The sequence below is a fragment of the Erwinia persicina genome (genome assembly GCF_014838825.1).
Classification (GTDB): Bacteria; Pseudomonadota; Gammaproteobacteria; order Enterobacterales; family Enterobacteriaceae; genus Erwinia; species Erwinia persicina_A.
The window spans coordinates 55,926-110,875 of the sequence record NZ_JACYMO010000009.1; the positions used below are offsets into that span (position 1 = coordinate 55,926).

Annotated in this window: 62 protein-coding genes and 1 pseudogene (1 of these 63 only partly in view); 35 read left to right on the plus strand and 28 right to left on the minus strand. The window is 56.1% G+C overall.

Annotation, left to right across the window (positions count from 1 at the left end):
• A protein-coding gene (crcB, locus tag IFU29_RS17920; RefSeq protein ID WP_191935117.1) for a fluoride efflux transporter CrcB crosses the window boundary here: on the plus strand, nt 1-312 show its 3' portion. The gene continues 66 nt to the left of window position 1, outside the view; the window shows 312 of its 378 coding nt (coding positions 67-378); the start codon falls outside the window, past its left edge; its stop codon occupies nt 310-312.
• 2 nt (nt 313-314) lie between these two features.
• Here the strand turns inward: crcB and IFU29_RS17925 are convergent, their stop codons facing one another.
• Nucleotides 315-1,064 (minus strand): hypothetical protein, encoded by a 750-nt coding sequence (locus IFU29_RS17925; RefSeq protein WP_191935118.1) that lies wholly within the window; start codon nt 1,062-1,064, stop codon nt 315-317.
• Between the two features lies 1 nt (nt 1,065).
• Nucleotides 1,066-1,263, minus strand: coding sequence for a hypothetical protein (locus IFU29_RS17930; RefSeq protein WP_062747907.1), 198 nt, complete (start codon nt 1,261-1,263; stop codon nt 1,066-1,068).
• A 192-nt stretch (nt 1,264-1,455) separates the two neighbouring features.
• Between IFU29_RS17930 and iraP (IFU29_RS17935) the strand changes: the two genes are divergently transcribed.
• Nucleotides 1,456-1,749 carry an anti-adapter protein IraP gene (gene iraP, locus IFU29_RS17935; protein WP_062747906.1) on the plus strand — a complete coding sequence of 98 codons (294 nt, stop codon included), beginning with the start codon at nt 1,456-1,458 and terminating at the stop codon, nt 1,747-1,749.
• Here the strand turns inward: iraP (IFU29_RS17935) and IFU29_RS17940 are convergent.
• Entirely contained in the window at nt 1,746-1,916 is a 171-nt protein-coding gene (locus tag IFU29_RS17940; protein ID WP_167550588.1) for a hypothetical protein, read from the minus strand. The two genes, iraP (IFU29_RS17935) and IFU29_RS17940, sit on opposite strands and share 4 nt — an antisense overlap.
• A gap of 144 nt (nt 1,917-2,060) precedes the next feature.
• Between IFU29_RS17940 and IFU29_RS17945 the strand changes: the two genes are divergently transcribed.
• On the plus strand, nt 2,061-2,951 hold the full coding sequence (locus tag IFU29_RS17945; protein WP_191927289.1) for a dihydrodipicolinate synthase family protein: 891 nt from the start codon (nt 2,061-2,063) through the stop codon (nt 2,949-2,951).
• 60 nt (nt 2,952-3,011) lie between these two features.
• Here IFU29_RS17945 and yjbE read toward each other — a convergent pair whose 3' ends face one another.
• Complete coding sequence (gene yjbE, locus IFU29_RS17950) at nt 3,012-3,254, minus strand: exopolysaccharide production protein YjbE (RefSeq protein ID WP_062747902.1); 243 nt, start codon at nt 3,252-3,254, stop codon at nt 3,012-3,014.
• Between the two features lie 430 nt (nt 3,255-3,684).
• Here yjbE and IFU29_RS17955 point away from each other — a divergent pair, with 430 nt between their 5' ends.
• Nucleotides 3,685-4,269, plus strand: coding sequence for a class I SAM-dependent methyltransferase (locus IFU29_RS17955; protein WP_191935119.1), 585 nt, complete (start codon nt 3,685-3,687; stop codon nt 4,267-4,269).
• Between the two features lie 72 nt (nt 4,270-4,341).
• Nucleotides 4,342-4,572, plus strand: coding sequence for a hypothetical protein (locus tag IFU29_RS17960; RefSeq protein ID WP_062747898.1), 231 nt, complete (start codon nt 4,342-4,344; stop codon nt 4,570-4,572).
• A 74-nt stretch (nt 4,573-4,646) separates the two neighbouring features.
• On the opposite strand, the gene IFU29_RS17965 is transcribed toward IFU29_RS17960, so the two are convergent.
• The 3 genes from IFU29_RS17965 to IFU29_RS17975 all read right to left on the minus strand — a co-directional run bounded on the left by IFU29_RS17965 (nt 4,647) and on the right by IFU29_RS17975 (nt 6,429).
• Nucleotides 4,647-5,660: an acyltransferase gene (locus IFU29_RS17965; protein WP_194710786.1), complete on the minus strand. Its 1,014-nt coding sequence runs from the start codon at nt 5,658-5,660 to the stop codon at nt 4,647-4,649.
• A 117-nt stretch (nt 5,661-5,777) separates the two neighbouring features.
• Nucleotides 5,778-6,023, minus strand: a complete 246-nt coding sequence (locus tag IFU29_RS17970) for a hypothetical protein (RefSeq protein WP_191935120.1) — start codon at nt 6,021-6,023, stop codon at nt 5,778-5,780.
• A gap of 202 nt (nt 6,024-6,225) precedes the next feature.
• On the minus strand, nt 6,226-6,429 hold the full coding sequence (locus IFU29_RS17975; RefSeq protein WP_191935121.1) for a KTSC domain-containing protein: 204 nt from the start codon (nt 6,427-6,429) through the stop codon (nt 6,226-6,228).
• A 344-nt stretch (nt 6,430-6,773) separates the two neighbouring features.
• Between IFU29_RS17975 and IFU29_RS17980 the strand changes: the two genes are divergently transcribed.
• A complete protein-coding gene (locus tag IFU29_RS17980; RefSeq protein WP_133846243.1) occupies nt 6,774-6,968 on the plus strand; it encodes a hypothetical protein in 195 nt (64 codons plus the stop codon).
• A 56-nt stretch (nt 6,969-7,024) separates the two neighbouring features.
• Here IFU29_RS17980 and IFU29_RS17985 read toward each other — a convergent pair whose 3' ends face one another.
• The 7 genes from IFU29_RS17985 to IFU29_RS18015 all read right to left on the minus strand — a co-directional run bounded on the left by IFU29_RS17985 (nt 7,025) and on the right by IFU29_RS18015 (nt 14,524).
• Entirely contained in the window at nt 7,025-8,602 is a 1,578-nt protein-coding gene (locus IFU29_RS17985; protein ID WP_191935122.1) for an ABC transporter substrate-binding protein, read from the minus strand.
• Between the two features lie 151 nt (nt 8,603-8,753).
• Nucleotides 8,754-9,419 (minus strand): ABC transporter ATP-binding protein, encoded by a 666-nt coding sequence (locus IFU29_RS17990; protein ID WP_191935123.1) that lies wholly within the window; start codon nt 9,417-9,419, stop codon nt 8,754-8,756.
• A complete protein-coding gene (locus IFU29_RS17995; RefSeq protein ID WP_191935124.1) occupies nt 9,412-10,260 on the minus strand; it encodes an ABC transporter ATP-binding protein in 849 nt (282 codons plus the stop codon). Before IFU29_RS17995 ends, IFU29_RS17990 begins: the two co-directional genes overlap by 8 nt.
• The gene (locus IFU29_RS18000; protein WP_191935125.1) at nt 10,250-11,110 is read right to left on the minus strand and encodes an ABC transporter permease; all 861 of its coding nucleotides are present in this window, start codon (nt 11,108-11,110) and stop codon (nt 10,250-10,252) included. The genes IFU29_RS17995 and IFU29_RS18000 overlap by 11 nt, the downstream gene beginning before the upstream one ends.
• Nucleotides 11,107-12,162 (minus strand): ABC transporter permease, encoded by a 1,056-nt coding sequence (locus IFU29_RS18005; RefSeq protein WP_118664562.1) that lies wholly within the window; start codon nt 12,160-12,162, stop codon nt 11,107-11,109. The genes IFU29_RS18000 and IFU29_RS18005 overlap by 4 nt, the downstream gene beginning before the upstream one ends.
• Nucleotides 12,162-13,730, minus strand: a complete 1,569-nt coding sequence (locus IFU29_RS18010; RefSeq protein WP_191935126.1) for an ABC transporter substrate-binding protein — start codon at nt 13,728-13,730, stop codon at nt 12,162-12,164. The genes IFU29_RS18005 and IFU29_RS18010 overlap by 1 nt, the downstream gene beginning before the upstream one ends.
• A gap of 122 nt (nt 13,731-13,852) precedes the next feature.
• Nucleotides 13,853-14,524 (minus strand): CPBP family intramembrane glutamic endopeptidase, encoded by a 672-nt coding sequence (locus tag IFU29_RS18015; RefSeq protein WP_191935127.1) that lies wholly within the window; start codon nt 14,522-14,524, stop codon nt 13,853-13,855.
• On the opposite strand from IFU29_RS18015, the gene IFU29_RS18020 reads away from it, so the two are divergent.
• Nucleotides 14,523-14,825, plus strand: a complete 303-nt coding sequence (locus tag IFU29_RS18020) for a hypothetical protein (RefSeq protein WP_191935128.1) — start codon at nt 14,523-14,525, stop codon at nt 14,823-14,825. The two genes, IFU29_RS18015 and IFU29_RS18020, sit on opposite strands and share 2 nt — an antisense overlap.
• Nucleotides 14,826-14,965: 140 nt before the next feature.
• Nucleotides 14,966-15,262: an I78 family peptidase inhibitor gene (locus IFU29_RS18025; protein WP_191935129.1), complete on the plus strand. Its 297-nt coding sequence runs from the start codon at nt 14,966-14,968 to the stop codon at nt 15,260-15,262.
• 52 nt (nt 15,263-15,314) lie between these two features.
• Here the strand turns inward: IFU29_RS18025 and IFU29_RS18030 are convergent, their stop codons facing one another.
• The 3 genes from IFU29_RS18030 to IFU29_RS18040 form a co-directional block, all read right to left on the minus strand.
• Entirely contained in the window at nt 15,315-15,848 is a 534-nt protein-coding gene (locus IFU29_RS18030) for a thioredoxin domain-containing protein (protein ID WP_194710788.1), read from the minus strand.
• A 241-nt stretch (nt 15,849-16,089) separates the two neighbouring features.
• Nucleotides 16,090-16,350 (minus strand): biofilm development regulator YmgB/AriR family protein, encoded by a 261-nt coding sequence (locus tag IFU29_RS18035; protein WP_191935130.1) that lies wholly within the window; start codon nt 16,348-16,350, stop codon nt 16,090-16,092.
• Between the two features lie 201 nt (nt 16,351-16,551).
• Complete coding sequence (locus IFU29_RS18040; protein ID WP_191935131.1) at nt 16,552-17,229, minus strand: MarC family NAAT transporter; 678 nt, start codon at nt 17,227-17,229, stop codon at nt 16,552-16,554.
• Nucleotides 17,230-17,663: 434 nt separating this feature from the next.
• Between IFU29_RS18040 and cspE the strand changes: the two genes are divergently transcribed.
• Together cspE and IFU29_RS18050 are read left to right on the plus strand one after the other, a co-directional pair.
• Complete coding sequence (gene cspE / locus IFU29_RS18045) at nt 17,664-17,870, plus strand: transcription antiterminator/RNA stability regulator CspE (RefSeq protein WP_062747873.1); 207 nt, start codon at nt 17,664-17,666, stop codon at nt 17,868-17,870.
• A 217-nt stretch (nt 17,871-18,087) separates the two neighbouring features.
• Nucleotides 18,088-19,299, plus strand: coding sequence for a multidrug efflux MFS transporter (locus IFU29_RS18050; protein WP_191935132.1), 1,212 nt, complete (start codon nt 18,088-18,090; stop codon nt 19,297-19,299).
• A 3-nt stretch (nt 19,300-19,302) separates the two neighbouring features.
• On the opposite strand, the gene IFU29_RS18055 is transcribed toward IFU29_RS18050, so the two are convergent.
• Nucleotides 19,303-22,386: a beta-galactosidase gene (locus IFU29_RS18055; protein ID WP_191935133.1), complete on the minus strand. Its 3,084-nt coding sequence runs from the start codon at nt 22,384-22,386 to the stop codon at nt 19,303-19,305.
• A 288-nt stretch (nt 22,387-22,674) separates the two neighbouring features.
• Here IFU29_RS18055 and IFU29_RS18060 point away from each other — a divergent pair, with 288 nt between their 5' ends.
• From IFU29_RS18060 to lpxO, 4 genes are all read left to right on the plus strand, one after another.
• The gene (locus IFU29_RS18060) at nt 22,675-22,824 is read left to right on the plus strand and encodes a hypothetical protein (protein WP_191935134.1); all 150 of its coding nucleotides are present in this window, start codon (nt 22,675-22,677) and stop codon (nt 22,822-22,824) included.
• 205 nt (nt 22,825-23,029) lie between these two features.
• Nucleotides 23,030-23,293, plus strand: coding sequence for an anti-adapter protein IraP (iraP, locus tag IFU29_RS18065; RefSeq protein WP_191935135.1), 264 nt, complete (start codon nt 23,030-23,032; stop codon nt 23,291-23,293).
• A 159-nt stretch (nt 23,294-23,452) separates the two neighbouring features.
• On the plus strand, nt 23,453-23,758 hold the full coding sequence (locus IFU29_RS18070; protein ID WP_191935136.1) for a PsiF family protein: 306 nt from the start codon (nt 23,453-23,455) through the stop codon (nt 23,756-23,758).
• Between the two features lie 178 nt (nt 23,759-23,936).
• Nucleotides 23,937-24,848, plus strand: coding sequence for a lipid A hydroxylase LpxO (lpxO, locus tag IFU29_RS18075; protein WP_191935137.1), 912 nt, complete (start codon nt 23,937-23,939; stop codon nt 24,846-24,848).
• A gap of 38 nt (nt 24,849-24,886) precedes the next feature.
• Here the strand turns inward: lpxO and proC are convergent, their stop codons facing one another.
• Complete coding sequence (gene proC / locus IFU29_RS18080; RefSeq protein ID WP_191935188.1) at nt 24,887-25,699, minus strand: pyrroline-5-carboxylate reductase; 813 nt, start codon at nt 25,697-25,699, stop codon at nt 24,887-24,889.
• A 163-nt stretch (nt 25,700-25,862) separates the two neighbouring features.
• Between proC and IFU29_RS18085 the strand changes: the two genes are divergently transcribed.
• Nucleotides 25,863-26,312, plus strand: a complete 450-nt coding sequence (locus tag IFU29_RS18085; RefSeq protein ID WP_191935138.1) for a YaiI/YqxD family protein — start codon at nt 25,863-25,865, stop codon at nt 26,310-26,312.
• 37 nt (nt 26,313-26,349) lie between these two features.
• On the opposite strand, the gene IFU29_RS18090 is transcribed toward IFU29_RS18085, so the two are convergent.
• Entirely contained in the window at nt 26,350-27,036 is a 687-nt protein-coding gene (locus IFU29_RS18090; protein WP_191935139.1) for a DUF2076 domain-containing protein, read from the minus strand.
• Between the two features lie 306 nt (nt 27,037-27,342).
• On the opposite strand from IFU29_RS18090, the gene aroL reads away from it, so the two are divergent.
• From aroL to ppnP, 5 genes are all read left to right on the plus strand, one after another.
• Nucleotides 27,343-27,867 (plus strand): shikimate kinase AroL, encoded by a 525-nt coding sequence (gene aroL, locus IFU29_RS18095; protein ID WP_191935140.1) that lies wholly within the window; start codon nt 27,343-27,345, stop codon nt 27,865-27,867.
• A 133-nt stretch (nt 27,868-28,000) separates the two neighbouring features.
• On the plus strand, nt 28,001-28,192 hold the full coding sequence (locus IFU29_RS18100; protein ID WP_191935141.1) for a YaiA family protein: 192 nt from the start codon (nt 28,001-28,003) through the stop codon (nt 28,190-28,192).
• Nucleotides 28,193-28,333: 141 nt separating this feature from the next.
• Entirely contained in the window at nt 28,334-29,125 is a 792-nt protein-coding gene (locus IFU29_RS18105) for an IclR family transcriptional regulator (RefSeq protein WP_191935142.1), read from the plus strand.
• Nucleotides 29,126-29,433: 308 nt separating this feature from the next.
• Nucleotides 29,434-30,111 carry an AroM family protein gene (locus IFU29_RS18110; protein ID WP_191935143.1) on the plus strand — a complete coding sequence of 226 codons (678 nt, stop codon included), beginning with the start codon at nt 29,434-29,436 and terminating at the stop codon, nt 30,109-30,111.
• Nucleotides 30,112-30,211: 100 nt separating this feature from the next.
• Nucleotides 30,212-30,502 (plus strand): pyrimidine/purine nucleoside phosphorylase, encoded by a 291-nt coding sequence (gene ppnP / locus IFU29_RS18115; protein WP_191935144.1) that lies wholly within the window; start codon nt 30,212-30,214, stop codon nt 30,500-30,502.
• A 72-nt stretch (nt 30,503-30,574) separates the two neighbouring features.
• On the opposite strand, the gene rdgC is transcribed toward ppnP, so the two are convergent.
• Entirely contained in the window at nt 30,575-31,486 is a 912-nt protein-coding gene (gene rdgC / locus IFU29_RS18120) for a recombination-associated protein RdgC (protein WP_191935145.1), read from the minus strand.
• 146 nt (nt 31,487-31,632) lie between these two features.
• Between rdgC and mak the strand changes: the two genes are divergently transcribed.
• A complete protein-coding gene (gene mak / locus IFU29_RS18125) occupies nt 31,633-32,538 on the plus strand; it encodes a fructokinase (RefSeq protein WP_191935146.1) in 906 nt (301 codons plus the stop codon).
• A 59-nt stretch (nt 32,539-32,597) separates the two neighbouring features.
• Here mak and IFU29_RS18130 read toward each other — a convergent pair.
• Nucleotides 32,598-32,846, minus strand: a pseudogene (locus IFU29_RS18130) (ethanolamine permease); the annotation flags it as partial.
• Between the two features lie 282 nt (nt 32,847-33,128).
• Here IFU29_RS18130 and IFU29_RS18135 point away from each other — a divergent pair.
• The 3 genes from IFU29_RS18135 to IFU29_RS18145 are packed head-to-tail and all read left to right on the plus strand — an operon-like array spanning nt 33,129 to nt 34,818.
• Nucleotides 33,129-33,803 (plus strand): CsgG/HfaB family protein, encoded by a 675-nt coding sequence (locus tag IFU29_RS18135; RefSeq protein ID WP_191935147.1) that lies wholly within the window; start codon nt 33,129-33,131, stop codon nt 33,801-33,803.
• A gap of 17 nt (nt 33,804-33,820) precedes the next feature.
• A complete protein-coding gene (locus tag IFU29_RS18140; protein WP_191935148.1) occupies nt 33,821-34,171 on the plus strand; it encodes a DUF4810 domain-containing protein in 351 nt (116 codons plus the stop codon).
• Nucleotides 34,171-34,818 (plus strand): DUF799 domain-containing protein, encoded by a 648-nt coding sequence (locus IFU29_RS18145; protein ID WP_062747837.1) that lies wholly within the window; start codon nt 34,171-34,173, stop codon nt 34,816-34,818. The genes IFU29_RS18140 and IFU29_RS18145 overlap by 1 nt, the downstream gene beginning before the upstream one ends.
• Nucleotides 34,819-34,854: 36 nt before the next feature.
• Here the strand turns inward: IFU29_RS18145 and IFU29_RS18150 are convergent, their stop codons facing one another.
• Entirely contained in the window at nt 34,855-38,214 is a 3,360-nt protein-coding gene (locus IFU29_RS18150; protein ID WP_191935149.1) for an SbcC/MukB-like Walker B domain-containing protein, read from the minus strand.
• A complete protein-coding gene (gene sbcD / locus IFU29_RS18155) occupies nt 38,214-39,434 on the minus strand; it encodes an exonuclease subunit SbcD (RefSeq protein WP_191935150.1) in 1,221 nt (406 codons plus the stop codon). The genes IFU29_RS18150 and sbcD overlap by 1 nt, the downstream gene beginning before the upstream one ends.
• Nucleotides 39,435-39,446: 12 nt before the next feature.
• Here sbcD and IFU29_RS18160 point away from each other — a divergent pair, with 12 nt between their 5' ends.
• From IFU29_RS18160 to proY, 7 genes are all read left to right on the plus strand, one after another.
• Complete coding sequence (locus tag IFU29_RS18160) at nt 39,447-39,647, plus strand: hypothetical protein (RefSeq protein ID WP_191935151.1); 201 nt, start codon at nt 39,447-39,449, stop codon at nt 39,645-39,647.
• Entirely contained in the window at nt 39,647-40,336 is a 690-nt protein-coding gene (gene phoB / locus IFU29_RS18165; protein ID WP_013200999.1) for a phosphate response regulator transcription factor PhoB, read from the plus strand. Before IFU29_RS18160 ends, phoB begins: the two co-directional genes overlap by 1 nt.
• Before the next feature lie 23 nt (nt 40,337-40,359).
• Nucleotides 40,360-41,673, plus strand: coding sequence for a phosphate regulon sensor histidine kinase PhoR (gene phoR, locus IFU29_RS18170; protein WP_191935152.1), 1,314 nt, complete (start codon nt 40,360-40,362; stop codon nt 41,671-41,673).
• A 19-nt stretch (nt 41,674-41,692) separates the two neighbouring features.
• On the plus strand, nt 41,693-42,616 hold the full coding sequence (locus tag IFU29_RS18175) for a PstS family phosphate ABC transporter substrate-binding protein (RefSeq protein WP_191935153.1): 924 nt from the start codon (nt 41,693-41,695) through the stop codon (nt 42,614-42,616).
• A 188-nt stretch (nt 42,617-42,804) separates the two neighbouring features.
• On the plus strand, nt 42,805-43,905 hold the full coding sequence (locus IFU29_RS18180) for a cobalamin-independent methionine synthase II family protein (protein WP_191935154.1): 1,101 nt from the start codon (nt 42,805-42,807) through the stop codon (nt 43,903-43,905).
• 415 nt (nt 43,906-44,320) lie between these two features.
• A complete protein-coding gene (gene brnQ, locus IFU29_RS18185) occupies nt 44,321-45,643 on the plus strand; it encodes a branched-chain amino acid transport system II carrier protein (RefSeq protein ID WP_191935155.1) in 1,323 nt (440 codons plus the stop codon).
• A 53-nt stretch (nt 45,644-45,696) separates the two neighbouring features.
• Entirely contained in the window at nt 45,697-47,049 is a 1,353-nt protein-coding gene (gene proY / locus IFU29_RS18190) for a proline-specific permease ProY (RefSeq protein ID WP_191935156.1), read from the plus strand.
• A gap of 45 nt (nt 47,050-47,094) precedes the next feature.
• On the opposite strand, the gene IFU29_RS18195 is transcribed toward proY, so the two are convergent.
• A complete protein-coding gene (locus IFU29_RS18195) occupies nt 47,095-48,492 on the minus strand; it encodes an MFS transporter (protein WP_191935157.1) in 1,398 nt (465 codons plus the stop codon).
• A gap of 113 nt (nt 48,493-48,605) precedes the next feature.
• Between IFU29_RS18195 and IFU29_RS18200 the strand changes: the two genes are divergently transcribed.
• Nucleotides 48,606-49,268, plus strand: a complete 663-nt coding sequence (locus tag IFU29_RS18200; protein ID WP_191935158.1) for a helix-turn-helix transcriptional regulator — start codon at nt 48,606-48,608, stop codon at nt 49,266-49,268.
• A gap of 76 nt (nt 49,269-49,344) precedes the next feature.
• Here the strand turns inward: IFU29_RS18200 and IFU29_RS18205 are convergent, their stop codons facing one another.
• From IFU29_RS18205 to IFU29_RS18215, 3 genes are all read right to left on the minus strand, one after another.
• The gene (locus tag IFU29_RS18205; RefSeq protein ID WP_191935189.1) at nt 49,345-50,628 is read right to left on the minus strand and encodes a histidine-type phosphatase; all 1,284 of its coding nucleotides are present in this window, start codon (nt 50,626-50,628) and stop codon (nt 49,345-49,347) included.
• A gap of 134 nt (nt 50,629-50,762) precedes the next feature.
• On the minus strand, nt 50,763-51,365 hold the full coding sequence (locus tag IFU29_RS18210; RefSeq protein WP_056233921.1) for a peroxiredoxin C: 603 nt from the start codon (nt 51,363-51,365) through the stop codon (nt 50,763-50,765).
• Nucleotides 51,366-51,559: 194 nt separating this feature from the next.
• A complete protein-coding gene (locus IFU29_RS18215) occupies nt 51,560-52,141 on the minus strand; it encodes an ACP phosphodiesterase (RefSeq protein WP_191935159.1) in 582 nt (193 codons plus the stop codon).
• 161 nt (nt 52,142-52,302) lie between these two features.
• On the opposite strand from IFU29_RS18215, the gene queA reads away from it, so the two are divergent.
• From queA to yajC, 3 genes are all read left to right on the plus strand, one after another.
• The gene (queA, locus tag IFU29_RS18220) at nt 52,303-53,373 is read left to right on the plus strand and encodes a tRNA preQ1(34) S-adenosylmethionine ribosyltransferase-isomerase QueA (RefSeq protein WP_191935190.1); all 1,071 of its coding nucleotides are present in this window, start codon (nt 52,303-52,305) and stop codon (nt 53,371-53,373) included.
• Nucleotides 53,374-53,447: 74 nt separating this feature from the next.
• On the plus strand, nt 53,448-54,578 hold the full coding sequence (tgt, locus tag IFU29_RS18225; RefSeq protein WP_191935160.1) for a tRNA guanosine(34) transglycosylase Tgt: 1,131 nt from the start codon (nt 53,448-53,450) through the stop codon (nt 54,576-54,578).
• Between the two features lie 18 nt (nt 54,579-54,596).
• Nucleotides 54,597-54,926, plus strand: a complete 330-nt coding sequence (yajC, locus tag IFU29_RS18230; protein WP_062747803.1) for a preprotein translocase subunit YajC — start codon at nt 54,597-54,599, stop codon at nt 54,924-54,926.
• Nucleotides 54,927-54,950 lie beyond the last annotated feature (24 nt).

The following is a 54,950-nucleotide window of genomic DNA, read 5'->3' on the forward strand; positions in this document are numbered from 1 at the left end:
GCCGTGCGGCTGAATGCCCTGTTTCCCAACCTGCCACCCGGCACGCTGCTGGTCAACCTGATAGGCGGATTTATCATCGGGGCCACGGTGGCGTGGTTTGTGCGCCACCCGGGCATCGATCCCGCCTGGAAGCTGCTGATCACCACCGGCCTGTGTGGCGGTATGACGACGTTTTCCACCTTTTCACTGGAGGTGGTCACGCTGATGCAGTCCGGCAGCTATCTGTGGGCCATGGCGTCGGTGCTGATCCACGTTATCGGATCGTTGCTGATGACGTTTGCCGGTTTCTGGCTGATCTCGGTGCTGTTTTAGTCTCAGCTGGCCAGTGCGCTGGCGCTGGCCGGGTCAAACAGTGACAGGCTCTCTATCTGATCCAGCATAATCACTTTGCGGAAGGCCATGGCTGACTTCGGCTCCGAATCCAGCGTAATGTCGTGTTCGGCATACCAGCGGCTGTAATTGTGCTCAACGCATAAATTGAGTTTTTTACCGTCGCGGTAGCCACTCAGCATCGGGATCAGCACTACGTTGGCGGTGGCCATATTGTCATAGGAGGCCGCGTGGATCATGCCGATATAGATGCGCCGGGACTTCAGTGTGATCCACGCCAGTTCGCCTTCTTCCATACACTGAAACAGCAGCCCTTCAACGCCGTTGGCGCGGGAGAGCTTTTTATACAGTTTTTTTCGGCCGTTGCTGTCCAAACGGGCACTGCCAGACCAGCTCGAGCGATAAAGGCAGAAGGACACGGCAAAAGCCAGCATGACCACGACCGGTGCCTGAATGCCTAAGAAGCTCCAGGTCATAAATTCGATCTGCCACTGATGATGCAACCCGTCGGCCAGCTGCGGGATGGCGTTGAATAAGGCGGATGCAGCCAGCAGTACCAGCCAGATCAGACCGGTTGCCAGCACGCCCTGCAGAACAAAGATGCAACCGTACAGCGCCACCAGGAAGTAGACATCCCAGCCAAAGGAGCGTTTGATTTTAAAACGGGTGGAAAGATCGCGACTGGTGTACCAGTAGCCGCACACCATCAGCACCATAAATATTGCTGTTCCCATCTCAGGCCCCTTTTAACGTATTAACGTGCCGGGCAAAATCTTCATGCACTTCATAGCTGGAAAAGTTAACCATAGCGCAGCCATCTTCATCAATCAGGATGCGATCACCGTCCTCAATGGATTCGGCGATATCACGCTGGCTCATCACCTGGAGCAGGGATTCAGGGCTGGAAAACAGTGAACAAATAAAACGGAACATAGTCTCTCCTTTGCGGGTTTCGGGGAAGCCTGGCAGCAGAGTAGCGATTGCGCTATCAGATGAGGGTGAAAGTCGTCACTCAGACATTATCGGAAAATGCGACGAATTGATCTTTCTTGTGGACTGTCCTGTTTACCCGCTTCGATCAGGGTGGTAATTTCATACGAATAATCTTATGAGGATAATAACAACATGAAGCAACTGGTCATCGATATTTTAATGAAGCTCGCCAAAATGGATGTAGATACTAAAGAGCTGACAGCCCAGGTCGAGGCCCAATCCCTGCTCATTGCCGCGCTGCTGCTAACGGCGGGTAAAGACGGATCGGCCTCCATTTCCGAAAATATTCAGAACGCTGTTCTGGCTGCATCACAGAGCGGTGATGGTTTTTTACAGACAGATGTGGATCTGCTGTTAACGCACGTCAACCGTTTGCTGGCGGTGACGCGGTTTGTCGATGACGCAGCGGCGACAGAAAACAGCTAACGATAAACCTCCCCACACAGCAGCACGACGTTGGGGCGGCGTGCAAGAATACGTTCGGCCATCTGTTCACAATCGTACCGGGTGGGGTAAATATGCTCTGACACCGGCAGTGCGTCACAGGCGTCATATCCACAGGCACTGACGAGTAATACGAAGCCGATTAACATCACTCACTCCTTTGACAGATTAGGAACTGATTCAAGTATAGGCGACTGGACGAAGCGGGTGTGTTCCGCGTGTGCCCGGCTGTACGATTCTGATTTCACCCACCCATTGCCAGCGTCAGGCTGGCCATTTCAGGAGTGTCATTCATGCAGTTCAAGGGGCTTTCTGCTTTCCCCATCACACCGACTGATGCAGCCGGTGTGGTGGATATACCGGCGCTGGAAAAGGTGTTGCTGCGGTTGAAACAGGCGGGTGTGGACTCAGTCGGCCTGCCCGGCAGCACCGGGTTGTATGCTTATCTGAGCCGTGACCAGAAGCGGCGGGCCATTGAAGCTGCTGTGGCCTGTCTGGGGCCGGATATACCGGTTATCGCCAGTGCCGGGGCACTGCGCACCGATGAAGCCTGCCTGTTGGCGCAGGATGCTGAAAGCGCGGGGGCGAAAGGTATTTTACTGGCCCCGGTTTCTTATACCCCTCTGGGCGAAGAAGAAGTGTTTCAACACTATGCCAGTGTGGCCGGTGCCACCGGACTGCCTGTCTGTGTCTACAATAACCCGGGAACCACGCATTTTACCTTTAGCCATCGTCTGCTTCAGCGACTGGGCACGCTGAAGCAGATCCGTGCGGTGAAACAGCCGGGTCAGAGTGGTATCGGTGAACAGGATGTGACGGCGCTGCGCGACCTGTTTCCTGCGGAGTTTGCGGTCGGCTACAGCGGCGACTGGTTTGCAGCCGGGGCATTGCTGGGCGGAGGCGATGTGTGGTTTAGCGTGGTTGGCGGCCTGCTGCCGCAGCCAGCGCTGGCGTTAACCCGGGCCGCCCAGGCGGGAGAGGCAGAGCGGGTCGCCGAGCTGAACCAGCAGTTTGAACCGCTGTGGCAGCTTTTTCAGAGCCTGAGCAGTTTGCGTGTGATGTATGCGGCAGCGGATATTCTGGGGATCTGCCAGCCGGTTCTGCCCCGGCCGTTGCTCGGGCTCGACAGCGCAGAGCGCAGGCGGGTTGAGCAGGTACTGAAAGACATGCCCAACGTCGTGTGAGCGATCAGAAATGGCCCGGCGCATGCGCAGGGCCATTACGTGCTGTGTGTTGAAAAATAACTAACGTGAAACTGTCGATGTTGTGGTGGTCGTGGTGCCGGTATTGGAGCCATCGCCGCCGCCTGATGTGGCCAGCGCTACGCCCAGCAAAGCAGCAACCACACCGACGCCAACGGCATCTGACGTGCCGTCTGACATGGTCGATGCACTACTTCCTGCTGCCTCACCTGCACCGGTAACGGCCCAGGTATTGGCACTTCCTGCCAGCAATAGCAGCAGAAAAACTGATTTAGCGTATTTCATTTTATTATCCTCGGGCATGAAGACAGCAGGTGCTGCCGGAGAAGAATAATCAGATTTGACAGGGGTTGATATGGGCATCTCACGACGGTGTCAGACCGACTCCAGCGACCGTGGCGGGAAAAAAGATCCAGCCAATACTGACCTTTTATTGCTGTCATCAAACGGTCATCTTTACTGCCGAGCAACGGACAGCGCGTAATAAGAACTTTCTCCTGTCAGGGACGGATAAGGCTGGTTGTGAAATGTGGCCGCCTGAAGCTGGAATCACCGTCTCATTTTCAGAATATCCTCTCCGCCCGCCGAACCGCGCGATCTCTTCCTGCGGCCATTTGCGATTAATCCTGGTTTTAGCCAAACAGAGCAGGTTTTTAAGAACTTGTTGAGTCACTTATGGCCTACTGAAGACTGCCGTGTTGAACTGAGGGGAAGTATGTTGCTATCCGCACTGTCATATATCAAAGATAAGACCGGCTATTTGCAGGAGTTTATTTCTGACCCGCGCAAGACCGGTACCATTGCGCCTTCATCAAAAGCCTTATGCAAAACCATGTCGGATGCTGTGGACTGGCAGGAAAGTCTGCGTATTGCTGAACTGGGCGCCGGTGATGGCGTGTTGACCCGCCATCTGCTTACCCGGATGCGGCCGGAGGCGACGCTGTTAACCTTCGAGACCAATCCGCGCTTTCATCCGCGACTGATGGCACTGCAGGATCCCCGCTTGCAGGTGATTGGGGAGTCGGCAGAAACGCTGAAGGGAGAATTCGATGCCATTTTTTCCGGCCTGCCGCTGCTGTCGCTGCCCCATGACGTACGCCACCGTATATTGCAGCAGGCGGCCTCACAGCTTAGTGCCGACGGCGTGTTTGTTCAGTTCCAGTACACTTCTCTCTGTGAGCCGCTGCTCTCCGGTTATTTTGCCTGGAACCGGACGCGTGTGCTGGCGAACCTGCCGCCGGCCTGGGTCTATCGTGGTCACTCCCTGTCGCAAATCCCCTGGGCCAGTCGCGGAAAATGAGATAGATCCGACTCTGGCGGTCGATTACCGTAGCTTTGCTATGCTTAATCTTTAACCCAAGAGGAGGAAGTAATGAGCACTGATGATGTAGTGATGGTTTCAAGTGAAGAAGAGGTGTGCAATATCATTGGGAAAGCGGTTGTCGATCTGAGTATTACAGGGCAGCCGGTTAACAAATCCACGCTGGGCTTAAAGCTGCTGGCGATGGCGGATCAGGATCAGGATGACGAACGCATTTTACTCTACTGGATTGCCCGTCGGGCAATTAATCAGCCGCAAAAATTTGCGGAGGCACGGTTCTGATAACCTGCCAGTAACCGGTACGTCTGCGACCGGCTATCAGCGGCCGTTCAGGAAGGATCTGAACGGCCATGATATCAGGTCAGACGCCTGAGTCCGGGGATGCGATCCAGTACGGCAATCAGCAGCGCTGACAGGGCATAGCAGACCAACGCTACCAGCGGGATGCTAAATGCGGAGTTGTAGTTCTCAAAGTTCATTGGCCAGACACGCAGTACGGTTTCCAGTACCAGCATATGAATAAAGAATACCCCCACACTCAGCCTGGCCAGATGGCGAATGACCCGATTTGTCCGTCGTGAAAAGCGCAATGGCGCATTCAGCAGCATAAAGAAGCAGGCCAGCGCCAGCACCACTATCGTCGGAGCGGAATAAAACAGGAAAATATCGTTAGGTTCACCAATGCTTTTCGACAGGGAATAGCCCATCGCAGCGGTTAATACCGCACTTAAAATAAAGATAATACTGGCGATAGTGACCTTCGGGGCCAGTTTATAGCGGCGAACCACCCCGCCAATAATATAGAATCCGGAAAGGTAGATCACCATATCAATATTGCTGATGGTGGGCGCAGGATGATTTTCCAGCACGCTCTCTTTAAAATGGTCAAACAGCATGTACACCGATGCCAGTGCAAACCACAGGGTAAGAATGTAGTTAATACGCTGCCTGCTACCGTGCTGGATAAAGGTGTTCAACAGCGGGGTGACCAGGAACAGCAGGATCAGGGTATAGATAAACCACAGGTGATCGTAGGCCGGGGTGCTGAGCAGGTCGAGCAGGCTGAACGAAGTCGCACTGCCATTCATTTTTCTGTCATAAATGAAATAGATTACTGTCCATAAAACAAGGGGGATCAGTAAATTGAGGACGCGCGTTTTCAGCGTGCTTAATAAAGATTCTGTTTTATTTAGCGATATATAACCGGCAATCAATAAATACAGGGGGAACGAAATTCGCCCCAGCACGTCATACATTACCGCAACCGACCAGGCCACATGAAAAGAGCTGAAGGGTATCGCTGCCGTATGAAGCAGAATAACCAGATAGGTGGCGATGAGCGTTAAAATTTTAATATTGAGCGTTTTCAAACAACGGATTCCTTTGCCAGAGGGCTACACTGCATGGCATCTGCAGGTGTTCACTTGCTCTAAAGGTAACATATCCACGTTAAAGTCCGATGCTTTACTGCAAAAATCTCCGCCGGGTCAGCTACGCTGCTGATTGACCGTGATTTCCGGCGCGCAGGCTTCGTCGGGCCGGATGAGGCGAAACTCGGCTTTCCCCTTGTGAACATAGATACAGGCGCGGCCTGCATCGCCGCCGTCCTGCTCTTGTGATAAGGAGATCACGATTTTCTCTGCCGTGGAAAAGGGCGTAAAAAGGCTGGATACCGCGATCAGCATCAGCGGAATGAGGGCAGTGAATGGTGTTTTATCGCGGAAAGGTTGCATTGCGTATGCCCTCCATTAGCCTTTGAATGTCATAGCCAATAAGTGCAGGCCACCCTGACTTTTCGCATTACGACCGTTGCCTGCAATAAGGCTGAAGCAATATCGGCGTTTAGGGGGGCGTATCTCTATGGGAATACTCTTAATTCATCTGGATCTGAAGTAAAGGCGGAAACTAACGGGTCTCCGCCAGCGTTCCCAGGGATTAATGCTGCGAAAACTGATGCTTGATATGCTGATAGAAGAATGAGCCTTTAGACGGTGCGGCCATAAAAAAATGCCAGGTGGTCAGTGGTACATCGCGGTAGGTCCAGGTGCCCTGGTCCAGTAACTGCACTTCCAGGATTCGTTTTTCGGCATCGTAACCGACAGAGTGAATCGCAGATGAGGCTACCATTTGGCGTTTCATATCCCCTCCCTTACTGAATTGCGGTGATTAAAATTTAATCTATTTGCGCAGTTTTACCTTGTCTGAAATCAAAGATAGGGAGTATTAAGCACAGAAAGATCATGGCAGGGGATGAAAGGGGAAGCGGAAGGAAAAAATAAGCCTCGGGAAGTGGGAAACCCACGAACACTTCCCGAGGCCATGCAAATGCATAATTCGTTACGGGCCCACTGTACCCGTATCTGTAAACTTGTACAACATTATTTTTTTGTACAGGTTTGTGCTGGGAAGAACAGGCAAAAAGAGTGACGCAGGGCGGTCTTACTTGCTAAAGTGCGGGCTACACTGACTTAGCGGAATGAGATATGTCGAACGAAATTGCACACCCGTCCAACAGCCCGAAGCAGGCAGCCTTACAGCTGGTGATTGAACTGGTCCGCGCGGGGAAATTAAGCCCACTGCAGGGCGATGCGGCCAATATGATCTCGATCTATGAGCAGTTTAAAACGCACTTCGAAGCGGAAAAACATAAACACGCGTCGGACTCTGCTATTTCCTGAGTCGCCTTACCGGCCATCAGCACTGGCTACGGGCGTCAGCCCGTAGCCGGGCAGGATCACCTTTTACTGATCCGGTCGAAATAGAGCAGGCTGACGCCAATACCCTGATAGTCCCCCTGTATATTTTTACCCAGCCCTACCTGTTGCTGCCCCTGTAATGTCACCACATACGGCGAATTCTGCTGCACTTCAGTTTGCAGTTCCTGATAGAGCACCGTCCGTTTTTTGACATCGCTTTCTGCCGCCGCAGCACGCGTTTTAGCACTCAGCTCAGGAATATTCCAGCCGACGCGCCATGCGAGCGTTTTAGGACCCCCCGCCACGTTATAGGCGAAGGTACTGGCATTGCTGTTGGCGTCCACGTAATCCGCCCCCCAGTAAATGAAAATTGACTGGAAGTGACGTCCACGCATCTTTCCCCACAGTTCTGACTCCGCCACCGGCTCAATATCGAGCTGAATGTCGGCTTTGGCAAAGCTGGCCTGCAGCGCCTGCGCCACATCACTGTAAGGGGGTTGATTAATAATGGTCAGAGAGAAGCGGGTGCCGGGCTTAATTCCCCCCTTAGCCAGGATAGCTTTGGCCTTCGCCACATCGTAGTGGAAAGGCTGGTTAGTCAGTGCGCCGTCAAAACCGGCCGGCAGGAAGGTCTGATGCGTCTGGTACTGACCTTTTAGCAACTGCGTGGACAGGCTGTCATAATCGACCAGCCAGCGTGCCGCCTGCCATAGTGCTGGGTTACCCAGCGCCGGTTGCTGTTTATCCTGGGTGTTGAAGCCGAGGTAGTAAATCAGGCTGGAAGGGTAACTGGTGACGCGCACATTGCTCTGGTTTTTCAGCGTGGCAAACTGGTCCGCGCCCAGATCGTAGGCGACATCCGCATCCCCTTTTTCCAGCAGCAGCCGGCGCGAACCGGCATCGGTGACGCTTTTCAGTATCACCCGCTGCAGATGCGGGGCAGGTCGGGCATGAGGACTCTTTTCCAGTACCAGCGCCTGCTGCGGTAGGTACTTACTGATGGTAAAGGCACCACTTCCCGCTGAATGAGTACGCAGCCAGGCATTGCCATAATCCTGCTCACTGACGTGCTTTTTGACCAGCCTGCTGTCGACCGTTGACGCAACGGGTGAGGTGAGCAGACGCAGCGCCAGATCCTGACCAATGTCGGACACCCAGCGCAGTTCAAACTCAGTATCACTTAGCCGGGTGAACTGCGCGTCAATGTTTTCCGGCGTCCAGCCAAATTCCCCAAGAATGAACGCCGGCGTTTTGTTGAGCTTCACCGCTCGCGTGAGTGAGTAAATCACATCGTCGCTGGTGACCGGGTTGCCGCTGGCGAACGTTTGCCCGGGCCTGAGCGTGAACCGCAGACTGCGCTCCGTGCTGCCGGTTTGCCACTGGCTGGCCAGCGTCGGTGACAGGCGGCGCTCATTGCCGATCTCGGGTGACACCAGCGTCTGATAGATATTGCGCAGGCTGCTGTTGCTGACGGTTTCAAAACTCTCCGCCGGATCGAAGCTGATGATGCCATCAAGCGAGATGGCCACCACCAGCGTATCAGCAGGGGTCGCGGCCAGGGCGGCATGGCTTAACGCCAGCGTGCTGGCAAGGAGCAGGGGAATGAGGTTGCGCATAAAAAAATAGTCCTGAATGGGTAGGGATATCAGGACTATAGGCGGATAGCATGCGATCGGAAATGCCGGTTTTGACTATGGTTAGCTGATAAAAACACAACCCGAAGGGGGAGCCGCAATCCGGCCCCCCGTAACCTGGCAGGGTGAGCGATTAACCGACGATCCGCCCCTGCGCCATCTGCACGGCGCGATCGCACATATGGTCGATAACATCCGGATCGTGGCTGACCAGTACCATCGTCAGATTGTCCTGCTGCTTCAGCTGATTGAGCAGGTTGAGGATCTCCGCCTGCACTGACATATCCAGTGCGGAGGTGGGCTCATCCAGCAGCAAAATTTTCGGTTCCAGTAGTAGCGCACGAACAATGGCGACGCGCTGACGCTGGCCGCCAGAAAGCTGATGCGGGTAACGGTCGGCCAGCGCCGGATCCAGCCCGACGTGGCGGAACCCCTGGTTGATACGGTCGTTAATATTTTCTGTCTTGATCAGCTTTAACGGCTCTGCCAGCGTCCGGCGCAGGCGATGACGCGGATGCAGTGAGGCATAGGGGTCCTGAAATACCATCTGCACGTCACGCCTGAGCTGGCCGGTGAAGGGCTTACCTGGCCGTGCCTGATGGCCCGCCAGCTGCATCCCGCCCTGCCAGTGGGGGTTAAGACCGGCCATCACCCACAGCAGCGATGATTTGCCGCAGCCGGAAGGGCCGACCAGGCCAAAACATTCGCCCGGGCTCACCGACAGCGTGACATCATGCACCACGGTGCGCAGATCGTAACCCTGCTTATGGGCCACGCTCAGTTGGGATAAATCAATCATGCTTTAGCCCCCCGGCCAGCGCGTCACGATCCAGTACCGGCAGCGGCTGGCCGCGCGTCAACTTACTCGGGCGGCACGACCACAGTGTGCGGGTGTAAGGGTGCGTGGCGTGAGGAAGATCGGCGGCGGGTAATTGATCCAGCACGTCCCCCTGGTACATCACCATCACGCGGTCGCAGTGTTCGGAAACCTGCTGCAGATCGTGGCTGATCAGCAGCAGGCCCATATCACGCTGTTCCACCAGGTTGCGGATCAGCCCCAGCACCTGATCGCGCATGGCGTGATCGAGCGCCGACGTAGGCTCATCGGCGATCAGAAAGCGGGGTTCAGCGATCAGCGCCATCGCCAGCATCACGCGCTGGCCCATCCCGCCCGAAAGCTGGTGTGGATAGCGCTTCATTTGCTCTGCGGGCTGGGGCAGGCCCACCGCCGCTAACATATCGCAAACCTTCTCTTTTATTTCAGTCCGCGAGAAGCGGCCATGCAGCCTGAGCGGCTCTGCCACCTGCCAGCCGATAGTCCGCAGCGGGTTAAGGGCATATTTCGGATCCTGCATTACCATGCCGAGCTCGCTGCCGCGCAGCTGGCTCCATCGCCGCTCAGTCAGCGTCAGGGCATTCTCCCCGGCGATGCTTAACGTTCTGGCCTGGATCTGCAGTGACGGCGCCAGCAGCCCCATCAGTGCGCGCGCGGTCAGAGATTTACCGGAGCCGGACTCGCCGACCAGCGCCACCCGTTCGCGGCCCAGTGTAAAGCTGATATTTTTTACCAGCGCAGTGCCGTCAGCACTGCTGATCGTTAAACCATCTGCGACAATTTGTGCAGAAGAATCAGTTGCCATTTCGGGTATCCAGTCGGTCACGCAGGCCGTCGCCTGTCAGGTTAAACGCCAGGCTGGCGAACAGAATAGCGCCACCGGGTACGGCGGCGACCCACCACTGGTCAAAGATGACCTTGCTACCTTCCGCGACCATCGATCCCCATTCCGCAGTGGGCGGCTGAATGCCCATACCGAGGAAGCCAAGTCCCGCAGCAGAGAGGATAATGCCACCCAGGCTCAGCGCCGCACGCACCACGGCGGTGGGCAGGCACAGTGGCAAAATATGGCCGAACATCAGGCGCAGGCCGTTGATGCCCTGCATGCGTGCGGCGGCGAGATAGTCACTGCGGCGCAGCGCCAGCGTTTCTGCACGGGCCTGGCGGGCAAAAGGAGGCCAGCTGGTCAGCGCCAGCGCCAGCGCACCGTTCATCAGGCCCGGCCCCATCATGGCCACCAGGGCCAGCGCAATCACCAGATTGGGCAGTGAGAGGAAAATATCGGTGATACGCATCAGGACGCGTTCGCTCCAGCCGCCGAGATAACCGGCGCTGATGCCAATCAGCATTCCGACCGGAATGGTCAGCACCAGGATCAGCGATACCAGCATCAGGGTCGGACGAGCGCCGTAAATCACCCGGGAGAGCAGGTCGCGGCCAAAGCCGTCGGTGCCAAGCCAGTGGCTGGCAGAGGGAGGCATCAGACGCGCCGCCATTTCCTGGGCATTGGGGTCAAACGGGGCCAGCAGTGGCGCAAACAGGGCAGCAAAGATCAGCAGACCTACCAGGCTCAGGCCCACGATCAGTGTCACATTGCGGCGGGTACGTCGCGCACGCGGTTTGACGCTTGCAGCATCAGAGAGAGATTGCGTCATCGGGTTCTCGGGTCGGTCAGATAAGTTAACGCATCCGCCAGCGCATTGATGGCGATAAAACAGCCGCCGATCAGCAGGGTGGAGCCGAGGATCGCCGGGGTATCGGAGGCGAACAGCGCGGTGGTCATATAGCGCCCGACGCCGGGCCAGGCGAAGACGGTTTCCGTCAGCACCGACCCTTCCAGCAGTGTGGCGTAGGAGAGTGCCAGCACGGTAATCAGCGTTCCACGCACGTTAGGGAAGATATGCAGCAGCAGAATACGTCCGCGACTGGCCCCTTTGGCCCGTGCCAGCGTGACATACTCTTTGCTGCTCTCTTCCAGTAACGCCGCGCGCAGCAGGCGGGTAATGGTGGCCATCGACAGCAGCCCCAGCACCACAACTGGTAGCCACAGGTGTGCGATGGCATTGCGGAACATCTCACGGTCACCGGACAGCCAGCTGTCAATCAGCACCAGCCCGGTCTTCGGCTCCAGAGTGTAAATCCAGATATCATCCAGACGACCCGGTCCGGCAGACCAGTGCAGTACGGCATAAAACAGCAGCAGCCCCAGCAGCCCCAGCCAGAATACCGGCACCGAGTAGCCGAGCAGAGAGATCAGACGGGCGACGTTATCCAGTACGCTTCCCGGTTTCCATGCTGCCAGCAGCGCCAGCAGAATGCCGAATACGGCGCCGAAGATCATCGCGCAGGTGGCCAGCTCAATGGTCGCCGGGAAAGTGCGCAGCAGATCGCTGGCAACGGGCTGATTAGTGATGCTGGAGATCCCGAGATCGCCACGTACCAGATGTTCGAGGTAGTGCCAGAACTGCACCGGCACGGGCTGATCGAGCCCGAGGCTGGCCCGGACCTGGGCATAAGTGGATTCGCTGGCATGATCGCCAGCAATTTGCAGCACCGGATCGACCGGAGACAGATGAGACAGGGCAAAGGTGAAAACCAGCAGTCCGAGCAGTGTCACCACCAGTGAAAGCAGGGCACTGAGTGCCCCACCGCTGCGGCGCCAGAAAAGCCGGGCAGAAGGCCCGGCGCTGTGTTCGGATACCGCCATTACTTAGTGACCTGGCTGTAGTAGACCATATCCGGGTTGATCCCCTGCACGTACCCTTTCAGGTTATCGCGCATGGCCACCAGATTACGGGCCTGCATGCCAATGACATACGGAGAGCTCTTCTGCACTTCGCGCTGCATGTTTTCATACAGTTCGACGCGTTTCGCTTTATCGGTTTCTGCCGTCGCGGCCAGCGTCTGTTTACTCAACTGCGGAATATGCCAGTTAGAACGCCATGCCAGGGTTTTACTACCATCTTCAGGGTTGTAGGCAAAGGCGGCGGCGTTAGTGTTGGGATCAAAGTAGTCTGCCCCCCAGGCATTCAGGGTCGCTTCATACTGGTGTGCCTTCACGCGGGTCGCCACTTCGGAGCTGATACCTGGCTGTACCTCCACTTTTACCCCACCTTTAGCAAAGCTGGCCTGCAGCGCCTGGGCAATGTCGAGATAAGGCGGCTGATTGCTGACAGACAGCTTAAAGCTGACGTTGGTCAGGCCGGCTTTCTTCAGAATGGCCTTGGCTTTTTCAGGATCATAACTGTAGGGGTTGTCGTTGAGTGCGCCCAGGAAGCCCTCTGGCAGGAACGACTGATGCACCTGGAACTGGCCTTTCAGCAGATCGTTGGCGATGCCTTTGTAATCGAACAGGTAGCGCGACGCTTCCCACAGCGCGGGGTTTTTCAGCGCCGGATTGGCATCAATATTGAACTGAATGTAGTACAGGGAGGCCATCGGCACCGCGAGGGTTTTCACGCCCGGCTTATTCTTCAGGGAGGCCATCTGGTCAGCGCCCAGATTACGGGCGATATCGGCATCACCCTGTTCCAGCAGCAGACGGCGTGCCGCCGGCTCCGGGACGTTTTTGATCAGCACATTTTTTAATTTAGGTGCCCCGGCCGGTGAGGTCGGGTTGGCGCTGAACAGGACGACTTCATGCGGGATGTACTTGCGGATCTGATACGGGCCGCTGCCTGCGGAATTCAGGGCCAGCCATTTGTTACCCAGATCGCCTTTTTGCTCATGCGCCATGACGGTTTTTTCATCAACAATTGAAGAGACCGGGGCGGCCAGCAGGCTGAGCACGTAGGTTGGGCTGACGTCGGCACTCCAGCGGATCTCTACGTGATTATCATCGATTTTCTTCAACTGGGCGTCGACATTCTCTTTGGTCCAGCCCAGCTGGGTAAGAATGAACGACGGGTCGAGGTTAAGCTTGACCACCCGCGACAGGGAGAAGATGACGTCCTCCGGGCGCAGCGGATTACCGGAGGCGAATTTAGCCCCTTCTTTCAGGGTGAAAGTCATGCTGCGGTTATCGCTGCCCGGTGTCCAGCTGGTCGCCAGCGTTGGCTTCAGGTCGATCGGATTCTGCGGATCGGACTGAACAAGGCGCTGATAGAGGTTAGTAAACGCCTGTACCGAGGTCAGCTCAAAGCCGTCTGCCGGGTCAAAGCTTTTAGCATCATCGATAGACTGGGCGATCACCAGCGTATCCGCAGGCGTTGCGGCAGAAGCCGTAAAGGAGGCGGCCAGTGCCAGTGCAAGAACGGAAGGGACTGCAATTTTCATGACGTTTCCTGAAGTGACGTTTTTCGCGAGTGTAAGGGAACAAGCATTAAGAACAATAGTAGATTATTCGCTATCGTTATGCTGGAAAGTTATAAGGTGAATGAAACAGTTATAAAATTGAATTATGCCCCGACCGCCTGACCACCGAAGTGGCTCCACAGAAGCGGGCTGATACTGAGCAGGTTGTTAAGCATGTGCAGGAAAATGGGCAGTTTCAGCCCCGCGGAAACCAGGCGCGCGGCGCACAGCAGCAGGGAGAGCACCACCAGGGCAATCATCGTTTGCAGATGAGCATACTGGGTGTGCATGGCGGCAAAGATAATGGAGGTCAGTAGGGCGCAGGCCACGCGCTGGCGGGGGGCCCACAGCAGAAATCCCTGAAGAATAAAGCCGCGAAACAGAATCTCTTCAAACACCGGTGCAAGCAGCACCACTGCCACGGTAAAGGCCAGCAGAACGGGCGTGCTGTCGCTGAGCTGTTCGCCGGTCCAGCTCTCCTGACGCAGATAGAGTGACTGACTGGCAATCACGGCCAGCAGCAGGCCGCTGAACAGCAGTATCTGGCCCGGACGCAGCCTGCCTGGCGGGATGTCGGAATAGTGCCGCAAGTATGCGCGGTAAAGTGGCAGCAGGGCGGCAAACTCCAGCAGGCAGAGGACCGGCATCAGCAACCCCTGGCTTCTTAACGCCGCAAAATGCGGGACGCTGCTGACGAGGACCGTAATGCTGTACCAGACCAGAAAGACGCCAGCGCAAAGCAGGGTGTGATTAACCCGGTCGGTTGAGGGTGTCATGGCGTGGGGTCCGGTAGCCGGTGAAGAGCGCGATGGTAACAAGCACGACGAACGCTGTCGAGACACCAACGGCACCGTGGCGCAAAGTGAAAAACCGGAAGAGCGTGACGCGGAAGGGGCGTTGAGCGTGGCACAGAAGATTAAGAGTCACCGCGCGCGACTGGCGACCAGAAGCGCGCTCAGAGGGTTAACGAATTCTTACTGCCACCAGCGTCATGATGACAGCAAACGTAACAAAAATAGCCAGTTCCATAAGAATCTCCTCTCCGGGGTTTGTCCTGAAATTATAATCTTCCTCTGATTGATTTTTGAGCGATCCGTGCGCTACCAGGGTATGGGCAACCGGCACTGGCCAGGGATTTTGACTGCGCAAAGACGGAGTAATCTGTTAATCTTTTAGGGTAATTGCCGGATATCTATGCAAAGAGAGGAGAACGAACAGTGAAATATTATGGGAAACTGGCTTTGATTGCCGCGCTGGTTGCGCTTTCAGGCTGCCAGTCGGGCAGCAACAAAAGTGCTTCCGCTGCGCCGGTCGATCCTGAGATGGACAGATGCGGAGCCTCTCAGTATCAGCAATATGTCGGTAAGCCGCTGGCATCGGTGTCGTCTTTACGCTTTGACAATGCCGTCCGCGCCATTCCGTATAATTCTGCGGTCACGATGGACTTTAACCTGAATCGTATTAACTTTATGGCCGACCAGCAGGGCAATATCAGCAGTGTCTACTGCGGCTGATGTGGCCTGAACGCTGATGTCACCCGGGGGCGTCCGCTGTGCCGGTCGTCCCTCAGTAATACCACTTCCTTACCCACCACAGACGCAGCCAGATCCCCGGTGCGCTGGTCCAGCCGCTGGTGGTTGCCACCACCTCTCCTTTTGCAATAATGACCAGGGTCGGCATTGCCGTCACGTCCCACCGCGCGGCCAGCTCCCCACGACTGTCGTTCACCACCGGCAGCGTCAGATGATGTCCGTTCAGATAACGTACAATGCTGATGTCATTGCCTGAACGGTTGGCCACTGTCAGTACGCTGGTGCGTTTATCATTTAACTGCATCAGGACCGGCACCGTGTCTTTACAGGCACCACACCAGCGGTCCCAGAACCAGACCAGCAGAGGTTTTTTGTCACTCAGTTCTGCCAGGGTCAGGTCCTGACCGTCTATCGTATGCAGGGGTTGGGTCGAAATGTCGGGAGGAAGGTCCGGTGCGCGAAGCACATCGATCAGGCTGATTAACAGGATCATTAATAAGGCAGGCAGCAGCAGATAACGGCTTACCTGCTTAAATTGGTGTATCAGTATTTGGTGCCAGTTGCGCATTACCTGTCTCCGCCTGCGTCCGGCGCATATCTTAACGGGGTCAGGGTGAATGGCAATCTTATCGCGTGTAAACATTCGTATAGGAGGAGGGGGAAAGGGCGTGCCTGTCATCTGGCTGCAATCTCAGCGCGATAAGGTCGGGCGGTAAAACAGTGATTTCCTCGTCACTCTGAAAAATATGCAATGCTCGTCTTTCCCGCCCAGTGCGGGATTTTTTTATTCTCTTCGTTCCGTTACCCGGCTACCCGGCCGCGCGCGGCGTCGTACTGTCCAGGATCTGGGCCAGCAAATTGCGATACCCTTCCAGCACTGACGCATCGGCCTCCTGCTCCAGGCGGGCTATCACGTTGGCAATAATCGCTTTATTACTGGGCGATTTTCCGGCCTGCATCAGCTCCATCATAATGGCTTCCAGCAGCTCACTCTCTTTCGGGGCATGAAAAGAGGGGCTGTTAAAATAGTCGGTGATGGCGCGCCCCGCGCCGGGTAGTGGCTGACTCATGGCAAACCTCCACATACGCGCCCTCAGTGGCCGCCCGGGACACTGAGAGATCGGGTTAATTACGCTCACGACACAGAAAAAGCTACCAGAACGGCAGCCTGCCGCCTGTTTAAATGATAAACAGGCGGGGATGACTATTACTCTAGATGGCGGAGAGGGGAATGCCAGTAACAAACAGAAATATTTTCATTTCTGCCAGCGCTAAGCGGGCAGCGCATGATAGGTGGAGATCACTTCGAGAATACCGTTAATCATAAACTGCACGCCCATACAGACCAGCAGGAAGCCCATCAGGCGGGAAATCGCCTCAATGCCGCCCTTGCCAACCAGCCGCATGATGGTGCCGGAACTGCGCAGGGAGCCCCAGAGGATCACGCCAATGGCGGCAAAGGTCAGCGGTGGAGCCAGCATGATCACCCAGGGCTCGAACGGCGTGCCGCTATGAATAGTTGAGGCGGTACTGATAATCATGGCGATCGTCCCGGGCCCTGCGGTGCTCGGCATGGCCAGCGGCACGAAGGCAATGTTCACCGCTTTACGCTCGCTCATCTCATCCATTTTATGGTCGGCTTCCACCGATTGCCCTGCCTGCTGCTGGGGGAACAGCATACGAAAACCGATAAAGGCAACGATCAGCCCCCCGGCGATACGCAGGCCCGGAATAGAGATTCCAAAGGTGTCCATCACCACATTGCCAGCATAATAGGCAACGGCCATGATGATAAAGACATAGATAGAGGCCTGGAGTGACTGCCTGTTTCGTTCTTCATAATTCATGTCACCCGCCAGCCCCAGGAACAGCGCTACGGTGGTTAACGGGTTCGCCAGCGGCAACAGCACCACCAGGCCAAGGCTAATGGCTTTCATCAGTTCTAACATCGCTGGTGTCCTTATGCGATAAACAGGGGAGTTAGCATAATGCCTTATCCCCACAGGGATGCGAAGTGTAACTGCAGTTTAAACATTGGATTAGGCCTTTAGTGGTGCTTATGGCGGAGAGAACGAATAAACAGAAGAGGCGTAAGGGATAAGGTAAACAAAAAGTTAAATGTATTTATTGTTTTAAATCAGTGGCTTGATTGTTTTATCTGTTTTTTTCTTCTGAGAGGACTTGTACTGAACCCGGCGTTATGAGTAAATGCACTCGTTGGTTTTGATACAGACCCACGTATGCGAGCAATTTTAGTAAAGCAGTCTTCAGTTCAAGCGTTATTTCAAGCTTCTTCCTGACTTCCTTCTGAGTGCCTCATAGTAATCCCTGTTGACGAACCCTGTGCCCACTGTGGCTTACTACAATTTTGAAGGAAAGACCCATGTCAATGACTGGTTTAGTAAAATGGTTCAACGCTGAGAAAGGTTTCGGCTTTATTTCCCCAACTGACGGCAGCAAAGATGTATTCGTACACTTCTCTGCAATCCAGAACGGCGGCTTCAAGACGCTGGAAGAAGGTCAGAAAGTTTCTTTCACTATCGAAAATGGCCAGAAAGGCCCAGCAGCTGCTAACGTAACTGCTATCTAAGTTTGTTTTCCGCTCCGGCGGTAATAAACTCAGAGTCGATGTGAATAAAAACCCGCCCATGTGGCGGGTTTTTTGCGTTTCATCCCCGGTTACCAGGCGGAAGATTCGTTTGCTAACAACTTTCTGCCTTTCGCGGGGGCAGAAGCCACTGACGGCCGGGCGACGTATTGTTACACTGTATGCTCCGCCCCTCGCGACAGGTTGTACGCACAGCACGATGGAATCCTGGAAGGTTAACCTCATCTCCGTCTGGTTCGGTTGTTTATTTACCGGGCTGGCCATCAGCCAGATTATCCCTTTTCTCCCCCTGTATGTTGAACAACTGGGCGTCACCGACCCCGGCGCGCTGACCCTGTGGTCGGGTCTGATTTTCAGTATTACTTTCCTGGTTTCGGCGATTGTCTCGCCGATGTGGGGCAGCCTTGCCGATCGTAAAGGGCGTAAGCTGATGCTGCTGCGTGCCTCCCTCGGGATGGGCGTGGTGATCCTGCTCCAGGCCTTTGTCACTAACGTCTGGCAGCTTCTGGCATTGCGTGCGCTGATGGGGCTGACCTCGGGCTATATCCCCAACGCCATGGCCCTGGTGGCGGCTCAGGTTCCGCGTGAACGCAGCGGCTGGGCGCTGAGTATGGTCAGCACCGCGCAGATCTGTGGGGTGATTATGGGGCCGTTGATGGGCGGGCTGCTGGCGGACTGGCTTGGACTGCAGGCGGTATTTATTATCACCTCGTGCCTGCTGCTGATAAGCTTTTTGATCACTCTGTTCCTGATCAAAGAGGGCGGCCCGCCGAGAGTGAAAAAAGAGGACAAACTGAGTGGCAGTATGGTTTTTCACACGCTCAGTCGCCCGGGACTGGTGATCAGCCTGTTTGTCACCACACTGGTTATCCAGCTCTGCAACGGCTCAGTCAGCCCGATTTTGACGCTGTTTGTGCGTGAGCTTGAGCCGGACGTGCAAAATATCGCTTTTATCAGCGGTATGGTGGCCGCCATCCCCGGCGTGTCGGCGCTGCTCTCCGCGCCCACGCTCGGCAAACTTGGTGACCGGATTGGTGCGGAACGTATTCTGTTCGCCGCGCTGATTTTCTCCGTGGTGCTGTTTGTCGGCATGTCCTGGGCAGACAGCGCGGTGGAATTGGGGATTTTTCGTTTTCTGCTGGGATTTGCTGATGGGGCGATGATGCCGGCGGTGCAGACGCTGCTGCTGCGCTATTCCAGTGACCAGGTTACCGGGCGTATATTTGGCTATAACCAGTCATTTATGTACCTGGGGAACGTTGTCGGACCGCTGATGGGCTCGGCGATTTCTGCCGTAGCAGGCTTCCGCTGGGTATTTGCCGCGACGGCGGTAGTGATCATGGTGAACAGCGTACAGCTGATTTGGGTTTATCGGCGATCCCGGCGCAGCGCTATGCTGCGCCGGGGCTGATGATTAAGGTTTCACCGACAGACTGAGCTGATAACGATACTGCCGCTCTGACAGCAGGAAGTCTGCGTTCACGCTGGGGCTCCAGGAGTCATCGCCACCGACTCCCATATGGTAGCCATCCATAATGAGCCAGCACCCCGGCTCATCACGCAGCAAGTGGCGGTGCGAGGTATCCCGCAGCTGCTCCAGGCTGTGGCGACTGAGTGAGAAGTGGAACGCCCCGTGGATGCGCCAGTCGCCAAACTCCAGTTCCTGAGTACCGCCGCGCAGGCCATTCTCCCCGGGGAAGACGTAAGGCGTGCTCAACTCGTCAAGTGGGAGTGTCCAGCGGGAAAACGCGGCCGCCAGCTGACGGTCGGGATAGTTCTCGTGCGGTCCCAGTCCCAGCCAGTGCGCCTTTTCTGCGATCGCTGCCAGCTGGCAGCGCAGGCCGATGCGTGCCGGTTCCGGCTGTCCGGCGGCAATATCCACCTCAACTTCAATATGAAGTTCACCCTGCATGTCGATCCGGTAGCGCTTACGGCTGAGGAAACGCAGTTCCCCCTGTGCATGGAAAGCGTGTTCCGTTCTGATTTGCACACCATCACTCAGCGTGTCTGTCTGCAGATGCAGCAGCTGGCCTTCCAGCTGATAGTGACCGGCGCGTTTCCAGCGCTCTACCCAGGCGTGAGGATCGATGCGCGTGACTTCGCTGACGCCGATATCATTATCGACAGGCGCACGGGCAAACAGGTCGCGCAGTGGGGAGAGCAGTTGAGGCTGGTCCCCACGCAGCCACTGCACCAGTTCACCGCTCTGGCGACAGAACTGCCATTGCTGTTCGCCGTGGCGGATCGTCAGCCGTTCAGCCTCCAGGCAGAGCTGAGGCAGCTCACCTGCAGTCGGTGCGTTCGGCAGGGCCAGCGCAGCAGGCAGACGCCAGCTGTCCCAGGCCACACGCTGCCCCGCTGGCGACCAGGCGGTGGCCAGCGGTTGGATCACCTCAACATGCAGCCACAGCTCACCTGTCAGTGAGGGCAGATCGCCGGTCTCCAGTTCAATACTGTCCTGGGGAGCGAGAGCCAGTTCACACTGGCCTTCCGCCACCGGCCTGCCCTGATGCTCAATCCGCCAGCGCAGCTGTTCATTGTCGCTGTGGCGGAAGAGATATTCGCTGGTGACGCGCACGGTTAATGGCGCGGTGCCCGCCAGCTCGAACTGGAAGAACTGCTGGGCGCGCTGCGCTTCAAACAGCGCCGGGTGAGGGGTGCGGTCTGCAAAGACCAGCCCGTTCATACAGAACTGGCGGTCGTTTGGCGTATCGCCAAAGTCACCGCCGTAGGCCTGGAAGCTCTGCCCCTGGGCATCCTTGTGCGTCAGGCTCTGGTCAACCCAGTCCCAGACAAATCCACCCTGCAGGCGCGGGAACTGGCGAAATGCCTGCCAGTAGCGATCGAACCCGCCAAAACTGTTTCCCATCGCATGCGCATATTCACAGAGGATCAGAGGGCGGGTCTCTTCCGGCAGGCTAATCCACTTTTTGATCGACCATTTCGGCACGGTATCGAACGGCTGATCCTGGTCGACGCGGGAATACATCGGGCAGATGATATCGGTGGCGGCAGTATTCGCGCCGCCGCCTTCGTACTGCACCGGACGGCTGGGATCGTGGCTTTTGATCCAGCGGTAGAGCGCGTCATGGGTACTGCCGTGACCGGATTCGTTGCCGAGCGACCAGAGAATGATGCACGCGTGGTTACGGTCACGCTGAACCATGCGGGTAACACGTTCACTAAAAGCATTAAACCAGACCGGGTCGTCGGACAGGCGGTTCATAGGCTGCATGCCGTGAGTTTCAATATTCGCCTCATCCACCACATACAGGCCATAGCGATCGCACAGGCGATACCACAGCGGATGGTTAGGATAATGTGAGCAGCGCACGGCATTAAAGTTATGCTGCTTCATCAGCAGGATATCTTTGATCATCGTGGCTTCATCCATCACCTGGCCGCGATCCGGGTGATGTTCATGACGGTTGGTACCGCGGATCAGCAGCGGTTTCCCGTTCAGCTTCAGTAATCCGCCGCTGACTTCAACCGTGCGGAAGCCGACATCGTAAGCTTCGGCTTCGATCAGCGTGCCGCCGGCATCCAGCAGGGCAACCACGGCGCGATACAGATGGGGCGTTTCAGCACTCCACAGCAGTGGCCGGTCGACGTGCATCGTCAGGCGGGTGCGATCGAGATAGCGTCCGCGCTCATCAATCACCGACGTGCCAAAGGGCTGCTGGTGGCGGGCAATCTCGCGATCCTCCTGCCACAGTGTCACCTCCAGCTGATAATCACTGGCATCCGTCAGAGAGGTCAGTGCCAGCACGTTGAGCTGTGCGGAACTGAACTCGGGGCTGAGAAACGTATCGATGTGGACATCACACAGGCGGACGGCCGGTTTGTGCAGCAGGGTAACGTCGCGGAAAATACCGCTCATACGCCACATATCCTGATCTTCCAGATAACTGCCGTCGCACCAGCGCAGCACCATCACAGCAATCCGGTTCTCCCCCGGGCGCAGGCTCGGGGTAAGGTCGAACTCGGCAGGCAGGCGGCTGTCCTGCGAATAGCCAATAAACTCACCGTTACACCAGAGATAAAAGGCCGAATTCACGCCATCAAAGATGATCCGCGTCTGTCCTTCGGCCAGAAACGCTGGCTGGCACTGGAATGTGAGCGAGTAACATCCCGTCGGATTATCCGCAGGTACGCGGGGAGGATCGACGGGGATCGGGTACTGTACGTTGGTATAGATCGGCGCATCGTATCCTGCCATCTGCCAGTTTGCTGGCACGTTAAGGCGGTCTGAATGCGGCAGTTCGCCCAGCAGCCACGCGTCCGGTACCGCCTCCGGACGAGGGTAGTAACTGAAATTCCACTCGCCGTTCAGGGACTGCACGGCGGCACTGGCGAGATCGTGACGTGCGTCATCGCGATCCCGCCAGCTGGCAAACGGCGGATGGGCAGGCAGGCGATGAAGGTGCGTGACGGCCGGGTTTTCCCAGTGACGCATGGACAAAAGCTGCTGCAGGGTGAGTGGAGTAATATCAGTCATGCCAGATCCCTCATAAATGTTATGCGCTCACATTGATACTGAAGCGAAATGAAGTAAAGAAAAAAGAGTGGGGGATGCGATGCCTGTCGCAAGATTTACGGCTGAGAAGAGAGGGCCGGATCCGCGCCAGGTGCAGGGTTAACGCGGGAAAATGACAGGAAAATGTTAATCAGCGTTACCTGCGGTAAACAGGGGCGGGAACCGGAGGATTCTGCATTGTGGAACACCCGTTCGCCGCATACTATCAGCGCCGGTTTGTCATTCACAGCAGTTCAGGGGGGCAGTAGCATGGTTCGGATGGTAAAAGTGGCAATGACGATAGCGCTGGTTGCCGTATTAAGCGGCTGTTTGTTCCCACCGCCGGGCGGTGGTGGCTGGGGCGGGGGACATGGCGGAGGCGGTGGTCCGCGTGGAGGGTTCACGGAAGCGGGGCGCTAAGACTTCAATCGGGGGCGGATCGCTGCCCCGGATGGCAACAATCCCGTCCTGACTGACCGGGGTGCTGCCAGCGAAACGTTTCGAAAAATAAAACGCTTTTATTGCTCTGTTTTGGGGCATAAGTCGCGAAAATATATAGCAAATATGAGTTTTATTTTTTTGATGCGAATGATACCGTCTTGCTTTAACTTGCTGAGACATTCGCATGAAAAACCTCATCGCTGAATTACTGATCAGGCTGGCGGAAAAAGAAGAAGAGTCGAAAGAGCTGGTGGCGCAGGTAGAAGCTCTGGAGATTGTCGTTACCGCCCTGCTGAGAAAACTGGACAGAGACCAGTTGCAGGCCATGAACACCAGCATTTCTGATGCAATGAGAACGGCCTCAACCTCGATGGCACCGGACCTGACAAAAGATGCGCCTCTGCTGGAAAGCTACATCCAGCGCCTGTTAAACCATCCCCGCCAGTAATTCCCTTTCTGTATTAATCCCACCATCTGCTCACATGTATGTGGCGGCGGTCTGTTTTAATGTTACCCCGGTTAAAGTTTCCCACTCTCTGACTCGCTGAAAAAAAAAGTCGTGCCACACTCAAAGGTGTGCTGATAACAATAACGGGATGGGTTCAGAATGAAAATGCAATTACTGATAGCGACTGCTCTGCTGACGCTGACGGCGGCCGGGTATGCCGGTGCCGCTGAGAAAACGGCACAGCAGCAGAAAATGACGGTTTGTAATCAGCAGGCGGGTGAAAAAATGCTGAAAGGAGACGAACGAAAAACCTTTATGAGCCACTGCCTGAGTAAAGACAATAAAATGGACGGGATGACCCCTCAACAGCAGAAGATGAAAACCTGTAATGCGCAGGCGGGTGAAAAAATGCTGAAGGGCGATGAGCGTAAAACCTTTATGAGCACCTGCCTGAAAAAAGGCTGAATAACCGTGTCCCTGACGGCTGCCGTATTCTCCTTTCTTTTTCCCGCACGACCTTTGGCACTGATTGTTAAATTCAGTGCCAGCCTCTCTTTAAAATGACCGCTTTTATCCCGACGCGGTGACTGCTCTGTCCGACCACTGTTGCCCTTTATTCACTAACAACTACAGGATGTGTTGTATGGTGGCTATTATCATTATCGCTATCTTTATTATCAGTGTGATCTATGCGCATTCGCGCGGCAGGGTAAAACTCAAGTTTTCGCGGCAGTTATTTGATCACTCTACTTTTATGGCCCCCATCAATATGTTTATGACCGGGCTTTCTGCGTTGCCTGATAAACAGCCCTATTTTGATCATGACCTTTTTCCTGAATTAAACAGCCTGACTGATAACTGGCAGGCAATCCGGGAAGAGGCCGTACGGTTGCAGGATCATATTAAAGCGGCACAGACCCATAACGATGCCGGGTTTAATACGTTTTTCAAACGAGGGTGGAAACGCTTTTATCTGAAATGGTACGACGATGTTCATCCTTCTGCCCGCGAGCTTTGTCCGGTCACCTGTGCGCTGCTGAGTGACATCGGCTGCGTCAAAGCGGCCATGTTTGCCGAGCTTCCCGCCGGCAGCCATCTCGGCAAGCACCGCGACCCCTACGCCGGATCGGTTCGCTATCATCTGGGTCTGCTGACGCCGGAAGATGATCGCTGTTTTATTGACGTGGATGGTATCAGACACAGCTGGCGGGATGGCAAAGCAGTGATTTTCGATGAAACCTACGTGCATATGGCGCAAAACGGCAGTGAAAAAACACGAATCATTCTGTTCTGCGACGTCGAACGCCCCATGAAATGGCCATGGGCACAGCGTGTCAACCGCTGGGTGGGGGAAACGCTGATGTCAGCCGCCAGTTCACCGAATGACGAGGGGGACCGGGTCGGCGCAATTAATCGTATTTTTAAGTACGTAAACCGTATACGGGACGCCGGGCAAAACCTGAAAAAACGCAACCGCACACTTTACTATGCGGTAAAGCACTCGCTGATTGTGCTGATCTTCCTGCTGATTATTCTTCCCAGCGCTCTGACTTAGGGCAGGGTGGTGCCGCCTGAGATGCGGCACCGCGAGAGCTACTGCCGGCTCATCTGCTCTGATTTAGCCATGCACTGATGCATCGCTTCAATAACCGCAGAGCGGAAGCCTTTCTGCTCCAGTACCCTCACCGCTTCAATGGTGGTCCCTCCGGGTGAGCACACCATATCTTTCAGTTCGGCAGGATGTTTACCGGTTTCAAGCACCATCTGCGCGGCCCCTTTTACCGCCTGGGCGGCAAACTGATAGGCCTGTGCACGGGGCATTCCCCCCAGTACCGCAGCGTCTGCCATCGCTTCAATAAACATAAAGACATAGGCCGGGGCTGACCCGCTGACGCCCACCACGGCATGGATCAGGTATTCGGGTACCAGCGCCGCTTTACCAAAGCCGTTAAAGATCTCCACCACCTCACGGGCTTCCTCTTCCGTCACCAGCACGTTGGGGGTTACCGAGGTCATGCCTTCATTGACCAGCGCCGGGGTGTTGGGCATGACGCGGACGATCTTACGGTCGTGGCCCAGCACGGTAGCGAGGGCATCCAGCGTAATACCCGCTGCGACAGAGACAATCAGCGTCTCTTTGTTCAGACTGCCGGCAATATCTTTCAGTACGGACAGGATCACGTTCGGTTTCACCGCCCCAAACAGAATGTCGGCCTCGCGGGCTACCTCTTCGGCACTGCCGGCCGGGGTGATGCCATACTGCTCATGCATCGCCCGATTGGTGTCGGGTTTGCGGTCGAAAACCAGAATGTTTTCAGGTTTAACCTGCCCGGCGGCGACCAGACCTGCAATAATGGCTTTTGACATATTGCCGCAGCCAATAAAGCCTACTTTCTTTTCCATGATAATCTCCCTGCTTAATCAGTCTGTGAAAATCTGGCAGATGCCACAGGTACACCTTAACTCAGCTTTCACCAGGCTTACACTACAAAGGGTGCAGATTCCCTTTGCCATTCTTGAAAAGAGTGGGAAGATCTGACCCTTCACGATTGTTTAAAAGGAAACAGCCATGCCAATTTGGGTGGATGCCGATGCGTGTCCGAAAGTGATCAAAGACGTGCTTTACCGCGCGGCGGAACGCGAACAGATTATGGTGACGCTGGTAGCGAACCAGTCACTGAGCGTTCCCCCGTCGCGTTTTCTGCGTACCCTGCGGGTTGCGGCAGGATTTGACGTCGCAGACAACGAAATTGTGCAACGCGTGGAAGCTGGCGACTTGGTGATCACCGCAGATATTCCTCTGGCTGCGGAGGTGATGGAAAAGGGTGCCGTCGCGCTGAACCCGCGCGGTGAACGTTACAGCGATGCCACCATTCGTGAGCGACTGACCATGCGTGACTTTATGGACACTCTGCGCGGCAGCGGGGTGCAGACTGGTGGGCCGCCAGCGCTTAACCAGCGTGACCGTCAGCAGTTTGCCAATGAACTGGATAAATGGTTACAGCAGCAGCGACAGTGAGCAGGCCTCTCCCGTCGGGGAGAGGCATTGTCCGCACTCAGACAAAATTATCGTCATCAAAGTCGTTATCAGCAAAGGCGTCATTACTGAAATCGTCACTGACATCGTCCTGCGGCAGGCCATTATCCTGGCCGGAGAATGCGTTATTGTCGCTGCCGTTAAAGGTATCAAGATTGTTATTGAGGTCAGGATCAGGTAACGGCGGCTCATTAATGATATTGACGATCTCCTGCGGCTGCTGATGCTGGAACATACTGGTCAGCATCTCGGCCATGACCACGCCGCCTGCCACACCCACCGCCGTTTGCAGTGCGCCACCCATGAAGCCGCGGCCAGCCGGCGGGGCGGCTGCATAGGCAGGTTGCTGTGCCGTTACGGGCGCAACGTTATTGCCCCAGGGCTGCGCGGGGGCGGATGTGCTCTGAGCGGGTTGTGGGCTCCTGCCGCCGCCGAACAGGCCGGAAAGAAAGCCGCCGCTGTTCTGCTGCGGCTGCCGCGCCTGCGACAGGTCATTTTCCAGCTGGCTGACGCGGGCGTTAAGCTGCTTTAACGCCGCCTCCTGGATCAGGATAGCCTGTGCCATGTAGTAGGGGGCACCGGGCTGCTGCTGGATCTGCTGCTGGATCTGTTTTTCTGCCGCGCTGTCACGGGGACCGGACTGTGCTTCTGCCTGCTTCAATCGGGTAAACAGGTTATCAATTAACTGCTGTTCTTCGTTCTGCATTGTGTTTCTCCGAAAACGGGCGACAGCATTACTATTGGCATGAGTGACGGGAAAGTAAATCGTACTGGCGTAAGGAAATGTTGCGGTGATCTCGGCGCAGATATGCAGGGTGTAACTATTTTGTTACACCATTTATATTTTACTAATCATGCGGTTAATGCTTGCAGTGGGCAGGGTGCCTGTAAATAAAACGTGACTTATAGCCCACCAGCATATTGTCGGGTATCATGCGCTGCAACGTTAATTATTGGTTGGCCAGCCGTGCGCTGTTAACGACGCTGGCGTTTGCTTAAGGAAGGGCCTGTTATGTCATTACCCATTTATCTGGTCGGCGCACGCGGCTGCGGCAAAACGACCGTTGGCCACGCTCTGGCGCTGGCGCTGGGGTATCGCTTCTGTGACACTGACCACGCACTTCAAAACGCCAGCGGTCAGACGGTCGCCGATATAGTGACCCGTGAAGGCTGGCCCGGCTTCCGCTTGCGTGAAACTGCCGCGCTCAAAACCGTCAGCGCAGCGGCCACGGTGATCGCCACCGGCGGCGGCATGGTGCTGTCGGAAGAAAACCGTCAGTTTATGCGTGAGCAGGGGCAGGTCATCTATCTGCAGGCCGAGGCCGCTGTGCTGGCCGGCCGGCTGGAAGCCTACCCTGAGACGGAACAGCGTCCGACGCTGACCGGACGTCCCATTGCGGAAGAAATGGTCGAGGTTCTGGCAGCCCGTGATGCGCTTTATCGTCAGGCCGCGCACCATATTATTGATGCCATGCAGCGCCCGGACGAGGTGGTCAGTCAGATCCTCAGCGTACTTTCTCTCGCCCGCGCCAGCTAAGTGTTCTGTTGAAGCGGCATGATGCTGGCGTCTTTTCTCTTGTCCCGGCGGTTAAACCGTTACGGTTGTCTATACTCTGATGTGAGCAGTCATACTGACTACGCCATTCACTGACATCAGAGAGGGGAGCACTATGCCAGGCAGACCGCCATATCCACGAGAAGCGAATATCGTACCGGTAGAGAAAGGCGCACCCGGCAAATCGGTGATCTGGTACGAACTGCGTGCCGATCATCCGAAACCTGATACCTTGATCAGCGAACACGAAACCGAGCAGGAAGCGCTGGACGCCAAAAAGCGTTACGAAGATCAGTCCAAAGAGTAATGTCCATGGCAAGGATGCCGACACCCCTGCGTTCCCCACCTTTCGCCAGCACAATTAATACTTGACCCTGAACCTGTCCGGTCGTAGGTTTAGTTATCGCAAAAAAAAGGAACAGAAGTTCCATATAGTGGAAATAACGGTATGACCACGTTAGAAAACGCCACCGCCGTACTGAAGTTGTTTAATCGTAGTGGTCTTACTCAAGGACAGCCCGGGCTGACGTTTACCGACATCGCTCAGGCACTTGGGCTGCCAAAAAGTACCGTATCCCGCCTGCTCTCGACGATGGAAAGCGAAGGTTTACTGGAGCGCGATCCTGATACACGCTGCTTTCACGTTGGGCGGATGCTGCTGACGCTGGCCAGTCATTATCTCTCCACGCCGCTGGTGGACAGTGCTTCGTCCCTGATGGCGAGGCTGGCTGTGGAATCAAGCTGTACGGGCTATATCTCCGTGCTGGAAGGCCGCGAGATTATGGTGATGCGGATGTTTCAGGGGCGGATGTTCATTCAGGTGGTCACCCCACCGGGCAGCAGGCTGCCGGCGGCAGAAACCTCCGTGGGCCGGGCAATCCTCTCCCGCTACAGCGACGACTACGTCAGAAAACTCTACGCCGGGGGCTGGCAGGTTAATTCCCTCAACTCTCCTCAGTCTCTGGATCACTTACTGGCTGAACTGGCCTGTATCCGTCAGCAGGGCTGGGCGATGGCGCGTAATGAAACGTTGCAGGGCATCAGCGCGGTGTCTACCACTATCGCTAATAAACATCGGGGGGAAACCATCGCGCTTTGCCTCTCCTTCCCCTCGCAGCATCACGCCTCACCGTATGATCCCCCTGCGCTCGATGCCTTACAAAGTGTCACGCGCCAGCTGGCCGGAAAATACGGTGATAGCGAAGGCCCGGGGGGGCGCATTGCCTCCTTCGTGCAGTAATTATTTCATCGCCTGAGCGGCGATGAAATACGCCTCACCAGGGCACTTGCAGTAACCGTTACAATGATGATTATCTTAAACGCCCGTTCAGAGGCAGAGAAATCATCCCCCAGAAGGATCCCCTGAGTCTGTCAGGGGGTCTCTCTTTATACTGAGAAATAAGGCAGGGTGCGGGTCGCGTCCGGCGTTGCTGCTATTATTGAATAAAAGAACTGTTCAGGCTGTTGTCTCATCGACCCCGGGAGGATGACGAGACTGCTGCCTGCGATGAAGCAGGGTGATCGCCTGCAGCATGTGGAATAAGCACTATGAAACCATCTCTGGTCATTCTCTCCGGCGGGCAGTCTCCGCGCACTGACATTATGCCACTGCTGCTGGAACATCTTCCTGAAGAGCAAATTACCTGTGTTGGCCTGCTCGACGGCCTGACGCATCAGCAAATTAAGCAACAGTATGCCCCTGACGCTGGTGAAAAAACGCTGACGCTGCGGATTGATAATGACCGGGACGTCATGCTGTCAGCGGAAAAGATCGAGGGCGGGCTGCAGCGGCGAATTCTAGAGCTGGAAGAGGGCGGGTATGACACCATCCTGCTGCTGCAGCCCGACACCAGTCAGCGATTATTTTCCAGTACGGCCGTTCTGCTGGAGCCGCACCGCATTGTCCCGCCGCTGGTTGCCGCCATTGTCGACGGGCATCAGGCCGGGATTGTGGTGTCGAAAGCGGGGCAAATCACCGCGCAGGCCAGTAAATGGAAAAATCTGGCGCGCCCCCCCTGTTTTGCCGTGGCCAGTCCCTATCGTGCAGATGATGACCAGCTGATCGACGCGGCGCTGTCATTACAGGAGCAGGGGGCCGACGTTGTGGTGCTTGACTGCCTCGGCTATCACCAGCGCCACCGCGATTTTCTGCAGGCGCTGCTGGGGATACCGGTGGTGCTGTCGAATGTGCTGGTGGCAAAACTGGCTGCAGAACTGCTGGTGTAAATCACGATTGCAGTGCGTGGTACGCAATAGTGCGTGACAGCCCGTTAATTATGGCTCTACACTGCGAACTTACCTTTGTCTCTGATTTTAAGGAATTTATATGCTCAACGTTAGTGAGTATTTCGACGGTAAAGTGAAGTCGATTGGTTATGAGAGTGCCAGCACCGGGCGCGCCAGCGTGGGCGTGATGGCCGAAGGTGAATACACCTTTGGCACGGCTCAGGCAGAAGAGATGACCGTGGTCAGTGGGTCACTGAAGGTATTACTACCGGGAGAGGTAGAGTGGAAACACTATCAGCCGGGCCAGGTGTTTAATGTACCGGGCCACAGTGAATTCCATTTACAGGTGGCCGAGCCGTCTGCCTATCTGTGCCGTTATCTGAAAGACTGATTTTGTCAGGGCTGACCGGATGAAAAGGTCAGCCCTGCATCGTCCGCAGACGTGAGCGGAGCGATCGGCAAATTAGCGCTGTGCTTCCCCGCCCAGCGCTTCCACGGTATTACTGATCAAGGCCGCCAGCTCACCCGTCATCAGAATAAAGTCCGCATCAAAACGCCCTGTGACATCTTCGCGATCGATATCGTCATTCTGCTCACGTAAAATATCGGCGAACTTAAGCCGCTTGATGGAGCCATCATCCGACAGGATCATCTGGATACGTTCCTGCCAGTCGAGGGCCAGTTTGGTCACCAGCTTGCCGGCTTCAATATGGTTAGCGATCTCATCGCACACCAGGTCCTGTTTCTTACAGCGGATCACGCCGCCATCTTCCAGAATCGCTTTCAGCTCGGCTTCGTCCATCAGGGCAAATCCGGCAGGCAGCTCACCCGAACGCACCCATTCGGTCATGGTCAGCTCAATCGGGCTTTCCAGCGTCAGTGGGACCACAGGCAGTGAACCGAGGCTCTTACGCAGCAGGGCCAGCGTATCCTCTGCTTTTTTCGCACTGGCGCAGTCGACCATGATCAGGTTATTCACGGTGTCGATCCACACATAGGTCTGGCTGAAACGGCTGAAGGCGCGCGGCAGCAGGCTGTGTAGCACTTCCTCTTTCAGGGAGTCTTTTTCCGTTTTCTTCAGCTTGCGAGACTGTTCTGCTTCCAGCTTGATGATTTTCGCTTCCAGCGCCTGCTTGATCACCGGTGATGGCAGCATTTTCTCTTCTTTACGCGCACAAATCAGGATCTGACCGTTTGTGACGTGCGTCAGATCGTCGCTGCGCGGACCTATCGGTGAAACCCAGCCGGTTTTGGCCATATCCTGGCTACCGCAGGGGCTGAAAGAGAAGGCATCGAGCTGTTTTTCCATCTCGTCTGCCACCAGCGGAATGTCGCGATTGAGACGATAAACCATCAAATTTTTAAACCACAGCATGCTGCATTCCCTCTCAGGGCGCGCAATAGGGCGCGCGAGTTCAAAGTCAGCGCGCATGATAGCGAATCGGCGGCGGCGTTTCATTGCCTTTCCGCACCGCACCTTCTAAGGTAATGATCTCCACGTTAAATAATGAGGAATAACAAGTGCGTATCGGTATCGATTTAGGTGGCACGAAAACAGAAGTGATTGCCTTATCTGACCAGGGGGAAGAGCTGTTCCGCTATCGCGTGCCCACGCCGCGTGACGACTATAAGAAAACCCTGGAAAATATCATCGGGCTGGTGCAGCGCGCAGAGCAGGAGACCGGTCAGCAGGGCAGCATCGGTATCGGCATTCCCGGCACGCTGTCGCCCTTTACCCAGCGGGTCAAAAATGCCAACTCCACCTGGCTTAACGGCCAGCCGCTGGATAAGGACTTGCAGCAGCGGCTGGGCCGCGAAGTGCGTATCGCCAATGATGCCAACTGCCTGGCGGTATCGGAAGCGGTTGATGGCGCGGCGGCAGGCCGTCAGACGGTGTTTGCGGTGATCATCGGCACCGGCTGTGGCGCGGGCGTGGCGCTTAACGGCCAGGCGCACAGCGGCGGCAATGGCAATGCCGGAGAATGGGGGCATAACCCCCTGCCGTGGATGGATGAAGACGAACTGCGTTACCGTGCGGAAGTGCCCTGCTACTGCGGCAAGCAGGGCTGTATCGAAACCTTTATCTCCGGCACCGGCTTTGCCACCGACTATCAGCGCTTGAGCGGTATCGATCTGAAGGGGGTGGAGATTATGCAGCGGGTTGCGCAGCAGGATCCGGTGGCTGAGCTGGCGATGAGCCGCTATGAGCTGCGGCTGGCAAAGTCGCTGGCTAACGTAGTGAACATTCTTGACCCGGACATGATTGTGCTGGGCGGAGGGATGAGCAACGTTGACCGTCTGTACCAGACGCTGCCGCTGCTGATGAAAAACTGGGTGTTTGGCGGGGAGTGCGAAACGCCCATCCGTCAGGCGATCCACGGTGATTCCAGCGGGGTACGCGGTGCGGCCTGGCTCTGGCCGTTGTGATCGAAACCGGGGTTGAGGATGACGCCGATCGGCCCCGGTAATGCACGGACAACCGCGCCTTATTCGCCCTGCAACATCGCATCGTGTGGCGCGTTATCACGCTGGCTTTTGGTCAGCAGGAACCACAGATAACCCGCCAGCATCAGTGCAGCAAACACCGCACCGATCAGGGCGTTGAACCCTACCATGACCACCTGGCACTCTACCGCCAGGGTGATTATGGCCGCCGTCAGCGTCATGCCCTGCAGATTAATCCAGCCGTCGCTGAACATGGCGGCAATACCGATGACGCCGCCCGCGATGATGGCGTCAGGATGCGCTGGCAGGGTAGACAGGATATAGGTTATCACTGTTAACCGGCGTCGGGTTATTTGAATTAAGTTAAGATAATACTTAGTTGTCTTATAATTGACGGTCGTGACAAATTAAAATAATTGAATCTTTACGTTTATTTTTGTAATTACCCTGTGCTAATATTTTGTGCCAAAGGCATCCCGCCTTTATTTTATAATAATCCACTCTGGCTATAATCTGGATGCTGCTCAGGTTCAGGGTTATTATTTTAATACGAATTCTTTCAGGGAAATGAAATGAAATCCACAAGCCTTGTTGCTTTGTCTTTATTAAGCGCATCGGTCCTCTCCGGCTGTGCCACTGAATCCTCCCGTTCTATTGAAGCGCCTCAGGTCGCTGCGGCTTCTCAGCCACAATATCAGGGAGCGAAAAGCCCGATTGCCGTCGGTAAGTTCGATAACCGTTCTTCTTATATGAACGGGGTTTTCTCTGATGGTGTTGACCGCCTGGGCAATCAGTCAAAAACTATCCTTATTACGCATCTGCAACAGACCGGCCGTTTTAACGTGCTGGATCGTGCCAACCTTGACGAACTGAAAGCGGAAGCGCAGTACAAAGGCAGCCAGCAGACCATCAAAGGCGCTACCTATGTGATCACCGGTGACATTACCGAGTTTGGTCGTAAAGAAGTTGGAGACCAGCAGCTCTGGGGCATTCTTGGCCGCGGCAAGTCTCAGGTTGCCTATGCCAAGGTGAATCTGAATGTGGTTGATGTCGCCACTTCTGAAGTGGTTTATTCCGTGCAGGGTGCAGGTGAATACAGCCTGTCAAATCGCGAAGTGATTGGCTTTGGCGGCACTGCCAGCTATGACTCCACGCTGAATGGTAAGGTGATGGATTTAGCGGTACGTGAAGCCGTGAATCATCTGGTACAGGGAATCGAATCAGGCGCATGGCGTCCGGTAAAATAATCGACAGGGATGAAATAATGAACGTGATTAAAATTGCCAGCGTGACCCTGGTCGCGCTGCTGATGGTCGCCTGCGCCGAAAAAAAAGAAACAGTGTATTACTGGGGTGATTATCAGTCCACGATTTACAGTTATTACAAAAATGATAAATCGCCTGAACAGCAGATTGAATCACTGAATGCCATTGTTGAGCAGGCGAAGGCGAAAAATAAACCGGTACCGCCGGGTCTCCATGCCCAGACAGGTTTGCTCTATGTTGAAACCGGCCATCCGGACCAGGCCTTCCAGCAATTTAATATGGAAAAGACCCTGTTCCCAGAATCAGCGGCCTATATGGATTTCCTGATGCGCAATAAGGTGAAAAAATAATGAAACTATGGACCCTTATTGCCGTAGCCGCAACGCTGGTGCTGAGTGGCTGTGCGAAACAAACGCCTTACGATTACAGCGCGTTCCGCGCCAGTAAGCCACGTTCTATTGTGGTGTTGCCGGCGAAAAACAGCAGCCCGGATATCACAGCGGCCCGCAGCCTGGTGTCTGTGGTCACGGCACCGCTGGCCGAGTCCGGTTACTATGTCTTCCCGGTCGCCGTGGTCGATAAAACCTTTGAGCAGAACGGGCTGACCAGCGGCGCGGAGGCTCAGGCGGTCAGCACGGCGAAACTGTATGAGATCTTCCACGCGGATGCGGCGCTGTATATTGATATCGACAGCTATGGCAGCCAGTACCGCGTAGTGGACAGTGTCACTGAGGTCAGCGCCACCGCGCGGCTGGTGGATCTGCGCAGTGGTAAGCAAATATGGTCCGGTAAGGGCTATGCTTCTGACGCGCAGGACAACAGCAATAACGGCCTGCTGGGGATGCTGATCACCGCGGCGGTGAAACAGATGTCCAGCAATATGTCTGACAAAAGCCATGATATTGCCATCATCGCCGGAGCAACCATGCTCACCGCCGATGGCCGCAACGGCAGCATCCTGCCGGGGCCGCGTGCAAAAGTGAAAACGGCGTTATAACGTCAATGCCGCTGGGGCGTTCGTCTTAGAACGCCCCTACGCCACAGGCGTTTCCAGCCTGCTGTAGCCCAGTCCGTTAATCTTCTTCACCCTGATCTGCACCGGAATGCGCTCTTTCATCGCCTCCACGTGGCTGATCACCCCAATCGTTTTCCCGCTGGCGTTCAGTGCATCCAGCGCGTCAAGCGCACTGTCGAGCGTCTCCGCATCCAGCGTGCCAAACCCTTCGTCCAGGAACAGCGACTCAATGCGGGTCTTATGGCTGACCAGATCCGACAACGCCAGCGCCAGCGCGAGGCTGACAAGAAAACTTTCACCGCCTGACAGCGTGCGGGTATCGCGCTGTGCATCCGCCTGCCAGGTGTCGATCACCTGCAGCTCCAGCGCTTCCTGAGACTTACGCTGCAGCAGATAGCGCCCGTGCAGACGGTTCAGCTGATTGTTCGCCAGCCACACCAGATGATCCAGCGTCAGCCCCTGCGCAAAGCGGCGGAACTTATCCCCCTCTCTGGAACCAATCAGTTGATTCAGGTAGCTCCAGTCCTCCAGATGCTGCTCGTTAGCCGCAATCTCCGCCAGCAGCGCCTGCTGACGAGTCCGCCTTTCGCTGTCATCGCGTAGTTGCTGACGCAGCTGGCCCTGCTGGCTGGCCAGCTCCCGCAGCTGCTGGTTCAGCCCGTGGAGTTCAGATTCCAGCAGCGCACGCCGGGCAGGGAGGTCGTCCACCGTACCTGTTTTGGTTAAGGCATCATCTAATTTCGACTGCAGAGTAATCAACTGCTCATTTAGTGATTTATGCTGTCCGGTCAGAGTATTTATCCGGTCCTGCTGCTCCTGCCACTGCACCTGAACCTGGCGCACGGCCCGATCGTGCTGCGCGGCGGCCGCCCGCAGCTGCTGCTGAACGTCAGCCACCAGACGATCGCCAAACAGCGCCTGACGCTGCTGCTGCAGTTGGTTCAACATCGACTGCTGCTGCTGCAGGCGCTCATCCCCTGCGGTCAGTCGCGTCTGTTGCTGCTGCAGTTCATCATCCAGCGCCTGCTGGCGGCTGGTGAGAGTGGCCATTTCGGGCACCAGCGCGGCCAGCGCCTCGCTGTTACGTTGCCATGCCTGCCACTGCTGTTCGCAGCGCTGCAGCCAGCCCTGATAGTCGCCGTCCTGCGGCAGTGACAGACCCAGCGGACTCAATGCTTCTGCCAGGCTGCTGAGGAGCTGTTGTGTACGCGCTTCATCCTGTTCAAGCTGCTGCTGCTGTGCGTTCAGGGCCTGCACGGCGGCGGCTTTCTCCTGCTGCTGCAGTTGGATCTGCTGTTGCAGGTTTTGCCATGCCTGCTGCTGCTGATAAAGCCCCTCTTTCTGCAGCTGACAGTGGCGCAGTGCCTGCTCCAGCGCTTCCAGCTGCTGCTGCAGGGTGCTTTCCTGCTGTTCCTGCTCTGCCAGCCACTCACTGGCCTGCGCATGCTGTTGCGGGGTCAGCGTCAGCGAGAGTGCACCCGCGGCATTCTGCCACTGCTGCTCCAGCTGCTGCAGCTGACGGCCCAGATCGGCCAGTTCCTCCTGCAGACGGGCCTCCTGCGTCTGCGCCTGTTTCACCTGGGCGGCGAGGGTGCTTCCCTCATCTTTCAGTTGTTCAACCTCGCGCCTGAGGGTGGCCAGCCGCTGCTGGTTTTCTGACAGCTGTAATGCCTGATATGCCTGCACCGCCGGATGAGTCTCTGAACCACACAGCGGGCAGGGCTGACCGGCCTCCAGCTGCGCCCGGTGCTGCTCCAGATCGGCAATGCGCCGTTCCAGCTCACAGCGTTTATCCAGATCCTGCTGATGCTGATACTTCTCTTTCCATGACGCGCGAAGCGTAAGTAATTGCTCACTGTTTTTCTGGATCTGCTGCGTCAGCGCCTGGTGTTCCTGCTGTAACCGGGCCAGGCGACCGTTCAGCTGATGGCCCTGCGGAAGCAGCGTTGCCAGCAGCAGGCGCTGCGGCCGCTGCCGGGCAAACTGCGCCAGCGCCGCACGCAGGGACTCTTCCGGGTGCTGCTGTTGCAGCGGTACCAGCCGCTGCCGGGCCTGAGCAAGTGCCTGTTCTGCGTCGGTAAGCTGCTGCTGTAAAGGCGTCTGCTGCTGCTGAAGCTGCGCGCAGGCCTGTTCATACTGCACCATCGCCTGCTGGCGGGTCGCCACCTGCTGGCGCAAAGATGTGAGTGACTGCTCACTCTCTTGCTGCTGACGGAAACGTTCCCGCCACAGCGGCAGAGACTCTCCGTAACGTTCATACTGCGCATGGGCGCTGCGCCAGTCGTTAAGCTGCCGCTGCTGCAACTGTTTTTCCGTCTGCAGCTGAAGGTTCTGCACGCTTTCCTGCTGGCGTGAGGCGAACGCCTGCTGGTGCTCATTCTGCTCACGGACCTGCTGCTGAACCTGCTCCCGCAGAGCGCTCAGCTGCAGATCGAGCGGCAGTATGTGTTCTGCTATCAGGGTGTCCTGCTGCAGGTGCAGCGTCTGATGCTGCTCCTGCGCCAGCAAAGCCTGCTGCTGCTGCTGCGCTGCCGCCGTCAGTGCGGTCTGCGCCTGTTGTCGCTGTTCATCCAGCTGCTGTACGCGTGCGGTCAGCAGCTGCCGGTCCCGCTGCAGCTGCTCAAGCTGTTGCAATGCGTGCACTTTTTGCTGCCGGGTCTGCTGCTGCGAAGTGAGTGCCTGCTCCTCCGCAATGCTTTGTGCCAGCTGCGTATTCAGGCTGACCTGCTGCGCTTCGCTCAATAACTCCATGCCGCCTGACTGCGCTCTCAGGGTATCCAGTAACACCTTCGCCTGTTTGTGTCGTTCAAACACCGCCGAAGAGAGTCTTCCGTAAATTTCGGTACCGGTTAGCTCCTCCAGCAGTTCAGCGCGTTTATTGGCATCGGCATTAAGAAATGCGGCAAACTGGCCCTGCGACAGCATCATGGATTTCGTAAAGCGTTCAAAGTCCAGCCCGGTCAGAGCGGCGATCGTCTCCAGCTTGTCTTTGACCTTGTCGGCCACAATCTTATTGTCATCGCAGCGCGCCAGCTCCACGCGCGGGGCCTGCAAATTGCCGTCAGCGGCACCGCGTGCGCGGTTCTGACTCCAGAATGCACGCCACGCCACGCCTTTAACCTCAAACTCCACCTCCGCCAGACACTCGGCAGTGTCACGCGTCATCAGGTCATTTTGTGACTGGGTGATGCTCTTCAGACGTGGGGTTTCGTGATACAGCGCGAGGCAGATGGCATCCAGCAGCGTGGTTTTTCCCGCGCCGGTCGGGCCGGTGATGGCAAACAGCCCGTTGCTGGCAAACGGCTCAGCGGTAAAATCAATCTTCCATTCGCCTTTCAGCGAGTTGAGGTTCTTAAAGCGTAGGGTCAGGATCTTCATCAGGGCTGCTCCTCATGGCGCACTGCTTCCAGCGTTTGGGCAAACAGCGCACGGGCCCGCGCCTGTCGTTCCGGTTCGTCGGTCTCCTGGGCCAGGCGGCGGGAAAACACTTCCTCAACACTCAATTCGCTGAGGGTTTCATTATTTTGCCGGGCGATAACCTGCTCCCGCTGTTCGCGGCTGCGGCGCAACAGCACCACCTCCACCGGCAGCGGTGCGGTCAGCTCATGAATACGGCGCTGTAACTCGCTGAGATAAGAGTCAGTGACGATCTCAATATCCAGCCAGACAGTTCTGCCCTGCGGATCGGGCGTCAGCGCCGCCAGCTGCTGTTCGATCTGCTCCAGCGATCCTTTAATCATCTGCATCGGCTGGAAGGATGGGATCGGCAGCGCCTCAGCGGCAACGAAACGGCCCGCGTCAAAGTCGACCTGAAACACGCTTTTGGCTTTACCCAATTCATCAAAACTGAGCGGAATGGGCGAACCGCTGTAACGAATGTGTTCGCTGTTGGCAATACGCTGGGTGCGGTGAATATGACCGAGGGCAATGTAGTCTGCCGGGGGAAAACAGTCGGCGGGGAAGGCGTCCAGCGTACCGATGTAAATATCGCGCACCGCGTCGCTTTTGGTCACCCCCAGAGTGGTCAGATGGCCGGTAGCGATAATCGGCAGCGTCAGTCCCAGCGCCTCACGCTGCGTCAGTGCCTCCTGCCAGCAGCGTTGATAATGATCGGTAATGGCCTCAAGCAGGCTTTGCTGCTTCTCCCGCCCTGACTGGCCGCCCTGACTGCGCAGAATATCGCGCGGACGTAAAAAGGGGATGGCACAGAGCAGTGCGCCGGGCTGGCCATCGCGGCGGTTCAGCAGCAGGACCTGCTGGCTGACATCGTCACTGGCTGCAGCGATCACCCGGGTATTCAGGCAGGCCAGCAGTTCGCGCGATTCGTTCAGCATCGCCACTGAATCGTGGTTGCCACCCAGCACCACCAGCTGACAGCCGGTTTGCTGCAGCCTGACCACAAAGCGGTTATACAGCTCGCGTGCATAGCTCGGCGGCGAGCCGGTATCAAAAATATCCCCGGCGACGATAATGGCGTCGGCCTGCTGCGCTTCTGCTTTTTCCAGCAGCCAGTCAAGAAAGGCCTGGTGCTCGGCCGCCCGGCTTTTGGTATAGAAAAACTGGCCAAGATGCCAGTCGGCAGTATGAATGATGCGCATGGGGGTCCTTTCATGGCGGAAATGGATGGCGGGAAGTATACCCGTCCTGCCTGCCGAATTATCCACGACAGGCAGATTATTGCTGTGCAGGGGATTTTATTTAATTCCATCAATGCTTTCAGGGGGTGCTTTTTTCATAAAAGTGTCATAAAACTGACGCATAATGGCGCCGCATATCCCCGTGACAACCTGTCACAGCAGCAGGAGCAATAATGGCCAAGCGTATTCTGGTGGTGGAAGATGAAGCCCCAATCCGTGAGATGTTGTGTTTCGTTCTGGAACAAAACGATTATCAACCGATCGAAGCCGAGGACTATGACAGCGCAGTCAACTTGCTGATTGAGCCGTGGCCGGATCTCATCCTGCTGGACTGGATGTTACCGGGCGGTTCAGGCATCCAGTTTATTAAGCACCTGAAGCGTGAAGCCATGACCCGGGATATTCCGGTGATGATGCTGACGGCGCGCGGTGAGGAAGAGGATCGCGTGCGTGGCCTGGAAGTGGGCGCGGATGATTACATCACCAAGCCTTTTTCACCGAAAGAGTTGGTGGCACGCATCAAGGCCGTGATGCGCCGTATCTCTCCGATGGCGGTGGAAGAGGTTATTGAGATGCAGGGGCTGAGTCTTGACCCGTCCTCGCATCGCGTAATGTCCGACACACAGCCGCTGGAAATGGGGCCGACTGAATATAAATTACTGCACTTCTTTATGACCCACCCGGAACGTGTCTACAGCCGTGAGCAGTTGCTAAACCACGTCTGGGGAACTAACGTTTACGTCGAAGATCGTACCGTCGACGTTCATATTCGCCGTTTGCGTAAAGCGCTGGAGCTGACCGGGCACGATCGTATGGTGCAGACGGTTCGCGGAACAGGTTATCGTTTCTCTGCACGCTATTGATTGTTCGCGCTGGAGTCTGAACCGTGTTGGAACGCCTCTCCTGGAAGAGATTATTGCTTGAGCTGTTGCTCGCCAGCCTGCCCGCACTGATCCTCGGGTTGCTGGTGGGCGGGCTGCCCTGGCTGCTGTTAGTCTCAGTGCTGTGCGTGCTGGGTTTTCATTTCAACAACTTACTTCGACTCTCTCACTGGCTGTGGGTTGACCGCAGCATGACGCCACCCAGCGGCCGCGGCAGTTGGGAACCGCTGTTCTACGGTCTGTATCAAATGCAGGCGCGCAACCGTCGCCGTCGCCGTGAGCTCGGCCATCTGATTAAACGTTTTCGCAGTGGCGCGGAATCGCTGCCCGATGCGGTGGTGCTGACCACCGAAGAGGGCACCATTTTCTGGTGCAACGGTCTGGCGCAGCAGATGCTGGGGCTGCGCTGGCCGGAAGATAACGGTCAGAACATCCTGAATTTGCTGCGCTATCCTGAATTTACCCGCTACCTGCGCCAGCGTGATTTTTCCCGCCCGCTGACGCTGGTGCTTAACAGCCATCGTCATCTTGAGTTCCGCGTAATGCCCTACAGCGAAGGGCAGTGGCTGCTGGTGGCGCGTGATGTGACCCAGATGCACCAGCTGGAGGGCGCACGCCGCAACTTTTTTGCCAATGTCAGCCATGAGCTACGCACGCCATTAACCGTCCTGCAGGGCTATCTGGAGATGATGAATGACTCCGTGCTGGAGGGGAGTCTGCGTGATAAGGCGTTGCATACCATGCAGGAGCAAACCAAACGCATGGACAGCCTGGTGAAACAGCTGCTTACCCTGTCCCGTATCGAAGCGGCACCGGCGCTGGATCTGCAGGAAAAAGTGGATGTGCCGATGATGCTCCGCGTGCTACAGCGCGAAGCGGAAACCCTCAGTAATGGCCGCCAAGATATTCATTTTCACACTGACCCGCATCTGCGGGTCTTTGGCAATGATGAGCAGCTTCGTAGTGCGATCTCTAATCTGGTCTACAATGCCGTGAACCACACGCCGGACGGGACGCGCATTGACGTCAGCTGGTTGCGCAGCCCGCAGGGGGCGCAGTTTAAGGTGAAAGATAACGGGCCGGGCATCGCGCCGGAACACCTGCCGCGGCTGACGGAGCGCTTCTACCGGGTGGATAAAGCGCGATCGCGGCAGACCGGCGGCAGCGGACTGGGGCTGGCGATTGTGAAACACGCGCTCAGCCACCACAACACGCGGCTGGATATCACCAGCAAGCCCGGCAGCGAAACCTGTTTCAGCTTTCAACTACCACCAAGGTTGATTGTCAGTGCCGAACTGGCTGAGAATGCGCAGCGTTAAGTCTTACGGAACCCATGCAATGAAAACGTTAATCGCGCTGGCGCTGGTGCTGGTGATGTCACCGGCGACGGCGAAAGAGGGAATGCTGGCAGGTAATCTGACCAGCGTTGGCTCTGACACGCTGGGTAACCTGATGGCGCTGTGGGGGGACAGTTTCAACCGGCAGTACCCCGGGGTGAACGTACAGATCCAGGCGGCGGGGTCATCAACGGCCCCGACCGCGCTGGCAGCCGGGGCCGCCCAGCTTGGGGCGATGAGCCGACCGATGCAGGCCACCGAGCGCCAGCTGTTTGAGGACAGCTACGGCTATCCTCCGCTGGCCGTTCCGGTGGCGATGGATGCGCTGGTGGTGGTGGTCAATCAGGACAACCCACTTACCGGACTGAGTGCACAGCAGCTGGATGCCATTTTTTCCGTTACCCGCCGCTGTGGCGGCCTGTCGGTGCCCCGAACCTGGGGGGATTTACAGCTCACTCAGCCCGGCTGGGCGACACGGGGCCTGCAGCGCTTTGGTCGTAATTCGGCCTCCGGCACCTGGGGGTTTTTCAAACAGCAGGCGCTGTGTAACGGCGATTTTCGCAACGATGTTGGGGAGTATCCCGGATCGGCAGCCGTGGTACAGGCGGTAGCAGGAACGCTGAACGGCATTGGCTATGCCAGCGCCGGGTTTCATATCAGTGGGGTAAAAACCGTGCCAGTGGCGCGCGAGGGCAACGACTGGATTGCGCCCAGCATCGACAATATCCGCAGCGGACGCTATCCCTATGCCCGTCCCCTCTATATTTACGTCAATAAAGCCCCGGATAAACCGCTGGAGCCCCTCACCGCTGCATTCCTGCGTTTAGCGCTCTCGCCGCAGGGGCAGGCGCTGGTCAGCCAGGCGGGTTATCTGCCGCTGTCGGAGCAGCAGAGGCAGCGTGCCCGCGCGATGTTAGCGCCGTGACAGCAAGCGGCCACACCAGGCAAAGTTGAATTTTATTCATGTACGGTGAAATTTCCTCGTTTGCCCCTGAAAGATTCTCATGACACTCTTAGTGACAGCCATGTAGACGTCCAGAAGTCTATGGATAACCTACGGTAACTATTTCGTCACTAAACTATGCGCCACGTACAGGCCAGGAGGCTTTCATCATGACTACTTTCACCCCATACCGTGCCGAAGTGGTGGGCAGCTACCTTCGTCCCGCTGAAATTAAGCAGGCCCGTAAGCAGTTTGAAGCCGGTGAGATCGATGCCGCAGCGCTGCGTCGGGTGGAAGATGATGCGATCCGTCAGGTCGTGGCACGCCAGCGTGAAAGCGGCCTGCAGGTGGTGACAGACGGTGAGTTCCGCCGCGCCTGGTGGCACTTCGACTTCTTTGACGGACTGGACGGGGTGGAGCGCTATGAGGCTGAACAGGGCATTCAGTTTAACGGCGTACAGACCAAAGCGCGCGGTGTGAAAGTGACCGGTAAGCTTGGCTTCAGCGACCATCCGATGCTGGATGATTTCCGCTTCCTGCAAAGCATCAGCGGTGACGCCGTCGCCAAAATGACCATTCCCAGCCCCAGCGTGCTGCACTTTCGCGGTGGGCGTAAAGTCATAGATGCTGATGTCTACCCGGATCTTGATGTCTATTTTGACGATCTGGCGCAGACCTATCGCGATGCGATAAGCGCCTTTTATGAGGCAGGGTGCCGCTATCTGCAGCTGGACGATACAGTCTGGGCCTACCTGTGTTCAGCCGATCAGCAGCAGCAGATCCGGGAGCGCGGTGACGATCCACAGGTGCTGGCCCGCACCTATGCTCGTGTGCTGAATAAGGCCCTTGAAGGTAAGCCGGACGACCTGGTGATTGGCCTGCACGTTTGTCGCGGTAACTTCCGTTCTACCTGGATTTCCGAAGGGGGCTATGAACCCGTGGCAGAGATTCTGTTTGGTGGGGTAAACATTGATGCCTTCTTCCTGGAATACGATAACGAGCGTTCAGGTGGCTTCGAGCCCCTGCGCTTTATCAAGCCAGGCAAACAGCAGGTGGTACTGGGACTGATAACAACCAAAACCGGTGATCTGGAAGCGGCGGAAACCGTGGAAAAACGTCTCCATGAAGCCGCACAGTTTGTCAGTCTGGATCAGATCTGCCTCAGCCCACAGTGTGGTTTTGCCTCCACCGAAGAGGGCAACAGCCTGACCGAAGAGCAGCAGTGGGCCAAGGTCCGTCTGGTGGTGGATGTCGCCAGCCGCGTCTGGTAAGCCAGCGTCATTCTGTGTACGGGGCGCGGGTTTCCGCGCCCTTTGTGCATCAACAGGGGGCTTATTGCCGAATTCACCCTCCCGCCGGACAAAAATGATACAAATCATGTAACGCATTTATTCTGATAACTAAAGATATGCACTGGTTATGCAGTTTTTTGCGCTATATCATCCTGCTTTTTCGATCCCGTATTGCCTTTCGCCGCTATAAACGTTCTACTTACCCCCGTTTTTTCGTCATCACCCTGTATACAGAAAATAATCAGCTCACATTCGCTGTTGATAATGCCATTGGAAGTGGTTTCCACTGCATAGGTTCTGTCAGACCGCGTTTTTAGAGCAAACAGGGACACAGGTCTTTCAAAGAGACCTGATAACACGACTTTTCACACCATCACGGGCAACACGATTTCTTATGACACATCGTTTAACTTCCAAAGATATTCTGGCACTGGGCTTTATGACGTTTGCCCTGTTTGTCGGTGCCGGAAACATCATCTTCCCTCCTATGGTAGGGATCCAGTCCGGCGAACACGTCTGGATCGCCGCGCTTGGCTTTTTGATCACCGCCGTCGGTCTGCCGGTGATCACGGTGATTGCCCTGGCGCGCGTGGGCGGCGGTATTGATGCCCTTAGCTCACCGATCGGCAGAGCCGCTGGCGTGGTACTGGCGACGGTGTGTTACCTGGCCGTCGGGCCGCTGTTTGCGACACCGCGCACGGCCACCGTATCGTTTGAGGTAGGAATTGCCCCTCTGACGGGCGATGGCGCACTGCCGCTGATGATCTACAGCGTGGTCTACTTCGCGCTGGTGATTGGCATTTCCCTGTATCCCGGCAAACTGCTCGATACGGTTGGCCACGTCCTGGCACCACTGAAGATCTTAGCTCTGACCGTACTGGGCGTCGCGGCTCTGCTGTGGCCGGCAGGCGGTCTGGTTCCGGCTACCGTTGACTATCAGCGTGCAGCCTTCTCCAGTGGCTTTGTAAACGGTTATCTGACGATGGATACGCTTGGCGCGCTGGTGTTTGGGATCGTCATTGTTAACGCTGCCCGTTCGCGCGGCATCGGTGATGCCAGATTGCTGACCCGCTACACCGTGATTGCCGGACTGATTGCTGGCGTAGGGCTGACGCTGGTTTATCTGGCGCTGTTTAAACTGGGCTCCGACAGTGCGTCCATCGTTGACCAGCAGGCAAACGGGGCAGCGATCCTCCACGCCTACGTTCAACATACTTTTGGCAACATGGGGAGCCTGTTCCTGGCCGCGCTGATTTTTGTTGCCTGTATGGTCACCGCCGTGGGCCTGACCTGTGCCTGCGCGGAGTTTTTTGAGCAATTATTGCCTCTCAGCTATCGTCAGTTGGTGTTTATTCTGGGTCTGTTCTCCATGGTGGTGTCCAACCTGGGCCTCAGCCATCTGATTCAGATCTCAATTCCAGTGTTAACTGCGATTTACCCGCCTTGTATTGTGCTGGTACTGTTAAGTTTCACCCTGAAATGGTGGAAAAAAAGTACAAGGATCGTTGCCCCGGTAATGCTGGTCAGCCTGGTATTTGGCATCGTCGATGCAATAAAAAGCACCAACTTTAAGGCAATCCTGCCCGCTATTACCCAGAATCTGCCCTTAGCCGATCAGGGGCTGGCATGGTTGCCGCCTTCACTGGTGATGCTGGTATTGGTGGCCGTGTACGATCGCGTTTCAGGTCGCCAGTCGGTTACTGCGCATCAGCAATAGCGTTGTAAACTCCCTCTTACCTTCTTGCCGGTAAGAGGCCGACAGGTGGAAAAATGACAAGTACAACACTCAAAAAGGGACTGAACACCCGCCATATTCGTTTTATGGCGCTGGGTTCTGCCATCGGCACCGGGCTGTTTTACGGCTCGGCGGATGCTATCAGAATGGCCGGCCCCGGCGTTTTGATTGCCTATCTTATCGGCGGTGTCGCCGCCTATATTATTATGCGTGCGCTGGGCGAAATGTCGGTGAACAACCCGCAGGCCAGCTCATTCTCCCGCTATGCACGAGATTACCTCGGCCCCCTTTCTGGCTATATCACCGGCTGGACCTACTGTTTTGAAATTCTTATTGTCGCGATTGCCGACGTCACCGCCTTTGGTATTTACATGGGCGTGTGGTTCCCGGATGTAGCGCACTGGATCTGGGTACTGAGCGTGGTACTGATTATCGGCGCGCTGAATCTCGCCACGGTGAAAGTGTTTGGCGAAGTCGAGTTCTGGCTGTCACTGTTTAAAGTCGCCACCATTATGGTGATGATCGTCGCCGGTTTTGGCATCATTTTCTGGGGCATTGGCAACGGTGGCCAGGCCACCGGGATCAGCAATCTTTGGACTCACGGCGGTTTTGTTCCCAATGGCTGGATTGGCGTGGTGCTGTCACTGCAGGTGGTGATGTTTGCCTTTGGCGGCATTGAGATCATCGGTATCACAGCGGGTGAAGCGAAAGATCCCCAGGTATCGATTCCCCGGGCGATTAATACCGTCCCGCTGCGAATTCTGATTTTTTATGTCGGTACGCTGTTTGTCATTATGTCGATTTATCCGTGGAACCAGGTGGGGACCAACGGCAGCCCGTTTGTCCTTACTTTCCAGCATATGGGCATTGCCGCAGCGGCCACCATCCTCAATTTTGTGGTGATCACCGCCTCACTGTCGGCGATTAACAGCGATGTGTTTGGCGTGGGACGGATGCTGCACGGTATGGCTGAGCAGGGGCATGCGCCGAAGGTGTTTGCTACCGTATCGCGCAGGGGCATCCCGTGGGTGACGGTGCTGGCAATGATGATGGCGATGCTGGTGGCCGTATACCTGAACTATCTGATGCCAAAAAAAGTGTTCCTGGTCATTGCCTCGCTGGCGACCTTTGCCACCGTCTGGGTGTGGATTATGATCCTCTTCTCTCAGATTGCCTTCCGCCGTACGCTGACCCCTGAGCAAAAGAACGCGCTGAAGTTCGCGCTGCCGGGTGGCTCGGCGACCGCGATGGTTGGCATCCTGTTCCTGCTGTTTGTGATTGGGCTGATCGGCTATTTTCCCGATACCCGCATATCGCTCTATGTCGGGATGGGCTGGATCCTGCTGCTGCTGGTGAGCTGGCAGTGGGTGAAACGCAAAAATCGATAAACCTTCAATGCTGGTCAGCTCAACTGACCAGCACTATCCTTCCCCTTAAGATAACGCTGCCCGTCTGGCACTGAAAAACGCCAGCAGAGGAGCGATAGCGAGTACGCTAAACACGATCCTTGCCGCACTGCTGGCACCTTCCACGCCGCCGGGTACATTCAAGCCTCCCAGATTGGCCAGCATACCTGCCAGTGCCGCACCCAATGCGGTAGCAAACAGTTGTACCGTGGAGATCGAGGCGGCAGCGGCATCCTGCTCGTCACGGGAGGCGACATCCAGCACGCGAGTCAGCAGATGAGGCCAGCCCAGACCAATGCCAAAACCCACCAGCAATAACCCCAGTGAAATGATCACCACGAGCATACGACTCGCGTCGCTTTGTAACGGAAAGAAGAAAGCCAGTATTACCATCCCGGCCAGTACAAGCAGGGGACCGGCGACGATGGCCCGCGACACTTTTTTCGCTCGCCAGCCTGAGCTCCAGATTTCCGCCAGCGTCCAGCCTGCCGCCATCAGCGCGGCCAGATAGCCGGATATCAGTGGGGTCTGGCCGTGGAGATTCTGCAGGAAGTAGGGGACAAAGGTTTCGCTGGTCATGCCCACCACCAGCAGGCCGATAGTGAGATAAAGACTCAGCAGCGGGGAACGCAGGCGCAGCGCATTGCGTGGCAGCAGGCAGGTATCACTTACCCATTCCTGGCGGATTAACAGCGCTATCATCAGGATGGCCAGGGCAACCCCTGTGAGATTGTCACTCAGTTGTGATTTCGTACTGCCAATACTGATGGCCAGGACTGCGCCGGTGAGCAGCAACAGCTGTATCAGTGGCAGGCGGCCTGCTGGCCTGCGTTGACGGCTCTCCGCTGGCAAAGCCCGCCATACCACCCAGGCGTAGATTGCTGTCATGGGGAGCAGAAAAACAAAGGCCAGCCGCCAGGCGTCCATATCCGCAAAGATGCCACCAATCGCCGGGCCTGTCAGCGTGGCCACCCCCCACATCCCCGAGATCAGCGCAAAGGCACGCGGCCACAGCGTTCTTTCAAAGACCTCGTAAATCATGCTGTAGCCGAGGGCAAACATGAAGCCACCGCCAAGGCCCTGAACGGAGCGCCCCACTAACATTGCCAGCATATTGGGAGCCAGCGCACACAGCAGGGAACCGGCAACAAACAGCAGAATGGAGATAGCGTAAGTCCCTCGTGACCCGGCGCGACTTAGCGTCCGGCTGGTCAACGCCGAACCGATGATTGAGGCGACCACAAACAGCGTGGTATTCCAGGCGTAAAGATTGAGTCCGCCGATCTCTTTAACGACGGAAGGCAGCACGGTGGTCGCGATGTAAATATTAATAGCGTGAAGTGCCACGCCACCAGATAGCGCGACAGAGCGCAGGGCATTCTTACCGGAAAGAAGATCCCCCCAGTTTCCTTCATGTGGTGACATAATGATTTCCTTAAGCGACGTGAGTGAGTCACTCAGGGTTGCCTGCTTTCATGCCCTGAGGTAAATTAATAAAACAAGAAAATGCTTGTTATATTGTTTGGGGTAGAAAAATATTGTCAACACATCTAACGCCTGCCGAGGCTAAAGAGCATTTATCGACATCACAGAGACTGCTTCACCTGCTGAAAACGCGTGGACCGCAGCAGGCTTCTGAGGCGGGAAACGTGCTGGGCATGACCGCTGAAGCGGCACGTCAGCAGTTCAATAAGCTGGCAACGGAAGGGCTGGTGGCCGCGTTTTCGCAGGCGCGAGGCGTCGGGCGTCCCTCCCAGTTCTGGCAGCTTACTCCGGAGGGGCAGAAACAATTTCCTGATACCCATCCTGAACTCACGGTGCAACTGCTGGATGTGGTGCGTGAATCCTTCGGCGAACAGGCGATTGACATGCTGATTGCCAGACGCGAGGAGAAAACCCGTGTGTTCTACCGCCAGGAGCTGTCAGCGCTTTCAGACCTGCCAGCGCGGGTGGCGCGTCTGGCAGAGATCCGTTCTGCAGAGGGATATATGGCGGAATACGCGGTACAGGATGATGGCAGCCTGTTGTTGATTGAAAACCACTGCCCGATTTGCGCGGCCGCAGCAAGCTGTCAGGGATTCTGTCGCGCTGAACAGGCCATTTTCAGTGACGTCCTGGAGGCCGAAGTGGTTCGCGTGGAGCATATCCTCAGCGAGGCCCGACGCTGTGCGTATCGGGTGCAGCCCTTTAAGGGATGCTGAAACCGGAGCACGCCTGTCGCCTGATAACGGAAAAACGGCACCGGATGTCTCAGCCTTGCCTTAACACGAGGAGGGGTTACTGCGCATAGCTGACCGGGCGCAGCAGCGACGGGTCGATGTGCTGGCGCAGACGCTTCAGGGCGCTGTCATATGGGCATAGAGTACCTGCCACCGTTTTCTGACAGCCGGCATAGTGCCACTCGGTGGTCAACAGCGGATGCTGACCATCGGGAGGCGTCAGATTGCGGATCTGATCGAGGCTCTGCCCACGGAACATGACGCGGATATAGCGTTTACCGCTTTCTGTATCACGCCAGCGTTCAAACACCAGGCTGCCCGCAGGCTGAATAGTGCCGCGCGGATAGTCACCCTGCTGCCAGCTGAAGTTCAGCAGGGTACGCAGATAGGCGATATTCACGTCATGGGCAACGTACAGCAGCCAGCGGGTATCCGGCGGGGCATTGTCCTGAGGCGAAACGCCCTGCTGTAGCGCTTTGGCAATCTGATCCATAAACAGGGATGCGCCGCGCTGCGCAACGTAAGGCTGGTCGTTGGTGGCATCATATTTTGGCGTCAGCATGGCCATCAGTTTACCCATCTCCCTGGCGCTCGAAGCATGACCAAACGCTACCTGACTCAGGGGTTTATTCTCACTCCATTCCAGGCGCAGGGTTTCCGCCATCGCGGCCAGCGTATCCAGGCCGGTGATCATTATGCGCCCATCAGAGGCAAATTTAATTTCCCACGCTTTATCAAATACCGGGCAGGGCTGGTCTGGCAGGCAGACGGCTTTTTTCAGCAGAGAAATTTCCGGCTGGAGCCGCTTTTGTGCCTCGCTGAGGCTTCCCCCCAGGGCTTTAAGCGCCCCTGCACGTTGCTTCTGTGCATCCAGCGTGACGCCGCCCGGGCTGTCGTTCTGAAACAGCGGGTCGTTATGCACCGGTGAGTAATGTACCGTCAGGCCGCAGCCGGGAAATGCCCCGTCCGTCAGGGCCTCGGCGGTGGCGCGCGTACGCTGCAGGGGGCTGGCCCAGACGAAAACGTCCTTCCCGGTTGGGCAGCCTGCACCGAGCAGTCCGGCCCGGCGGTATTCATTGCCTTCGTATTGCCCTTTTAGCCAGGCCGCGGTGTAACCGTGGCCGGTCAACTGGCCGTCAGCCGTCAGCCAGGGGGCCCAGGGGCGGGCACTGCCGGTTTCCATCTCTTTACGATTATCTGCCGTAGGGGGACGCACCCCGTGACGGCTGACTTCCACCACTTTTTCCAGCACATAGTGGGGCGCGGCCTGAGCGAGCAGGCTGAGCGAACTGAGCAGGGCGGCGAGGGAAAAACGCAGAACGTGCTTTTTCATCGGGATCATCCTTGTTGTGGTGTCTGTACCAGTAGGCATCATTACAAGGTTTTTCAGACAGGTGTGACAAAAGGTGCGGAGAAGGGGAGGACAGACGAAAAAAAAGCCCGCCGAAGCGAGCTTTATTGAAAACGCAGCGGTAATTACAGCTTCGCAGCATTCTCAGACAGGTATTTAGCCACACCTTCCGGTGATGCGCCCATACCTTCTTTTCCTTTTTCCCACTGAGCCGGGCACACTTCGCCGTGCTCTTCGTGGAATTGCAGCGCGTCAACCATGCGCAGCATTTCATCAACGTTACGACCCAGTGGCAGATCGTTAACCACCTGGTGACGAACCACACCGGCTTTGTCGATCAGGAAAGAACCACGCAGAGCAACGCCCGCATCCGGGTGCTCGATGCCGTAGGCTTTCTGGATTTCACGTTTGATGTCAGCAACCATCGCGTACTGAACTTCGCCGATGCCGCCTTTATCAACCGGCGTTTTACGCCATGCGTTATGCACGAACTCTGAATCGAAGGAAACACCCACAACTTCAACGCCACGCTTCTGGAATTCGGCATAACGCTTGTCGAAAGCGATCAGCTCAGAAGGGCATACGAAGGTGAAGTCCATTGGCCAAAAGAACACAACGGTGGCTTTACCAGCGGTGTGTTTTTTAAAGTTGAAGTTCTCTACGATCTCACCGTTGCCCAGGACGGCGGCGGCGGTAAAATCTGGGGCTGGACGAGTAACCAGGACCATGTTCACTCCTGTAAAAGTTAGTTGAATTAAGGTGACAAGACGCAGGCAGTATACGGGGCGTGCCCGGTGCGGGCCAGCGAACTGCACCAATTATTCGGATAGGTTGTGCCTATCAAAATTCGAGTAATTATAAAGCAGTATCATACAATAACCTTTTTTAGAAAAAGGGCAAGGTGTAAACGTGGCAATGTCTTTTACAGCTTACGCTGCACGGCCTGCGCCATCATGCGGGGGTAAATCTGCCAGAAATATTCTTCAAGCGCCTGATAATTTTCTATAAAATCCTGGTAGCTTTCCGCCAGTGCAGCCAGCTTTGGACGGCGGCTGGCCATACCCTGTAACACATTTTGCAGAAACGGCGCTTCGGCGTAGCGCTCCATCCAGCGTCCATTCCATAAGTGATGATTAAGAGTCTGGAAGCGCTCCGGTGTCGGTCCAAGTTGCGGTTCGATCACACTTCTGACATGTGACAAAAAAGCTGGCAAAGAAATTTCCGGCACCAGTGTATTCCAGTGAGATGACAGAAAATGATCCCAGATGACATCGAGGGTAATCGGGGACACGCGACGTGTTTCACTGCGGAAGAGCTGGCGTGCGCTGCGCACTTCCGGCAGAGAATCCGTCAGCGCGTCGATGCGGCGATGCAGGGCTATGCCTTCAGCGACAGGGGCGGGCCACTGCTGGTGAGGGTTACCGCGAACATAATCGGCCATCATATTACCCAGCAGTGAGCTGTCGGCAAGGGTGGCAAGATGGAGGTGAGCAAGATAATTCATGGCGGGATTCTAACCTATAGCGGGCAGACTTCAAGCCGCAGCTGTGCTGGCGGTAATGTGACTTATTTTGCCGATAGTTGCAGGGATAGTCAGCAGATTGTTTAGCTATGGGCAGTTTTCAGCTAGAATGTGCGCCCTGATTTCCCGGACTGTGAATGACCATGCGCGTTGCCGATTTTAACTTTGAGTTACCTGAATCTTTGATTGCCCACTATCCGCAGGCCCAGCGCAGCGGTTGCCGTCTGCTGTCGCTCAATGGCCCGGATGGCGAACTGACGCATGGGATCTTCACCGATTTGCTGGATAAGCTCAATCCCGGCGATCTGCTGGTGTTTAACAATACCCGGGTGATCCCGGCGCGTATTTTTGGCTGTAAGGCCAGCGGCGGTAAAATCGAAGTACTGATCGAGCGTATGCTGGACGACAAGCGCGTGCTGGCACATGTCCGCGCGTCGAAAGCTCCAAAGCCCGGCAGTGAACTGTTGCTGGGGGACGAAGAAAATGTGCCGGCCACGATGCTGGCCCGCCACGATGCCCTGTTCGAAATTGAATTTCACGACCCGCGCCCGGTGCTGGATATTCTGAATGACATCGGTCATATGCCGCTGCCGCCCTATATCGACCGCCCGGATGAAGACGCTGACCGCGAGCTGTACCAGACGGTTTACAGCCAGAAACCCGGGGCAGTCGCGGCACCGACGGCAGGGCTGCATTTTGATGAGCCGCTGCTTGCCGCGCTGCGGGAGAAAGGCGTTGAAACCGCGTTTGTAACCCTGCACGTCGGGGCGGGGACCTTCCAGCCCGTGCGCGTAGACACCATTGAAGATCACATCATGCATGCCGAGTATGCGGAAGTGCCGCAGGACGTGGTGGATGCCGTGCTGGCATGTAAAGCGCGCGGTAACCGGGTTATTGCCGTCGGTACCACCTCCGTGCGCTCACTGGAGAGCGCTGCGCAGGCGGCGCAGGATGCGCTGATTGCGCCGTTCTTTGGTGACACCAGCATCTTTATCTATCCCGGCTATCACTATCAAATTATTGATGTACTGGTGACCAATTTCCACCTGCCGGAATCCACGCTGATCATGCTGGTTTCGGCGTTTGCAGGCTATCAGCACACGATGCACGCTTATCAGCAGGCCGTAGCTGAAAAATATCGTTTCTTCAGCTATGGTGATGCGATGTTTATTACCCGTAATCCGCAGGCTGTCAGCGAAATTCCGGGGCAGTGATCCTTTCCAGGGGGCGGCACCGTCCGGCCCTTTTGTAACCATTAACATCAGACTGTTTCTCTGATGGAGGCAATGTGAAGTTTGAATTAGACACAACTGATGGTCGCGCGCGCCGTGGCCGTCTGGTTTTTGAACGTGGCGTGGTGGAAACCCCGGCATTTATGCCGGTGGGCACCTATGGCACGGTAAAGGGAATGACGCCTGAAGAAGTACTGGATACCGGTGCGCAGATCATCCTCGGCAACACCTTCCATCTGTGGTTGCGTCCGGGCCAGGAGATCATGAAGCTGCACGGTGACCTGCATGACTTTATGCAGTGGAAGGGGCCGATCCTGACCGACTCCGGTGGTTTCCAGGTCTTCAGTCTGGGGGACATTCGTAAGATCACCGAGAAAGGCGTGCATTTCCGCAATCCGATTAACGGTGATGCGATCTTCCTCGATCCTGAAAAATCGATGGAGATCCAGTTCGACCTGGGATCTGACATCGTGATGATCTTCGATGAATGTACCCCGTACCCGGCTGACTGGGATTACGCCAAACGCTCAATGGAAATGTCACTGCGCTGGGCACAGCGCAGCCGCGATCGCTTTGATTCACTGGGCAATAAGAACGCGCTGTTCGGTATTATTCAGGGCGGAGTTTACGAAGATTTACGTGATGTCTCAGTTAAAGGACTGGTAGATATTGGCTTTGATGGGTACGCTGTGGGCGGCCTGGCGGTCGGTGAACCAAAAGAAGACATGCACCGTATTCTGGAGCATGTCTGCCCGCAGCTTCCTGAGGATAAACCGCGCTACTTAATGGGCGTGGGTAAGCCACAGGACCTGGTGGAGGGCGTGCGCCGGGGTATCGATATGTTTGACTGCGTAATGCCCACCCGTAATGCGCGTAACGGCCATCTTTTTGTGACCGACGGCGTGGTGAAAATCCGCAATGCGAAATATAAAGACGATACGTCTCCGCTGGATGCCGAATGCGACTGCTATACCTGCCGCAATTACAGCCGGGCTTATCTGTATCATCTTGATCGCTGTAACGAAATTTTGGGTGCGCGTCTCAACACCATCCATAACCTGCGTTACTATCAGCGTCTGATGGCCGGTTTACGCCAGGCTATCGAAGCAGGTAATTTAGAGCACTTCGTCACCGAATTCTACCAACGGACGGGGCTGGCGGTTCCGCCATTACCGTCTGATAATTAAACAAATGAGGGAAATTTAATGAGCTTTTTCACTTCTGATGCCGTAGCAGCCGCAGCACCATCTCAGGGAAGTCCTTACTCTCTGGTGATTATGCTGGTTGTGTTTGGTCTGATTTTCTACTTTATGATCCTGCGCCCTCAGCAGAAACGTGCGAAAGAGCACAAGAAACTGATGGACTCCATTTCTAAAGGTGATGAAGTGCTGACGACCGGTGGTCTGGTAGGCCGTGTGACTAAAGTCGCTGAAACCGGCTATGTTGCTATCGCACTGAACGAAACCACTGAAGTTGTGGTCAAACGTGACTTCGTTGCCGCCGTTCTGCCGAAAGGTACAATGAAGGCGCTTTAATTTTCGATTTCCCTAAGGGAACTG

Bases quoted from the DNA above. Each gene is read 5' to 3' on its own strand.
- IFU29_RS17925 (WP_191935118.1), bottom strand. From the start codon at position 1,064: ATGGGAACAGCAATATTTATGGTGCTGATGGTGTGCGGCTACTGGTAC.
- IFU29_RS17930 (WP_062747907.1), bottom strand. From the start codon at position 1,263: ATGTTCCGTTTTATTTGTTCACTGTTTTCCAGCCCTGAATCCCTGCTC.
- iraP (WP_062747906.1), top strand. From the start codon at position 1,456: ATGAAGCAACTGGTCATCGATATTTTAATGAAGCTCGCCAAAATGGAT.
- IFU29_RS17940 (WP_167550588.1), bottom strand. From the start codon at position 1,916: ATGTTAATCGGCTTCGTATTACTCGTCAGTGCCTGTGGATATGACGCC.
- IFU29_RS17945 (WP_191927289.1), top strand. From the start codon at position 2,061: ATGCAGTTCAAGGGGCTTTCTGCTTTCCCCATCACACCGACTGATGCA.
- yjbE (WP_062747902.1), bottom strand. From the start codon at position 3,254: ATGAAATACGCTAAATCAGTTTTTCTGCTGCTATTGCTGGCAGGAAGT.
- IFU29_RS17955 (WP_191935119.1), top strand. From the start codon at position 3,685: ATGTTGCTATCCGCACTGTCATATATCAAAGATAAGACCGGCTATTTG.
- IFU29_RS17960 (WP_062747898.1), top strand. From the start codon at position 4,342: ATGAGCACTGATGATGTAGTGATGGTTTCAAGTGAAGAAGAGGTGTGC.
- IFU29_RS17970 (WP_191935120.1), bottom strand. From the start codon at position 6,023: ATGCAACCTTTCCGCGATAAAACACCATTCACTGCCCTCATTCCGCTG.
- IFU29_RS17975 (WP_191935121.1), bottom strand. From the start codon at position 6,429: ATGAAACGCCAAATGGTAGCCTCATCTGCGATTCACTCTGTCGGTTAC.
- IFU29_RS17980 (WP_133846243.1), top strand. From the start codon at position 6,774: ATGTCGAACGAAATTGCACACCCGTCCAACAGCCCGAAGCAGGCAGCC.
- IFU29_RS17985 (WP_191935122.1), bottom strand. From the start codon at position 8,602: ATGCGCAACCTCATTCCCCTGCTCCTTGCCAGCACGCTGGCGTTAAGC.
- IFU29_RS17990 (WP_191935123.1), bottom strand. From the start codon at position 9,419: ATGATTGATTTATCCCAACTGAGCGTGGCCCATAAGCAGGGTTACGAT.
- IFU29_RS17995 (WP_191935124.1), bottom strand. From the start codon at position 10,260: ATGGCAACTGATTCTTCTGCACAAATTGTCGCAGATGGTTTAACGATC.
- IFU29_RS18000 (WP_191935125.1), bottom strand. From the start codon at position 11,110: ATGACGCAATCTCTCTCTGATGCTGCAAGCGTCAAACCGCGTGCGCGA.
- IFU29_RS18005 (WP_118664562.1), bottom strand. From the start codon at position 12,162: ATGGCGGTATCCGAACACAGCGCCGGGCCTTCTGCCCGGCTTTTCTGG.
- IFU29_RS18010 (WP_191935126.1), bottom strand. From the start codon at position 13,730: ATGAAAATTGCAGTCCCTTCCGTTCTTGCACTGGCACTGGCCGCCTCC.
- IFU29_RS18020 (WP_191935128.1), top strand. From the start codon at position 14,523: ATGGCGTGGGGTCCGGTAGCCGGTGAAGAGCGCGATGGTAACAAGCAC.
- IFU29_RS18015 (WP_191935127.1), bottom strand. From the start codon at position 14,524: ATGACACCCTCAACCGACCGGGTTAATCACACCCTGCTTTGCGCTGGC.
- IFU29_RS18030 (WP_194710788.1), bottom strand. From the start codon at position 15,848: ATGCGCAACTGGCACCAAATACTGATACACCAATTTAAGCAGGTAAGC.
- IFU29_RS18035 (WP_191935130.1), bottom strand. From the start codon at position 16,350: ATGAGTCAGCCACTACCCGGCGCGGGGCGCGCCATCACCGACTATTTT.
- IFU29_RS18040 (WP_191935131.1), bottom strand. From the start codon at position 17,229: ATGTTAGAACTGATGAAAGCCATTAGCCTTGGCCTGGTGGTGCTGTTG.
- cspE (WP_062747873.1), top strand. From the start codon at position 17,664: ATGTCAATGACTGGTTTAGTAAAATGGTTCAACGCTGAGAAAGGTTTC.
- IFU29_RS18050 (WP_191935132.1), top strand. From the start codon at position 18,088: ATGGAATCCTGGAAGGTTAACCTCATCTCCGTCTGGTTCGGTTGTTTA.
- IFU29_RS18055 (WP_191935133.1), bottom strand. From the start codon at position 22,386: ATGACTGATATTACTCCACTCACCCTGCAGCAGCTTTTGTCCATGCGT.
- IFU29_RS18060 (WP_191935134.1), top strand. From the start codon at position 22,675: ATGGTTCGGATGGTAAAAGTGGCAATGACGATAGCGCTGGTTGCCGTA.
- iraP (WP_191935135.1), top strand. From the start codon at position 23,030: ATGAAAAACCTCATCGCTGAATTACTGATCAGGCTGGCGGAAAAAGAA.
- IFU29_RS18070 (WP_191935136.1), top strand. From the start codon at position 23,453: ATGAAAATGCAATTACTGATAGCGACTGCTCTGCTGACGCTGACGGCG.
- lpxO (WP_191935137.1), top strand. From the start codon at position 23,937: ATGGTGGCTATTATCATTATCGCTATCTTTATTATCAGTGTGATCTAT.
- IFU29_RS18085 (WP_191935138.1), top strand. From the start codon at position 25,863: ATGCCAATTTGGGTGGATGCCGATGCGTGTCCGAAAGTGATCAAAGAC.
- IFU29_RS18090 (WP_191935139.1), bottom strand. From the start codon at position 27,036: ATGCAGAACGAAGAACAGCAGTTAATTGATAACCTGTTTACCCGATTG.
- aroL (WP_191935140.1), top strand. From the start codon at position 27,343: ATGTCATTACCCATTTATCTGGTCGGCGCACGCGGCTGCGGCAAAACG.
- IFU29_RS18100 (WP_191935141.1), top strand. From the start codon at position 28,001: ATGCCAGGCAGACCGCCATATCCACGAGAAGCGAATATCGTACCGGTA.
- IFU29_RS18105 (WP_191935142.1), top strand. From the start codon at position 28,334: ATGACCACGTTAGAAAACGCCACCGCCGTACTGAAGTTGTTTAATCGT.
- IFU29_RS18110 (WP_191935143.1), top strand. From the start codon at position 29,434: ATGAAACCATCTCTGGTCATTCTCTCCGGCGGGCAGTCTCCGCGCACT.
- ppnP (WP_191935144.1), top strand. From the start codon at position 30,212: ATGCTCAACGTTAGTGAGTATTTCGACGGTAAAGTGAAGTCGATTGGT.
- rdgC (WP_191935145.1), bottom strand. From the start codon at position 31,486: ATGCTGTGGTTTAAAAATTTGATGGTTTATCGTCTCAATCGCGACATT.
- IFU29_RS18135 (WP_191935147.1), top strand. From the start codon at position 33,129: ATGAAATCCACAAGCCTTGTTGCTTTGTCTTTATTAAGCGCATCGGTC.
- IFU29_RS18140 (WP_191935148.1), top strand. From the start codon at position 33,821: ATGAACGTGATTAAAATTGCCAGCGTGACCCTGGTCGCGCTGCTGATG.
- IFU29_RS18145 (WP_062747837.1), top strand. From the start codon at position 34,171: ATGAAACTATGGACCCTTATTGCCGTAGCCGCAACGCTGGTGCTGAGT.
- IFU29_RS18150 (WP_191935149.1), bottom strand. From the start codon at position 38,214: ATGAAGATCCTGACCCTACGCTTTAAGAACCTCAACTCGCTGAAAGGC.
- sbcD (WP_191935150.1), bottom strand. From the start codon at position 39,434: ATGCGCATCATTCATACTGCCGACTGGCATCTTGGCCAGTTTTTCTAT.
- IFU29_RS18160 (WP_191935151.1), top strand. From the start codon at position 39,447: ATGGCGGAAATGGATGGCGGGAAGTATACCCGTCCTGCCTGCCGAATT.
- phoB (WP_013200999.1), top strand. From the start codon at position 39,647: ATGGCCAAGCGTATTCTGGTGGTGGAAGATGAAGCCCCAATCCGTGAG.
- IFU29_RS18175 (WP_191935153.1), top strand. From the start codon at position 41,693: ATGAAAACGTTAATCGCGCTGGCGCTGGTGCTGGTGATGTCACCGGCG.
- IFU29_RS18180 (WP_191935154.1), top strand. From the start codon at position 42,805: ATGACTACTTTCACCCCATACCGTGCCGAAGTGGTGGGCAGCTACCTT.
- brnQ (WP_191935155.1), top strand. From the start codon at position 44,321: ATGACACATCGTTTAACTTCCAAAGATATTCTGGCACTGGGCTTTATG.
- proY (WP_191935156.1), top strand. From the start codon at position 45,697: ATGACAAGTACAACACTCAAAAAGGGACTGAACACCCGCCATATTCGT.
- IFU29_RS18195 (WP_191935157.1), bottom strand. From the start codon at position 48,492: ATGTCACCACATGAAGGAAACTGGGGGGATCTTCTTTCCGGTAAGAAT.
- IFU29_RS18205 (WP_191935189.1), bottom strand. From the start codon at position 50,628: ATGATCCCGATGAAAAAGCACGTTCTGCGTTTTTCCCTCGCCGCCCTG.
- IFU29_RS18210 (WP_056233921.1), bottom strand. From the start codon at position 51,365: ATGGTCCTGGTTACTCGTCCAGCCCCAGATTTTACCGCCGCCGCCGTC.
- IFU29_RS18215 (WP_191935159.1), bottom strand. From the start codon at position 52,141: ATGAATTATCTTGCTCACCTCCATCTTGCCACCCTTGCCGACAGCTCA.
- queA (WP_191935190.1), top strand. From the start codon at position 52,303: ATGCGCGTTGCCGATTTTAACTTTGAGTTACCTGAATCTTTGATTGCC.
- yajC (WP_062747803.1), top strand. From the start codon at position 54,597: ATGAGCTTTTTCACTTCTGATGCCGTAGCAGCCGCAGCACCATCTCAG.